Origin of the sequence: Shewanella vaxholmensis (assembly GCF_031932135.1) — a bacterium.
GTDB classification, from domain to species: Bacteria; Pseudomonadota; Gammaproteobacteria; order Enterobacterales; family Shewanellaceae; genus Shewanella; species Shewanella hafniensis.
On sequence record NZ_JAUOEV010000004.1, the window covers coordinates 230,687 to 276,656 of the forward strand.

Consider the following 45,970-nt stretch of genomic DNA (forward strand, 5'->3'; position numbering starts at 1 on the left):
GCTCATGTCTGGATACACACGTCCTAAAAATGAGTTGGACTTGAAATCATGCACGAGAGATATCGAAAAATAATTAATGACCGCCAGTTAGTCTCAGTGATGAATAAAACTAAGTGGCGCGAGCTTTGTAATGATTTTGAAGCGCTTCATTTTCTATCTATTAGCGTAAGGTACAAACTGATTTCATCAGATGATATTTTGGGATTTAGTGCCGTTTGGTGGAACGAGATCTATGAAGAAAGTTCAGGTATCGAGTGGCTAGACTTTAATCCAATAGTTTCCGAGTATCGTGGTCGTTTAGTTGCACCTCAGGAGACAGATAGGAGCTGTGAAATTCTTACCATTCTAAATAGACACGGCATTAAATACTCGATTGAAGGCTCTTGTTTTCGGGTGTGGGGCTATATAAGCCAAGATACAACCCCAGTATTTACATAAAAAACCCTTTTAGAGTGGCGCCTAGCGTTTAGTATTGTGGGGCAAATTTCGCTGGCAAATACACTTTTTGTTGCTAGGGCTGAGTGCCTGCAAAGTACGCTACCCGAGTCGCAGCATATCAGTTGCCCTTAGGTGCTTGAGCGCGGTCGAACATGCCATAGTCACGAACAACTTCGGCAACCCGCAGGCGATAATCGGCGAATAATTGTTCGCGTCCTTGAGTTTGTGCCTCGCGGTGATATATCTGTTGTCGCCAAGCCTGTACCGCAGCCTCATTCTCCCAAAATGACAGCGATAATAAGCGTTCGGGATTGACCATGCTCTGAAACCGTTCGATTGAAATAAATCCTTCAATGTTACTCAGGCTCGATTTCAGGTCGGCGGCTATCTCTAAATACCTTTCTTGGCAGCCGAGATTCGGCACGACTTCAAAAATAACGACCATCATAGTTTTGTCTCCGCAGCTCTTTTATAGGTCTTGGCTATCGGCTTTAGGAAACTGCGTTTTTCACTCAAAATAAATTCTCCTTGCTTGGCCAGCTGGAAATTTGCCTTGCCTGCGGCTTCTGTCTTCAGTTTGTCTCTATAGCGTTCATAGTGGGCCAGACTATCGAAGCTAATGAGACCATATGCAGTGTCATTGGTGCCTTCGTGTGGCAGAAAGTAGCCAAGGAGTTCGCCGCCGTAGGCTGGAATAATATCGCCCCAGTTTTCAGCATATTGGGCAAATTGTTCCAATTTGAACGGGTCTATTTTGTATTCGATAAAGCAGGTAATTTTCATAGTGTTTGGCGCCATTGACTTGTGTGCTAAAGGTTTTAGTTGCATTGTAATTACCTGAAAACTTAATGCTTCGATGGTTATCGAACTGTTCCCGAATGAGATTACAAGCATGGAACCTAACATCGCTTTTATTGCCAACTTGATTGGTGACGCCGCCCGCTCACGTATGTTGATTGCTCTTATGGGCGGACAGGCATTGACGGCGACAGAACTGGCTCTTGAAGCAGATATCACACCGCAGACTGCCAGCAGCCATTTAACTAAGTTGGTTGAAGGCGAACTATTGTTCGTGCGTAAGCAGGGGAGGCATAAGTATTTTCAGCTCCAAAGCCGCCAAGTGGCCGAACTGTTGGAAAGTCTGCTCAACATGAGCGCTGCCATTGCGAACCCTAAGGTCATTCATGGACCTGCGGACCCTAGATTGAGACTGGCTCGCGTTTGTTATGATCATCTCGCGGGTGAATTGGGGGTTGCGCTTTACGACAGCTTAAGTCGGCAGAATTTGATCGCCCATGAGGGGAACGACACAAACATCACCGCGGCAGGGATGACCTTTTTTGCTAAACGTGGTGTGGAGCTCTCGTTGCTGGGCATCACGGATGGGGAAATAGATGGTTTAAGTTATGTGCCGAAAAGTCGTCAATCTCGCCGCCCTTTGTGTAAGTCATGCCTCGATTGGAGCGAACGCCGCAGTCATCTTGCAGGTGTTCTAGGTCAATGGATTCTTAAGGATATTTTGACTAAAGGCTGGGCAGAGAAAGCCCTTGACACCCGTGCCCTACAATTTTCAAGCCGAGGGTTAAAATCCTTTCGTGCTGACTATGGCATTGCGACAAAATAGACAATCTAAATTGGTCTATTTTACCAATGATACATAGCGTCTTGGCCTTGTTTAACAGCGCGCCGCCAGTCCGATGGTTTCAAGAAACTTATCAATAAAAATTTTTGGCTTGAAGGTTTTATTAAATGTCTTTAGGACGAGGTTTAGATACATGGTCGTTAAAATCCGTGAATCAAACTTACCTAGAGTGATTCGCGGGCTCACTTTGGGACAGAAGTTTGTCAGTGATTTTTGCTAAATTATCTAACCATCAATAACTACTGGTATTGCAAAGTGAGTTGTGGAGAGCTAGCGCGAACAGTAAACTTGCGCTAGCTGGAAGGCTTGATTTGGTGCGGATTAAGTGTCATTACGGAAAATCGACCGCCTACCACAACGGATGTTATGTTTAATCGTATTACTAACTCCCTTGCATGGAATAAATAATAGTACTTAAAATATTCGCACAAAGAAGTACATCATTTCCAGTCGATTTAATGGAACCTTTATCATAAATATAGCGAGCATCAACGAATAAATTATTGAACTTTATGAGATCTTCTTTAAGATTTCCGGATAGTTGAGTACCTTCAGATTCAGCCTTGTATTCTTTAATAAGGTGATTCTGATCTCTTCCATTTAGCCTTAAAAACAACGCTAATAAACCATGCTTTTTAGGTACTGTTTTGTCTGTATATGCCAGATGGGATTTTATAAAAACCTCAATTGCTAGCGCTGCATTTAAAGCTCCAACCCAACCATCATCACCATTTTTTGTATCAAAAAGCCTTTGAGATACTCCAAGATACATAGAAGCTGTTTGTCTCATTCGTCTAGTCTTTGTGTCCATAAAATCTCCTTATAAAATCAACACTATATTATACTAAAAGCCAGCGCGAAGTCGCAGGGGGTTGGCACGTGAATCACTCTACATCAGACTGATTCACGCTATCCCCTAAAACCCGCTCAAATGCACAGTTTTCGGTTGTTCGAGGGCGTTTTTTACCCTAAAAATGAATCAAATCTCTTAAGAATTGATTCAATGCCAAATAATGGAAATTAAGTCGGCTTCTGGTCGTGAAAATTTGCGCCTAAAGAAAAGAGTGATTCATCCATTGATAGATGTTGTGGATGAGAAATAAGCTAAATATGTACGCCGGAATTAACGGCATTAAGTGCTGCCATGGCTGCGAGTCACTGTAATAGCAGTGCTTAATCTCTATCGCTGACGGTTTTAGTCCATAATACCTGTAGTGTTATTTACTCTCATCATTAAATCTATTAACAATTCTTCAATGTCCGTGTAGTTTAGGTAGCTTATAAAAACAACAATAGGTTATCGCTATGACTTTACCCTCTGTATCACCAACTGCAATCTCAAAATCAGCAATCCTAAAGGCATTTGAATTTAAATCCTCTGCAAATAAGTTCCATTTTTCCAAGACCTTAATCGCTTCGGCCTTAGCCTTGAGTTTTATGGGCGCGGGTTTGAGTTCGGCGCAAGCGGCGACCAATACTATGCCGGATGCGGCTAAGTTGGCGGCAGGTGTGGAGCAAAAGGTGATCGACTGGCGCCGCGATTTACATCAACACCCTGAGTTGTCAAATCGTGAATTCCGCACCAGCAAGATTATTGAAAAGCATCTGAAATCATTAGGGTTAGAAGTACAGACGGGTGTGGCGCATACGGGTGTGGTGGCCATTTTGAAAGGCGGAAAGCTGAAAGGTGGCAAGCCCGGTCCCTTGATTGCGATTCGGGCGGATATGGATGCTTTACCTGTGACTGAGGTGGTTGATGTACCCTTTGCCTCTAAAGCGACCGATACCTATCGTGATCAAAAAGTGGGGGTGATGCATGCCTGTGGCCACGATACCCATGTGGCAATGTTGATGGGCGTGGCTGAAAACCTCGTGAAAGTGAAAGATAGCCTCGCGGGTGATGTGATGTTTATCTTCCAACCTGCCGAAGAAGGCGCGCCAGACGGGGAAGAAGGCGGTGCAGAATTGATGCTTAAAGAAGGGCTGTTTGCTAAGCGTAAACCTGACCAAGTGTTTGGTATGCATGTTACCTCTAGCATGCCGAGTGGCATGATTGGCGTGCGCAGTGGCCCGGCGATGGCGAGTGAAGATTCCTTTACCATAAAAGTGAAAGGCCGCCAAACCCACGGTTCGCGTCCTTGGAATGGGGTCGATCCTATCGTCGCTGCGGCGCAAATTATCACTAACGTGCAAACGATCGTCAGCCGTCAGGTGGATATCACTAAAGCCCCTGCCGTGGTGAGTTTTGGTGCGGTTAATGGTGGCATTCGCTCTAACATTATTCCCGATGAAGTCGAGCTGATTGGCACTATTCGCACCTTCGACCAGCCCATGCGCGCCGATATCAAAGTGCGTTTAGCTGAAATGGCCGAGTTATCGGCGAAAACGCTTGGTGCGAGTGCGACCACAGAGATCCACCCAGGTTATCCTGTTGTGGTGAACAATCCCGAGTTAGTCGCTAGCATGCGTCCTGTGCTTGCCAGTGTGGTGGGCGATAAGATGCTGATTGAACCTGGGTTAATTACAGGTGCCGAAGACTTTTCTTATTACGCCTTAGAAGCGCCGGGGATGTTTTTCTTCCTCGGGGTGACGCCAAAGGGAACGGATCCAGAAACCGCGGCCAGCAATCATTCTCCGGCATTTTATGTGGATGAAAGTGCGTTAAAAGTGGGAGTTGAGGCCATGACTAAAGTGGCGCTGACTGCGCTTAAGGCGCAATAAGTCGGACAGACGTTATTCCGTAAGCTCTTCGGTATAACTTGAGCTTACAAAAAATCGGCGCGGGATACGCTTTCTGCGCTTGATTTGTTAATCAATATGCCCTCATATGTGAATTTTTACAGCAAGGAGCGAACAAGATGAAGCGCACGCTATCGGCTCTTGTGTTGGCCATGGGACTTTTGACCCCCCTAAGCCAAGCACAGGCCACCACGGCAGAAGACATTAAGAGTTTCACGCTAGATAACGGCATGAAAATCATGGTGCTAGAAGATGCCTCTATTCCCAATGCCAACATGTATTTGTTTTGGAAAGTCGGTTCACGTAACGAAGTGCCCGGCATCACCGGTATTTCGCACTTTTTCGAACACATGATGTTCAACGGTTCAAAAAAGTACGGCCCGAAAATGTTCGACCGCACTATGGAAGCCGCAGGTGGCGCGAACAATGCGTATACCACTGAAGACATGACGGTTTATACCGATTGGTTCCCTGCCAATGCGCTTGAAACTATGTTCGATCTCGAAGCCGACCGTATCGCTAACTTAGATATCAACCAAACTATGGTCGATAGCGAACGTGGTGTAGTGCAGTCGGAACGCTCCACTGGCTTAGAAAACTCTAACTGGAATGCCCTTGAAGGCGAAATCAAAGGCGTGGCATTTTTAGCCCATCCTTATTCTTGGTCGGTGATCGGCCACGAGTCGGATATCGCCGCTTGGACGCTGGAAGATCTCGTGCAGTACCACAAAACCTATTACGCGCCGAACAATGCCGTGGTTGTTATTGCTGGTGATGTAAAGGTTGCCCAAGTTAAAGCCTTGGCCGACAAGTATTTTGCGCCTATTCCGGCACAAACTCCGCCTAAAGCGATTCGTACCGTAGAACCTGAGCAAAAGGGTGAGCGTCGTACCTTTGTGCAAAAGGCATCGGTGAGCACACCGAATGTGATGCTGGCTTACCATATTCCGGCGGCGACTCACGCAGATTTTTATGCGCTGGATTTATTAAGTTCGATTTTAAGCCAAGGTAATAGCTCGCGTTTATATCAATCACTGGTTGATAAACAAGTGGCCTTAGAAGCGCAAACTTACATGCCGATGTCGGTCGATCCTAACCTCTTCTATGTGATGGGGGTTGCCACGCCTGAGGTAAAAGCCTCGACGCTGGAGCAGGCGCTGATTGAACAAATCGATGCGATTGCGACAATGGGTGTTACTCAGCAAGAACTGGATAAAGTTAAAAATATCAAGTTGATGGATTTTTATCGTTCGATGGAAACCATCAATGGCAAGGCCAATACCATAGGTACCTATGAGATGTATTTTGGCAGTTACGATAAGTTATTTAATGCGCCAGAAGCCTATAACAAGGTGACGCCAGCGGATATTCAACGTGTTGCCCAAACCTACTTACGTAAATCGAATCGCACTGTAGCTGTGCTGGCGGCAAACGAGGAGATCTCTCAATGAAATCGATGGCAATGAAATCACTTAAGATGGCATCACTCGGGAAACCTTCTAAGTTAATGGCCGCATTAGCCCTAGGCACAAGTTTAGCCTTAGCGGGTTGTGCTACGACATCGGCGCCAAAACGTGTTGAAACTGGCAGCTTTGTGATGCCAAGTTACGACAAGTTCGTGCTGGATAACGGCTTAACTGTGTATTTAATGCCGCAGCGCGAAGTGCCTTTAGTCACCTTAAATGCCGTGGTACGTGCGGGGGCTGTCAATGACACCACCGCAGGCGTGGCGCAAATGACGGCAGAAGGTTTGTTGTTAGGGGCGGCGGGTAAATCTAAGGCGGATATCGAGCAGCAAGTGGATTTTCTCGGTGCAAGTTTAGGCGCTGAAGCGGATAAAGAAGGCAGCTATCTCAGCGCCGATTTTATGGTGAAAGACACTGACGTCATGCTGGGCTTATTTAGCGCGGCGATGTTAACGCCAGATTTTAATGCCGCCGAGTTCGATAAACTTAAGCAACGTGCAATTGCGGGATTGCAGCAAGATAAAGAAAGCCCACGGGCGGTGATTGGTCGTTACTTCGATAAGCTGGTATTTGGTGCCCATCCTTATGGTAATGCGGCTTCGGGTAACAGCGATTCGCTTGAACAAGTGACTGTGTCGCAACTGCGCGCTTTCCATAAGAGTTACTACCAACCGGCCAATACTGCGATTACCGTCGTAGGTGACTTTGATGTTGCTGCGATGAAGGCCAAGCTGACGCAAACCTTTGGTCAGTGGAAAGGCAGCGAAAAGCTGGTGCAGCCTGACTTAAACCAAGGCTTGCCTCAGTTGACTGCGGCTAAAGTTTTACTGGTGGATAAACCCGATGCAATCGAAACCACCTTTGTAATCGGCGGTTTAGGCATTAGTCGTGACAATCCAGACTATGTCGGTTTAACGGTAGTGAACACTATTTTAGGTGGTCGTTTTACCTCTTGGCTTAACGACGAGCTGCGGGTAAACGCTGGCTTAACCTACGGCGCACGCTCAGGTTTTAGCCCTTATACCGACTCGGGTGTGTTTACTATTAGCACTTTCACTAAGACGGAAACCACTCAAGAAGCGATTGATCTCGCACTGAAAACCTATGCTCGTTTATGGGAGAAAGGCGTAGATCAAACCACCTTAGATTCGGCTAAAGCCTATGTGAAAGGTCAGTTCCCACCTAAGTTTGAAACCTCAGGCCAACTGGCGGGATTGTTGTCAGGCATGTATCTGTATGGCTTCGATGATAAGTTTATCAATGAGTTCCAAGCTAAGGTGGATGGTTTGACCTTAGAAGAAACCCAAAGACTGGTGAAAACTTACTTCCCGCAAAAAGATCTGCAATTTGTGCTGATTGGCAACGCGGCTAAGATTGCACCTATCGCCGCTAAGTATGGCAAAGTGCAAACCGTGGATATTAAAGCCACGGGCTTTGGCCAATAAGCTCAGTCATTTCAAGCTAAGTCATTTCAAACTAAGGCGTTAGCCTACGCTTTAGTTTAAGTAAACCCATTAAAAAGGTCTGCATTGCAGACCTTTTTTGTATCTATGGATCGCGTTTAACGCGCGCCAGGTTCGGCAAAGTGGGTCATCCACTTCTTCACTTCGTTATACCAGTAGACTGAGTTATTAGGCTTCATAATCCAATGATTTTCATCGGGGAAATAAATCATCCGCGATTCAACATGTCGACTTTGCAGGGTGTGGAACAGCTCGAACCCTTGGGTCGCCGGCACTAAGTAATCGAGTTGGCCATGACTGACTAAGGTTGGAGTGTTGAAATTGCCAGCAAAGTAATGGGGTGAAATGGCTTTATACAGTTCTGGATTATCCCAATAGTTGCCAAATCGGGTGCTGTGTACGGCAAAGTCCGACGCCATTTGTGCATACATGTCGTAAACCGCAGCATGGATCAATAGCGCTTTAAAGGGATGCGGCTGACCCAAAATAATCGATGTCAGGTAACCACCATAACTAGCACCACCCGCCACCATGCGATCACTGTCTATCCAGCTTTGTTGTTTAAACCAGTCTGCCGCCTTGAGCACACCCTCAAGGGGTTTTGTCTTCCAATCGGGATTGATGGAATCGGCAAATTCCTGACCAAAGCCGCTCGAACCGTGGAAGTTTGGCCACGCAGTGACATAACCCCAAGAAGCAAAGGTTTGCGCGTTCCAACGGAAATGGAAACCGTCGGTAATGGCATTGTGTGGCCCGCCGTGAACGAGCATAAACAGTGGGTATTTTTTGCTGCGATCAAATCCTGCGGGATAGTGAACCCACATTTGAATATCTTTACCTTGATAGCCTTTGTAGGTAACTGATTCATAGGTACCTAGGTCGACATCTTTGAGAATGTCGTCGTTAAAGTTTTCTAGGCGTTCAATCTTACCGTTGCGGGGATTGATGCTGACCAAGCGAGCGGGATACAAAAAGCTCTGATTGGTGGCAATCAGTTCGCCGTCTTTGCCTATGGCGGGTTGGCTAAAATCGGTTGCCTCTGTGATGGCTTTTACTTTGCCGCTCTTGGCATCGATAGAGTAAATGCGGTTTGTGGCGGCGTCTTCCACTGTGGCATAAAAGCCCTTATTGTCGGGTGTCCAACTGAATTGAGAGACAGAACGGTCCCAGTCAGATGTGAGTGTTGTGAGTTTACGACTGTCGATATCCAGCAGCATCAGCCTTGAGGTATCGGCGTAGAAACCGGGGATTTTTTGGCGGGTAAAGGCGAGCGTTTTACCGTTAGGGCTAAAGCTAGGATTCAGATCCGGCGCTTGATTATCAGCAGTGAGATTTTCGGCCTTGTTGTCTCCAATCGTGGCGAGAAATATATCAATTTTAGGATCGACTTTATTTTCTGAGCCATAGGCATTGAAGGCAATCCAGCGCTCATTGGGGGAAACATCATAGCTTGCACTGCTTTGATCTGAGCGTGGTAATTCATGGCCCGCAGGTTGGGTGATGTTTTCGACATTACCGCCCTTGGCCGGAATTCTAAATACGTGGGCTTGGCGACGTTCATCTAACCAGTGATCAAATTGGGAATAGGGTAAGGTGTTCCATTGATGGGCAGAAACCTTATTGTCTGTATCTGTGGCGAGCTGGGTTTTCATTTCTTCCCAGCTTTGATTAGGGAAGATATTGCTGATGAAATACAGATGCTTGCCAACCCACTTAATACTGTTAACGCCTGTGGGAATATCGGTTAAGCGCTGCGCTTCACCCGGACCGTCCATCGGCAGCAGGTAAATTTGGCTCGCCTCGTCTTCATTGCGCTGACTCACAAATGCCAAGATTTTGCCGTCGGGGGAAAACACGGGCTCGCTCACCCTTAAACCTTTGGCTGTGATGGCTCGGTTTTCCTTGCCATCGAAATGCCACAGCTGGGTTGAGCCTTTATCGGCTTTTAGATCGTACTCTGTGACTGGCGCGATGATGTGTTCGCCTGTGGGGGATATAATTGGGCTACCGATACGTTTGAGTTGCCAAAGTAATTCCGCTGAGAGTGGTTTGCCTTGGTCTGCAAATGCCGAGCTAAAGGGCATCAGTAAACAGAGTAATAAAATGCCTGTCTTCTTCACTATGAGTCTCCTTGTGATACAAACAGTTACTAGGATTATGATGTTGCGTATTTTTGCTAAGTGGCAAGTTAGCATGAAAACCCGTCATGCCTGAATAAGCTGTTATGTAAGCAACTGTGAATCTTTGTTGGGTATCTCAGCTCAAAGGAGGTTGATATCGGCGCTAAAAAATCAGGCTAACGGCAATACAACAGCGCTCATTCCGTAGTTAAAAGAGTCGTTTGCGTTAGGGGATTTGTCGATTGATGCTTTTAACGCTAATGTATTGATCTGTTTCGGATAGGTGCTAGAGATATGCCGCTTAAAATCGACCGTTTGAACCTTATGCTGGGTCTTGCCATTGTACTGAGCGTGTTTTCGTCCTTCTCAGTCATGGCCGCTAAGGTCAGTTTCAAGGAATTTTGTCCACATTTAGTGGGGCAATGGGCGGGTGATGCTGCCAAGGCGGGGGAGATTCCGAGAAAAGTGGCCGTTACGGGCTTTTGCTCCCACGATCAGCGCCAGTTGATTTTATCTGTGAGTATCGGCACGCGGGCACCCTTTAGCGAAACTTGGTGGTTTAGGGAACAAGGCGATCAAGTATTACTGACCTATTACGACGGTGTGGCGGAAGATAAACAGCAACTCTTTAGTTTATATCGACAAAATGGGGATTATTCTCTGCTAGGGGAAGGCGTTGTTAATGCAAGACCCGCGTTGATCCAGTTACTTTTTGATGCTCAGACTCGGGCTCAAAATCAAGCGGGTGGATGGCAATGGACGCAGAACATCCAATATCTCGATGATGATATCGATCGCTATCAGCTGTTTCGCGGGATAGAGATGACGCCTGTCGCACCATCTCCATAGCCGCCCCTTAGCCACAAATCCGCGATTTAGCTGCGGTAGCGCTTAAAGTGCGCCAGCAAAATCCAGTTGGCGCCACGCTTCATAGCTGATAATCGCCACCGCATTAGAAAGATTCAAGCTACGGCTGGTGGCCGCCATGGGGATGCGTAGTCTCTGCTCTGTGGGGATAGATTCGATAATCGCCATCGGCAAGCCGCGGGTTTCAGGGCCAAATAGCAGCACATCATCTTTCGCAAAACTCAGCTCAGTATGCGGGCGACTGCCTTTAGTGGTGCAGGCCATAATGCGCTTACCTGCCATGGCTTCGAGGAAGGCATCGAAGTCTTTGTGGCGAGTCACATTGGTTAAGTCGGCATAATCTAAACCAGCGCGGCGTAACTTTTTCTCTTCTAGATCAAAACCTAATGGCTCAATCAAATGCAGCTGACAACCGTTGTTGGCGCATAAGCGAATGATATTACCTGTGTTAGGTGCGATTTCTGGCTCATAGAGTGCGATATGGAACATACTGGCCCGCCTATAGAAAAATGACGACCGATTATACGGCAAACGGCAGCTAAGCGCAGTGACAGAGTGATGCTTTATCACGTTCTCATTTGGATGCGAGGAATGAACGCCACAATCGTTGTCGTCTGCTAAGCTTGAGAAAGCCACCGAGGGACCACTCATGTTTAGTCACTTTATTACCTTGTGTATTTTTTCCGTGCTTTTCCTTCACAGCATTCTCACCCCAGCCTATGCCGCGGATGATGCTGTCATTAATGCTGGCGGCAAGCGGCAGATGACGGCTTATTTAGGGGAGATCCCTGGATTAATTAATGCCGATGGCACAGGGCCATTTGTGGAACTGGTTAAAGCAATTGATAGGGCAGATCCTGAGGTTGAAATTGATATTAAGGTTTTCCCGCTTTCACGGGCGATGCTAGGCGTGACGCTTGGTCGTGCTGATTTTGGTTTGCCCGCAATCCGTAATAATGCCGCGCTAGATGCCTTACCTTACCGTTTTAGTTCTGTTTCATTTGGGCAAGTCACCCACGTGCTTTATACCAATGTGGATAAGCCGATAACGAAGGCCATGTTATTTGATCAGCAGCAAACGGGGCGTGTATTTACCGTGGAGGCGATTCCAGATTACATGCCTATCCCTGCGGAGCCTTCAATAACCATTAAACGTTCTTTGCTAAAACTTTCCCATGGCCGTATCGATGCCTTCGTTTGGGCACAGGAAGAGGCCGATATGATGCTGAAACAGTTGAAGTTGCATAATATCCACCGTGAAGACTTTGGCGATTTTGAAGATGTGTTTGTGATTGCCAAGGGCCCCGAAGGGGATGCCGTGGATGCATATTTGAGCCGCATGATTGAGCTACTGCGGCAGACTGGAGAGTTAAGCCAGATTTATCAAACTATCCATCTGTCCTACAATGACTGGCAACCTTAGTTTTAAAATCAAATAGTTAACTTGATTAACTCCCACCGATAACGAGATATTCATAAACTTCACTTGCTAGGAGTGAAGACTGAGAATAATATATCTTCACATCAAGATACTTTTTAAAGAGTTATTATGCCTTTTGTTATCGCCTTACTCGCCCCAGTATTTTGGGGGACGACCTATGCGTTAGTGAGTCTCTACTTACATGATATGTCGCCCTATTGGGTGGCCGTGTGGCGCGCGCTGCCCGCAGGGATACTGATGTTGATGGTGCGTCCTCGCTTGCCAACGCTGGTGTGGTCAAAGCTCGGTTTGCTGGCTTTTTGTAATATCGGCGCCTTCTTCACCTTGTTATTTATCGGCGCGTATCGTTTACCGGGCGCAGTGGCGGGTACCTTAGGGGCGACGCTGCCGTTAATTTTCTTAATCTTAGCTTGGGTGATAGATAAAAAACGCCCTGGTATGAAGTGGTTGCTATTAGGTTTGATGGGCCTTGGAGGGGTGATTTTACTGCTAAACCCGTCGGCGGATCTCGACCCTATCGGGGTGTTGTGCATGTTAAGCGCCACGACGTTAATTGCTTTCTCTTCTCGCTGGATGCAAAAGTGGGATGTGGGCGACTTTTTAGTGCTCACAGCATGGCAACTGTTTTTGGGCGGCTTGATGTTAATCCCGCTGGCGTGGTTTATGGCGGGTCCACCGCAGTTACCGAGCCTGACTGTGGTGCCATCGTTAATATGGTTAGTGATTGCCAACACCGCCATCGCTTATTGGGCTTGGTTGTGGTCGATGCGAAATTTAGGGCCAGAAATCATGGGCATGGTTGCTTTAGTCAATCCCGTGGTTGCCGTATCATTAGGGGTTATGATCGTGGGTGAGACATTAGACATGCGTCAGTGGGCGGGGATCGGTGTAATATTACTGTCGCTGTTGTTGATGAAATTGCCACAGAATTTAAGGTTAAATCCATTTAAAAAAGTGCAGCCCTAGTCAGTATTTTGGGGAAAATGAGGGATAGATGCTAAAACGTTTGGATCTGAATTTACTACCCGTACTTGAAATCCTGCTTGAGGAACAAAGTGTGACGGCCGCTGCGGCGCGTTTGCATTTAAGCCAGTCGGCGGTGAGTAAACAACTGACACGCCTGAGGGAAGTGTTTGATGATCCTCTGTTTGAGCGCACCGCCTACGGCCTAAAACCGACGCCTAAGGCCTTGTCACTCGCGCCTGAATTGCGCCAATGTTTACAGCAATTGGCGCAATTTACGCGGCCCGACACCTTCGAGCCCGCCTTAAGTCAGCGGCAGTTTAGAATGCATTTGGTTGAAACCACATACTCGCTGACCTTCCCGCATTTTATGCCCTCACTGCTCGCCCAAGCGCCCGGTGTGAGTCTCAATTGCCAAACCTGGCGTCTCGATACTATGGACAGATTACTGCGCTGCGACATCGACTTAGCCATAGGTTGCCGCGAGTGGGACGAGCGTTCGCCCATGCATGTGAGTCATATTCCCGACGACTTGTGCCATGTCGAGTTAGTGCAGGATTATACTGTTTGTTTGATGCGCCGCGATCATCCGGCGTTAGCACAAGAGTGGAATTTAGACACCTTCTTGAGCTATCGCCATCTGCAAGTGGCTTTTGGTGGTATAGAGCATTGGTTGCTGGATGATGTGCTGCAACTTGAGGGGCGTCAGCGTGATATCGCCGTGAACATGACCGACTTTCAGAGCGCTCTTGCTCTGTGTGAACAAAGCGATTTAATTCTTTGCGCGCCGTCCCGTTATGCATTTGCTGTGATGAAATCCTTCGAGCTTCAGTCTTTACCATCGCCTATCAAGCTGATCCCCGGCGCGTATTTATTGATGTGGCATAAACACTTCGAGCACGACTTGAGCCATAAATGGCTACGTGAGTTGATTATCAGTCAAGTGCTGCCGTCGATTACGCCTCGGGTTTAGGCTCTTTTGGCGCTGCTAACCAAGCGGTTAATGCGGGTAAGACTGTTTTCCCATCCGCTAGCCCTTGTTGATAGACGGCGGTCACTTTATCGATATTGCGATCGAGCCTGGATAAATTAAGTGGCTGCGCTGGGCGGATCACAAAGGCATCATCAGATGCAACTGCTTGGTCTAACTCGGTTAATGCGTGATTATAAACTCGGTGCCGCTCACTTAACGCATGGGCAACCGCGGGGTAGCGTTTGTAGGCTTTGCGGGCTAACCAATTCATTTTCATCGCGGATTTTTGGTAATGCTGATCTTGAGTCAAGATCACCACTTGGCGTGAGTAACCATCTTTGCGTGATTGCGCTAACGGTATCGGTTCGCCTATGCCGCCATCGAGGTAATGATGTTGGTTAATCACGCTGGGTTTAGACATAAAAGGCAGGCTAGAGGAGGCGATGAGCACGTCGAGTAATTTATCGTGGTCATTAAAATCGGCCATACCGAAGTAATCGGTTTTCCCTGTATTGCAGTTAAAGGCGCCGACCTTAAATTCGGTATGACTATTTAAAAATGTATCAAAATCAAATGGCAGTAACTCATAGGCCATGCGGCGATAGGTAAAGTCTGTGTTGACATAGTTGCCTGTCGCCAACCAATGGCGCAGGCCCATATAGCGTTTATCGTTGAGATATTGCTGCTGAATTTGAAGATTGCGACCGAATTGACGGGACACATAGGACGCGGGATAAATGGCACCCGCAGACACCCCAATCACATAGTTGAAGTTGAGCGACTGCTGCAAAAACGCGTCTAACACTCCCGCGGTATAAATGGCTCTGAGGCCGCCACCTTCCAACACTAAGGCCACATCTTTCATCGAGTTACATCTTTTTTATTGGTTTATCCCAGCAGAATACCTCAGCTTAGCGCTGAAATGAATGCGCACAGGGCACACTTAAGATGCGTGGTCGACGTCGGTGTGATGGGACGCTTGTTTGGGCTTTATGGGTAAGATATTGGTTACGCTACCCTTTGTGCCGTCTTTTTGAACACACTGTTTAAAGTGATAGGCAGGGTTAAAATTCGCCTGACTGAAGTATTGGCTAAGCGTATTGAGCGCTTCTTTTACTTTTGCGGGCTGCTTATCCCGCGCCGAAGTGACGCTGTAAACGCTGTAAGTATTGAGTGACCATTCGGGTAAGAGGGTCACAAGCTGGCCGCTTTCGAGGTATTTACGAATTTCTGGTTCGGGCAGAGCGGCAAACCCGAGACCATCGAGAGTGAGTTGGATTAATGCCTGCATATTGTTGACCGTAATGCGCTGGCTTGTCAGTTCGAAGCATTCTTTGCTGCGGGCGTGGGTCAAGGTGTCACTGTTAGCGCAGGGGTGATTAATGCGATTAAAGGCCGCCAATTCAGCGGGATGCTTAAAAATTTTATGCATTGGCAAATAATCGGGTGAGGCGCACAGCAACATGCGCCAATCGGCTAAGTGGCGGGCAATTAAGTTGGAGTCTGATAAAGGCCCGATGCAAATCGCCAGATCTATGCCCTCGTTGACTATATCTATCGGGCCATCCTGCAGCAGTAAATTCAAACTTATCTGCGGATGCGCCGCCAACAGGTAGTTAAAGGGCTCGCTCAATAGGCCGCCGCCAAAACCTATGGGCGCGGCAATCTTTAATTCCCCCGAAGGAATCCCTTTCAAATTATTGAGTTTCTGCTCTGTGCTTTCGACTATCGCGATGACTTTTCGGCAATTCTCATAGAACAAGCTGCCCGCTTCTGTGAGGGTAAGATTGCGAGTATTGCGGTGGAATAGACTGATCCCCATATCCATTTCGAGCTTAGTCACTTGTTGGCTCACAGCCGAGGAGCTGAGGTTTAACTGCTGCGCTGCGGCGCTCATTGAGCCCTTTTCTGCGATTGCCGCAAAAACGATCATGCCTTTGATCATGTTTTTATTCATTTTTAAGTAACTCTTACAAGTGAATACCTAAAGTCTAACTTGAGCTGATTGTAACATAGGGATACATTGCCGTATTGAAAATTGTTCTCATTTACAATCTTTGTCCAATGGAGACTTGTCGGTTATGTTGTTAAGTCGTAAGAAGTACCTCGCTCAAGTGATCACCGCTTTATGTTTGTTGCCCGCAGTACCTGTGACTAATGCCCTTGCGGACACCGCGCCTGATAAAGAAAAGATGATGGAAAGAATCGTAGTGACCGCATCGGGATTTGAACAACAAATTCGCGACGCGCCCGCATCTATCAGTGTGATCACCCGTGAGGATCTGGATAACCGCTTCTATCGTGACTTAACCGATGCCATGTTAGAAGTCCCCGGCGTGGTGATTACGGGCGGTGCAGACCGTCAGGATATCAGTCTGCGGGGCATGGGTAGCCAATACACGTTAATTTTAGTGGATGGTAAACGCCAATCCTCGCGCGAGACACGCACCAACAGTGACGGCCCAGGCGTTGAAGGCGCTTGGACGCCACCATTGGCTGCTATCGATAGAATTGAGATCGTTCGCGGGCCTATGTCATCACTTTATGGTTCGGATGCTATTGGCGGCGTGATCAACATTATCACCCGTAAAGTGCCGAACGAGTGGCAGGGTGAAGTGCGACTCGACACGACATTGCAGGAAAAGTCGACCTCGGGAAATGTGTATCAAGGCAACTTTTTCGTCAACGGTGGTTTGATTAAAGATCTGCTGGGGATGCAACTCTACGGTCAATACACTCAGCGTGAAGAAGATAATATCTATGGCGGTTACCGTGGCCGCGATGCGACGAATCTGACCGCGCGGTTTGCGCTCACCCCCAATGATAACCACGACATCATGCTCGAAGTTGGCACTTCTAACCAAGAACTCGACAGTAGTTTAGGTAAAACCGTTACACCGCTAGCGCCGGGCGAAGCTTGTGGTCGTCGCGGTTGTCCTCAATCTTCAACGACAGAATACGAAAACAGCACCATTTCGCTGTCACACACAGGGCGTTGGGACTTTGGTACCTCGGATTCTTATATCAAGCATGAGGTTTTTGATAACAAAACCCGCAAGATGAAGATCACTAACACGGATGCGCAATCTAGCCTGATCACCACCTTAGGCCAAAGCCATACGGCGACTTTTGGTGCGGCATTTAACCATCAAGATTTAACCGACGAAACCGGCAATCAGGTCAGCGACTTAACCGATATCAGCCGCAGACAATGGTCGGTATTTTCTGAGGATGAATGGCGCATAGTCGATAACTTTGCCCTGACCATGGGGCTGCGTTTGGATGACGATGAAAACTTTGGCCATCATGTCAGCCCGCGTGTTTACGGCGTTTGGGGATTAACCGACAGCACCACCTTAAAGGGCGGCGTGTCGACGGGCTTTAGGGCGCCGAGTTTGCGCCAGACAGTGCCCGATTGGGGACAAGTGAGCCGTGGCGGCAACATGTACGGTAATCCAGATTTACAACCCGAAACCTCTGTGAACTATGAGTTAGGTGTGTATTCGGATCTGACCGAGAGCATTACCGCCAGTGCGGGTGTGTTCTATAACGAGTTTAAAGATAAGATCACCCGCGTGGCCTGTCCTGCGACTCAATGTACCGATGGTCCCAATCAATTTGGTTCCGACCCAACCACTTACGTGAATATCGACGATGCTGTGACTCAAGGGATTGAGCTGAGTATCGACTATCGGATTCGCTCAAACCTGAGCTTTACGGGTAACTATACTTACACGGATTCAGAGCAAAAGACGGGAGCTTACAAAGGTAGCCCATTGAATCAATTGCCTAAGCATTTGATCCAAGCGTCGTTCAACTACGAGCCTATTGATAACTTAAGCACTTGGTTGAGAGTCAACTACCGTGGCGAAGAGAGCCAACCGACGACGGGACCGTCATCGAGCAGTTTAATCGCCCCTTCTTACACTCTGCTAGATTTGGGCGCTAACTATCAGTTGAACGATAGCCTGAAATTTAGCGCGGGTATTTACAACGCCTTCGATAAGGACATTACCCAAGAGGAATACGGTTATATCGAAGACGGCCGCCGCTATTGGTTAGGTATGACCTACAGTTTTTAAATTAAAAACATATCTCGTCCTGAAAGAAGCCAGCACTTAGCTGGCTTCTTTTTTGATTATTCAATATTCGGTTTACGAATAAACAGTATGCTGAGATCTTGCTTTGGCGTGAACTGTTTTTGTTGGAATTCAAAGGTGAGTGGATCGGTTTTTTTAAGCTCGCCATCAAAACACAAGCTGATGAGATCTGTGGGTTGGGATTTTTTCAGGGTGAGTTTGAAGTCCTTAATCGCCCCTTGCCAGTTATTGGCCGTCACCAAAATATAGCTAAGGTGGCTCCATTCGACGCCAATCTCCTGATCTTCACCGTCTTGTTTAACGATAAGGTTGCGCTTCCTAATGCCTTGTTTGGCGCTTTCATCTAAACAGGCCAGTTCAGTATGAGTATCGATAATTTCGCTGGCGGGATAGGGAACACCCGTTGAAATACTCGGGCTGTAGCTATGGCTGATTGCGACAGATTGGCCCGCGGGAAAGGTTTGTTGCCACACAAAGTAATCACTTAGGGTAAAGGCGATTTGCTGGTTCTCATCCAACCATTGCTGTGGGAGTGCAGACTTACCCTTGGGAATTTCGGCATATTCGGCAAAGTAAGCGACTTCATCTACCCCCCAACCAAGCTGTTTCAGCTCGGTTGAAATATCGGTTTTATCGGCAAGTTGGGCAACAAGCCTGTGCTGAGTTGGCTGGGTTTTGCCATTCACTTTAAGGGTGAAGTTATCAATGCTGCTGTGATCGGCGGAGCCAAAAAACATCGGTGGCATGGGGAAGGCGATGGGGACGATAAGATCCTGCGAACTGATGTTGGTAAACACATAATCGACCCTGACTTCGGTCTCGCTGATGAAGAGCGACTCTTTATCCATACTGATATTAGGCTGATATTTCAGGGTAATAGAGCCATTAGCATCGCCAAAACTGCTGTCGTTGGCAGAGGCCGTTTCTCCGTAGACGAGTAAAGCTATAGCAAAAAGGGGTATGACTAAGTGTGCTGACATGTACTTCTTAACTCTAGTTGGATGCTTTAAGTATCAATGGGGAACGATTATTGCGCGCGGGCGAGGTCGATGGCCGCACTTATCGCATTTCGCGCTTGTGGGCTATTTTTCCAGCAAGTGGTGCGCAGCATGCTGGCGACTAAGTTAGCAATATCATCCACTTCGTGTTGGGCGAGTTGTTGCAGCGAGCTGATGCCAATTTCTTCGAAGCGTTTAATTACTGTCGGGCCAACGCCTTTGAGTGCCAATAAAGCATGTTTTTCTTGTTCATTAAAACCCATAACGAATACTCCTTTATTGTTGGGATTGTGCTCAATTAATAGTACTGGGCAAGATTACCTTTAAACCGAGTTAACAAAAAGGCCCTCGAAGGGCCTGTTTAGTCTTTATGAATCAACAATCATCAATAAGTGTTACATATCACAGGGTTTGAGCGGTTTACGCAACTGGGCGCGCACGTTATCCATGCCTGAGTAAAACTCTTTCATCATCAAGAGACCCATCATCTTGCCGTTGTCGGTGACGATCAGCTTGTCGGGATCGGTTGGATCATTTTTAATCGCGCCAATCAGTTTCATCGAGGTCATTTCTTTAAACAAGGCGGTATCTAAGTTGACGCCAAAGGTATCGCGGAAATATTTACGTGATAAACGGCCGGAGAACATGCCCAGCAAGAAGCGGTATTGCATCACGTCTTTTTTGCTGTAGTTCTTTTGCTGCTCGACGCCCATGTGGCCCGCTGCGATGCGTTCTTGGTACTTACGTAGCGAGAAAGTATTCACATAAAGCGTGTCATTTAAGAAGCTAAATGAGCCCGAACCTACCCCTAAATACTCATCGTAGTCGATAACGTATTCGTCGAAGCCTTCGTCATTCGCCTTACCAAATGCCCATGCAGACAATTGATTATATTGGCCATTCAGGCTGTTTAAGATCTGACGATATTGGTTGGCCATATCTGCCTGCGGCGCCGCTAACTTGCCTTTCACGCTCTTACGAGTTTGATGAGTGATCATCAGCGGATAAGTGGTAATTTGTCTTGGGTCGAGGCGCGATGCCATGTCGAGATCGTGTTGGATCACTTCATCGGTTTGGCCGCGGAAACCAAAAATCAGGTCGACGTTGATAATGGGGAACAACTCTTTGGCGCCCATGATCTTGTCGAAGGTTTGTTGACCCGTACCGAACTTATCGAGTCGGTCAGTCATTTTTAAAATATCGTCATTAAAACTTTGTACGCCGATGGACATGCGATCCACTAGGCCTTTGAGTTGCTTAAAGCCTGGGCTGTCTAAATGCTGCGGATCGGACTCGCAGGAGACTTCTTTAATGCTCGGGAACAGGGTTTTCGCGTGTTCGATAGTACGGGCTAATTCATCTTCTAATACTGTGGTGGTGCCGCCGCCAATGTACATAGATTCAAAGTCATAGCCTAGGGCTTTGACCATTTCCATCTCTTTACGCAATGAGATGAAATAGGCGCGTGCCTTGTCTTCCTTGAACATAAAACGGTGGAAGGTGCAGTAAGAACACAGGGTATGGCAGAAGGGGATATGCGCGTACAGCATATACTTTTTGCCTTCTACGGGCGCTGGCATCATTTCTGCGGAAAGGGTATCGAGGCGAAGATTCTTATCGACGTAGTACTGCATGACTCGTTCCATCGAGCCGAGCATCCAGTTAGGGACGGTAATATTCGCTTGATAAGGCGTTGCGATAGCGCCGCTGAGCGTTTGGATAACTGATGACATAACGATTCCTATCTGTGAGTGCTAACCGTAAACACCGAAATTGCTTTAGGTAATTCACGACCACCTAGCGCAATTAGACTACCTCGTATGCAATTGTTAAAACGTGAACTGGTTATAAGTTACGGTTTCCTAACAAGGAAATCACGGGCTTTTTGTTAAGCAGATCATGTTTTAGTGATTAAGCATGCATTTTTAACCTGTACTTTTTGGAGGAATTTACTGTGAATTTGAGGAGTTAACTTAAGGTGTCAGTCTAAATGTGGAGATTAAAATATCACCATTAAAGGCTTTTATTGCTGACGGATTAGCGCTTGTCTATCCAATGCTCGACTGTCATCATCCGAGCGATAAAATAACTTCCTGAACTAAAGGGCTAGCTATGTTGGTAAACGTAAACCGCTTCTTCCCGCTGTTAGCACTGATAGGCGCGGTGACCGCTTATTTGATGCCGAGTTGGTTTACTGAGCTTAAATCCGCCATAGTGCCGCTGTTAGTGATCATCATGCTCTCTATGGGACTCACCTTAGATCTGCAGGATTTTACTAATGCATTCAAACAAAAACGCGCAGTGATGACTGGACTGATACTGCAATTTTCGGTCATGCCGCTCAGCGCATTATTGATCAGCCAGTTATTGGGATTAGATAGGGAACTCACCATTGGCATGGTGTTGGTGGGTAGCGTTGCAGGTGGCACTGCCTCAAACGTGGTCTGTTATTTAGCGAAAGGTGACGTGGCTTTATCGATAACCATGACGGCGCTGTCGACCTTAGCGGGCGTAGTGTTAACCCCACTGATTATTAAGTTATTGATTGGCGAGATGATCGATATCCCCTTCGCGGATATGTTACTGAGCTTAGTGAAAATCGTGCTGTTCCCTGTCAGCGCAGGCGTGATCATCAATCATTTCTTTAAATCGCTGGTGGCCAAAGTTGCGCCTGCATTGCCGTTGATTTCAATCTTGGCAATTGTGATGGCGATTACGATTATCGTGGCGTTAAATGCCAATCAGTTTGATAAAGTTGGCCCGATTATTCTGCTGGCTGTGTTCTTACACAATGGTTTTGGCCTCGCATTAGGCTATTTCTGTTGCCGTTTATTAGGCTTTAACCATACCGTCTGCAAAACCATTTCCATCGAAGTTGGCCTACAAAACTCTGGCCTCGCTACGGCTTTGTGTATCAAGTTTTTCAGCCCTATTTCTGCCATCCCCAGCGCGATATTCTCGATATGGCACAACCTATCTGGCGCCATCTTGGCGGGATATTGGGCGAGGGAAGCGCAAGATTAAGATGTTGCTGGCGAAAATAGACAATGCCCGTGGCCTAGCAAGCGCGGCCACAGGCTTAAATTGCTGTGACTAATTAACCGGTAATGGGGTCTCGATGGGCATGAGTGTCAGCTGCAAGATATTTTCTTGCCGGCTTAATGCCAGTGGCAGGGTGTAGTTGGGAAAGCGCAATCCGAATACGGCACCTTGTTGTAATAAGCGATACAGCTGATCTGTCATGGCAATCGTTAAGCTGGCACAGCCATGTTCGTCGACTCTGCCTTCAAGTGGTAAAGCGATTTTGTCAGCTAAGGTTAGATACGCCGCCATACGCCAGTGCGAGTTTTCTCCAATATTGTATGTGCTGCCATGCAATTGGTTGTAGCCTAAACCACAGGCTTGCAAGCTTAATTGGGTTTTGGCCGCTGTGGGTAGCGAAAGAGTCTGTTGCCGCTGCTGTGCCAGAAACGTGCCCCATGCCAGCCGATTTATAACTGAGTCCAGTGAGATGGGAACATACTGATCTTGCTGTTTTAGCGCATTAAAGCGGGCAATGCCTTGTTCCAACTTAGTGAGATCGTCTTCATATTCCAGTTGTGCCTTAAGCAGCTCATAAGCGGGAGCCTTCGCTTCTTCCATGCCCGCTAACGCCGCTTTCTCGTAGTATGCCAGTGCTTGCACTTTATCGGCTTCTGCGCCCAAACCGCGCTCTTCCATACTGCCTAAATGATAGTTAGCGATGGCAACATGACGCTTAGCACCTTGTAAAAATGCGGCTTTCGCACCGCTGTAGTCATTTTCGTTCAACAGCAGGGCGCCGTAGTTTGTCCACGCCGTACCGTTATCTGCTGCCATACCCAATTCCAGCCACTTTATGGCTTGCTGGCGTAACTGCGGGAGGTCGAGACTTTCTCTTTCGCTGCCGACACTTTGCATTGCTATTAAGTAAGCGCGCAGATACTCGCGTGAGGCATTATCCAGATAGAGATTATCGGGTTGGAGTTCAAAGGCTTGTCCAAAGTAACTCCCCGCTCGCTGCGCCGCTGCGATTGCTTTCGCTAGATAGAACCTTGAGTTGGGATCTGCCGGACTGTGTGCTCGTCCTAGGTTATATAAGGTCGGTAGTTTAAGACCCCGCGCCAGCGCTTCTTCTAACAAGGGGATGGCCTGCGTTTTTCGATCATTATCCAGCGCCATACTGCCTAGATTATGGCTGGCACGGGCCGAACCTAAGGCTCTGGCTTGTTCATAGTATTGGCTGGCGGTGGCATTGTCTTGTGTGACGCCGCGGCCGAGATGGTAGGCTTTACCCAGTAGAAATAACGCCTCAGCATTATTTTCTGCGGCTTGCTGCTGCGCTTGTTTTAAGAAAGCGTCGTATTGTTGTTGCTCAAATAGCTGTTCCAGCACGGATTTTTCCGCCGTTGCTGCAAAGCTTAGGGTCAACAGTAATAGGAGAGTCGCAATCGTGAATATCTTCATAACATCCTTGTAGTTAAGCTGGGTACTTGCAAGCGGTAGTGCTAGTGAAGTTGGCTAACATAGTGGCTTGTTATGCTACAAGCAAGCCCTGCTGTTTATCACAGAGTTATGACTTGCGGATAAAATGCAGCGATAGCACTGCCGTGACTAATGTGTAGCATTGCCAGTTTGAAGGAGCTACCGACATTTTCCTTGATACCTAGTTTACCTGCCCCAATAGCCGTTTTACGGCTTTATGGCTCAATGTTAACGACGCTGATTTGTGTGTCGTTATTGACTGCAAAAATTGGGTGTTGCTGCATAGATGAAAGCCGTTTTAGTCAGTGAACTCGTTGAGTTCCACGCACTCATTTGCGCCATAGCGTCTAAAGCCAGCTTAGCTCTTTGCACGACTTTGGCGGTGTAATTGCCATTGGGATCTTTATATTTAAAGGATACTTCGGCAATCACGGGTTGCTGCGAGGCACTTGGGGAGCTGGTGTACCACAGCGTGAGTTCGAGTGAGGCGTCTATGCTACCTAAATCGATTTCACTGCCTTCAAACACATATTCATTAATCGTAAGGCCACCGACTTTGGTGAGTGTGAGATTGTTACTTAAACCGTAAGTGTCGGCAAAGCCTGAAAAATGACTATTTACATCGGCCATATCATTTAAGGTGCGAGTGTTTGGCGTGGTGGTTGAATGGCTATATACAATGCGGATGCCATTATTGATATCGGTACTGATGTCGGCTTCGAGTTTAGTGTCGGCTTGATTATCGGGTGAGCTGAGATCTTCAAAGTCAGCAATAAATCGATCAGGGCTGCGAAATTTAAGCGTCACTTCACTTTTGCCGTCGCTCGTTCGGTTACGAAAGATATAACCTAACTGCTTTAGCTGACAACTGGTTGGGGTGTCATAGAAGGCCACTTGACGAGCTTTGGTTAATGCCCAAGAGCCTGTGACATTGCGACTAATTGCGTTGCTAATAGCTTGTTTAGCATCAGTTAGATAGTTATTGGCGGTTGTACTTTGAGTGGCGTAATTAAAGTGGCTTGGGTCTAGCAGCAGCTTATATTCCCTTGATGTTTCAACAGGATTTGCTTGTACCACACATGAGGCGAGCAGGGCACTTGAGGCTAACGTGAATGACATCATCGCCTGTGAAGCAGTTTTCATCGGTTAATCCTTAAGTGATGTGCTGATGCAAGGTGGTTTGCGCTTTCGTTATAACGACTTCTATTGCAATTTGAGAGTGTCATGAGCCACCACTATAAGACAGTGATGGCTCATGCGGCTGAATACTTAATGGTTACTTATCAGCCGATAAGGATAAGTCGTCAACGATATACAAAGTATTGCCGTCGATATCACTTTGCACACTATCGAGATATTTCTGTTCTAAGGTGTTGTTATTACTCCAAGTGGCGAAGTCGTCGTCATTTAGCACACCCAAACGCTTATTATCAATTAGCCACAAACCTTCCATTTTGTCATGGGGATATTGTGTTTTGGCAGCCATATCTAGCACCAGTGATTTTGTCGCGGGTATGATGCCATTGGCTGCAAGTGCCTCCCAACCATCGCTTAGCGCTACCTGTTCTAAGGTTCTACCTTTAATGGTTAAACCTAACGCCGCATCTTGGGCGATATCAGCTTGTGCAGTGACGGTCTCGAGATCCGTCGCGCCGCTTATATCTATCTTGTACACATGCTTCATCACATCAGTGTCGATATTAAAAAACTTGCCATCACGTTCTAACACTAAAAATTGGCTGTTACTTAAGGCAACGATAGCTGAGTTAGAGTTCTGGGCAATTTCTTGCTGATATAAATATTGGCCAATAGCGCCTGTCGCTAAGTTGATAGTCACGATTCGAGTGAGGGTATTGTTGTTAACACTCTTATCGGGATTGGAAATGGTCGATTGCATTATGCCCACAAGTGTCGACTGATCGGGCGTGATAGTCAGCCCTTCCATCCCGCGGTTGGCACGGCGATGAGCAAATTCTGCTGGCAGGCTATATAAGTTGCGCTTATCGTCTGCGAAAGGATTAATACGCGCTATTTCTACGCCTTCAGCCGAGTAATGCACTATATGTGGACCATACTCGTCGCTGACCCAAAAACTGCCATCATCCATGGCGGCAAGACCTTCTGAATCTAACCCATAGTCATCGAGCTTGATGGGGTTGGTCTGGGCATTGTAAGGCTGGCTCATGTCTTGATGAATGACTTCACCTGCTGCGTCATAGGGGATTTCTCCTGTGCCGCCAAGGCTGCTGCTATTGGGAAGTCCGGTGATCAAGCTGCCATCTGGGCGTTTAAATAAGATGTCTTTGACCTTAGTGATGGTGCCATTGGTTTGGAGTTCAAATAAACCGATACGTGGTGTGTAGTCCGGCGTTGGAAACATCTTACCTTTGCCTAAACTACCTGTGTAATCCGCATTCGGGCCGCGATCGGTGAGGGCATAAAATTGAATTGGATTATTGGGATTTGGCGCTGCATCAGAGCCATAGCCGCCGTTACGAATCTCAAATTTAGTACCAGGCATAGCGCCATTGTCTAAATCAGCGCGCAGCACAGTGAAAGGTAAATGCACCGCTTTATCCGTAAACAGGTCGGCATTACATGAATAGCTGCTATCAACCACTTCATTACTGTCGAGCTTGCCGTTATCGTTGCTATCAAGACCTGAATCCGTGCGAGTGCCGCCCATCCAGCAGTGGCTATCACCGCCAATTAAGGTGGTTTGTGTGGTCAGGCTACTGATGTCTTTATCATCCGAATTACAAGCACTCAGTAGCAAAACTGACAGGCACAAGCCTGAGGTGACGAGCACATTTTTCATCTTAATATATCCCGATTCTCAAAGTGATTAGCTATGTTGTTGGCAGGTAATATAAAGTTAGGCTGTGAACTAAATGTGACAAGTGTGCCGCTTAACGTATCGAGTACGAATACGGTGTTCACGAGTAATACGGTGTGTTGGTTGTGTATGAAAGCCCATGATGGCGTGGTTGATTGGCTGAGTCCGAAGTTTTTAGTGGTATTTAATATTGTGGGAGTGAGTGGTGGGCAAACTTCATTTCTGAACTACAGGCTTCACGCTCTTATTATTGCTTTAGTACTGTTGACACTGAATCAATTTAATCATTTTTTGGTAAATAATTTTTTATAAAAATACAGTATTAATAATAGGTTAGTTTTCTTGGCTGCGATTTATATTGCAGGTGTGTGACGCGCTTTATATCTCATCTAAAAATCTGACAGCCCAATAATTTTTGTTATTAGGCCGCAGATTTAAAAGCTTTTTTCAGGGAGCCTAAATCTAAAGCTTAAAATGCGATACCACGCCGACGAGTTGTTCCTTCGTCGCGGCTAAAGCTGTAGCGCTGTTAAGGGTGGCTTTACCGCTTTGATTCAGTTCATCGACCATTTCACGAATGGTGGTCAGATTACGGTTTATTTCTTCGGTCACGGCGCTTTGCTCTTCGGCGGCGGTGGCGATTTGAGTGCTGAGCCCATTAATATCGAACACATAAGCGGTCAGGGTATCGAGGTTTTCCGTTACCAGAGTGGTTGTGTCGGCGGCTTGTTGGCAACTGTGTTTGGTTTGCTCCATTGCGGTCACGGCTGCATCGGCACCGCGGCGTAAACGTTCAAGCATCTGATTAATCTCGGATGTACTGGCTTGAGTACGAGCGGCCAGTGTACGCACTTCATCGGCGACAACAGCAAAGCCTCGACCTTGTTCACCTGCACGGGCGGCTTCGATGGCCGCATTGAGCGCGAGTAGATTGGTCTGATCGGCAATCTCGCCAATTACATTTAAAATAGCGGCGATATGACGAGTGTTTTCGTTCATATCATTAATCGCATCGGCTGCTACGTCGACTTTAGTCACCAAGGCAATCACAGTGTTTGCGGCCTGTGCAACGGCTTTCTTCGATTTATCAGCTTGTTCATTGGCTTGCTGAGTAAACTGGGCTGCAGACGCGGCATCACCTGCAACGTTGTGGGCAGTCGCGCTCATTTCTGTCATGGCCGTTACGACTTGGTCGGTTTCGACTGCGTGAGTTTGTAGCGCACCACTATTAGTATTGGATTGCACATTCAGTTGGCCAATTTGGTCAGACATGTGATCTGAGGCTTGGGTAATATCTGAGATGATATGGCGTAGATTATCGATAACGCGATCGAGATCTGTGGCGAGTGAGCAGAGTTCGTTGTCACCCTTAATGTTCGTCTTATGTGTCAGATCGCCATTGGCTAGTCGTTCCATTACCCGCTTAATGTCATTGACTATCCTGACTAAGCGTTTGCTCATAAAGAGCGCGCTGAGAAGTGAGGCGACGATGGCAAATAAGATCAGGCCTAGTAACAAGCTTTCTGCGATAGCAATCTTACTTCCTGCCTGAGTTCCTAACTCATGGTTACGGATAGTGATTAGTGAAACGAGTTGATTAATTTGATCGCTGACTTTAGGACCGAGTTCACGACGTTCCTCAGTTAATTCCGCTTCTGTGGCGGTGCGCTCAGCAAGCGTAACTTCTTGTCGGTAGAGGTGGACATATTGCTCTATCTGTGGCTGTAAAGTCTGAATGTTACGCGCATTTTGGCCCATGAAATTGGTATCAAACTCAGAGAGTTTAGCGACTAGCTGGCCAATGTTCTGTTGATGTTCGGTAATGCCTTTCTCATTATGGACTAGCGTCGCTAAACGAATTTCAAAGAATTCAGCACGTATATTGGTAAAGGTTTCTGCCAGTTGGGTATTATTGACTAAGCGACGGCTAGTTTCACCGAGATCGGTAAAGCTACGATAGGATGAGATACCTATGATGATGAGGAGAATACTCGCGATCACCGAGGGCAAAGCCGTCAGAGTGCTGGTTTTAGCATTATTAAACATAGTGACCTTAAGGATGTAAAACGGATAGAAGAGGTGATGTAATAAAATTACACAATATGGTCATTTTACAGCCTGAAATAAGAGGGTGCAAATTGATGCTTGTTTAAATTACGCCGTAAGGCATTGTTTATTAATACTTGTTTTCATATTGTTGCATGTAATTAAACGCTGGGTTGATTATATATTGAGTTGCAAAATAACGTTGAATTCTAACTTATTGTTTTTAATTTATAATTTGTCAAATCTCCTAAATTTCGAAACATAGAAACAACACAGGTATTGCCGCTTGTGAGCGACATCACAGATTGAGTAAATGTTTTAAAATGTATCAATATTGGCATGAAGAAAAACACCTCGACGCTGCGAGGTGTTTTTAGTTAAACCGACGGTTTCTTTTATGCGTTGAGACGAGTCAATGACACTAGTCTTTGTATTTCAAGGTGCCGTTAGCTTTGATTTCGTCAAACCACAGGTTGTGGTGTTGGGTTGCCCAGTTTTCATCACAATAACCGGACACCATACACTCCATACCGCCTTCAGACATTACCGTTGCCATGAAGATGTGCACGATAGAGAAAGCACAGATCACTATGGCGCTCACTGAGTGCAGCACGAGTGCGATCAAGCTTAATGTACGGCTTGGTTCGAAAAGATTTGGGAACAGTAACAGCATGCCCGAGGCCGAAATCACTAATCCAAACAGGGCAAAGGCCCAGAACCACATTTTCTCACCGGCGTTCGCAAAACCTGCGTCTGGGTGCTTACCTTTAAACGGGCCAAAGTTAATGTAACCGCCCACGACTAAGAACCATTTTACGTCGTACATTTTTGGCAGCTGGTTTTTCGCCCAGAGGGTGGTCATTAATGCCCAACCTATCATGAAGGGAATCGCCATCACGTCATGGATTTGCTTCGCACCGTAGACGATGGCTTCCCAGATACCTTCGCCCAACCAAGGTTGGAAGAAGAAGCGACCTGCCAGCAAGGTTAAGCCCGTTAAAATCAACAGTAAGCACGGGATCGCGCCTAACCAGTGGATTGAAACATCAAACTTAGACCAGCGATGCACTAACTTGCCTGAAAAACCATGGTGCAGCTTGGAGATGCCGTTCACCTTGATAAATAAGACAAAGATAATAATCATGCCGAATAGTGCCGCCATTAAGGCTGGCGCTAACCAGTCGCTACGCAGCTCTAATACCCGTAGATCATAGGTATTGATGGGTTGAGCATGAAACTCACTTTGGGAGGTAGTGTATCCCGTGGCACCATCCTTCAGTTGTGCCCAAATTTGGGCATCAGACTGCTGAACTTGATTCGCCAGTTCATCACCACCATTGGCTATACACACGGCACTAAATAGCAGTGCTATGGCTAAACCTATGTGTTTGAACCATTTGTTCATCATACATCCTCTCTCACTTAGTCGCGCCCACTTGAGCAGGCGCTAAGCTAAGTCTGTGGACAGATCCTGTTGACCTGAATTAATTCCAAGCCGCGTTTTTAGCACCACGGTAAGCCACACGTTCACGGAAGATGTTTGAAACAATTTCAGCATCACCCGCTAACAGGGCTTTAGTGGCACACAGTTCTGCACACATAGGCAGTTTGCCTTCGGCAATACGGTTTGAACCGTATTTTTGGCGCTCTGCCTCTGAGTGGTTTTCTTCTGGGCCGCCAGCGCAGAAGGTACATTTATCCATCTTGCCACGGCTACCAAAGGCCCCTTTTTTCGGGAACTGTGGTGCACCAAACGGACAGGCGTACAAGCAGTAACCGCAACCAATACAGGCATCTTTGTTGTGTAGCACTATGCCGTCGTCGGTTCTGTAGAAGCAATTTGCTGGGCAAACAGCCATACAAGGTGCATCTGAGCAATGCATACAGGCGACAGAGATAGAGGCTTCTCCACGTTGACCATCGTTAATGGTCACTACGCGGCGGCGTTGGATCCCCCACTCGAGAGCGGAGTCGTTTTCGTTTTTACAGGCAGTGACACAACCGTTACATTCGATGCAGCGCTTGGTATCACACAAAAATTTCATTGTAGCCATAATGGCAATTCTCCTAGCTTAAGCTGCACTTACGCTTTCACGATCTGACACAGTGATGCCTTGGTTTCCTGCATTTGCGTCACAGGGTCATAACCATAGGTCAGCGCAGTGTTAGCAGATTCACCGATAACGTAAGGCACTGTGCCCTCTGGATAATTAGGCGCTAAACTTTCGCCGTGCATCACACCCGCAAAGTGATATGGCATAAAGGTCACGCCAGGTTTAACGCGTGGCGTCACCATAGCTTGTACCTTAATACGGCCACCTTCGGCGCCTTCTAGCCAGACGTCTTCACCGTTACGAATGCCGCGATCGGCAGCATCGGCAGGGCTTATCTCAACAAACATTTCCTGTTGAAGTTCAGCTAGCCAAGGGTTACAACGAGATTCTTCACCACCACCCTCGTATTCAACCAGACGCCCTGAGGTCAGTACCAGTGGGTACTTGCCGCTCATGTCTTTGTCTTGGATTGACTTATACAGCGTAGGCAGACGGTGCACTTGCATGTCGGCATAGGTGGGGTATTTGGCCACTAAGTCACGGCGCGGCGTGTATAACGGTTCGCGGTGAACTGGCGCTTGGTCTGGGAAAGTCCAAACAATACAACGGGCTTTAGCGTTACCGAAAGGAATACAGCCATGCTTGATCGCTACGCGCACTATGCCGCCGGATAAGTCTGTCTTCCAGTTTCTGCCTTCGGCTTCGGCTTTTTCTGCCGCCGTCAGATCATCCCACCAACCGAGTTGTTTGAGCAGCTTGTCGGAGAACTCTGGATAACCGTCTTGGATTTCAGCACCTTTAGAGAAAGAGCCTTCGGCCAATAGATTTTTGCCATTGTATTCAACGCCGTAACGGGCACGGAAGTTACCGCCACCGTCTTTAACGTGTTTGGATTGGTTATACAGAATTTGAGTACCAGGGTGTTTCGCTTCTGGTGTGCCCCAACATGGCCAAGGTAAACCGTAGGTCTCGCCTTTCGCTGGGCCGCCTGCGGCTTCGAGCGTCTTGTTGCTGAAGGTGCCCCAGTTTTGGGTATGTAGTTTCAGACGTTCAGGGCTTTGGCCCGTCATACCGATAGTCCACATGCCGCGGTTGATTTCGCGGGTGATGTCTTCAATCACAGGCAAATCATTTTCTTTGGCGATGCGTTTCGTGTACTGCTCAGCAAACCCTAGTTTTTGCGCTAAGCGATACATAATTTCGATATCGGTTTTAGATTCAAACAGTGGCTCTATGACTTTTTCGCGCCATTGTTGGCTGCGGCCAGAGTTAGACACTGAGCCTTCAGTTTCAAACTGTGTCGCCGCTGGAAGTAAATACACACCATTCTTACGGCGATGCATCACACCTGCCATAGTTGGGAATGGATCGACTACCACCACTGTGTCCATCTTGTCTAAAGCATCACGCACGTCACGTTGGCGGGTTTCGGTGTTCACCGATTGTCCCCAGAAAAACGCCATGCGAATGTTATCTTGCTGCGCGAGTTTGCCTTTTTCTTCTAGTACACCATCGTGCCAGCGAGAACAAGGGATACCCGGCGTAGTCATAGGTTCACGGCCAAGATAAGTGCCTTGATCGAAACGGCTCTTCATCCATTCCATGTCCAGATCCCACACGTGGGTCCAGTGAGTCCAAGCACCTGTTGTTAAGCCGTAGTAACCCGGTAAGTTATCGAATAACAAACCTAAGTCAGTCGCGCCTTGTACGTTATCATGACCACGGAAAATGTTAGTACCGCCGCCTGACACGCCCATGTTACCTAGCGCTAATTGCAGAATACAGTAAGCGCGGGTGTTGGCATTACCGACGTGGTGTTGAGTACCACCCATACACCAGATCACAGTACCTGGGCGGTTATCAGCCATGAGTTTCGCGGCTTGATAAACCTCGGCTTCGCTCACGCCAGTGATGTTTTCCACTTCTTTAGGTGGGAACTTTTTCGCTTCGGCGCGAATGGTATCCATCTCAAAAACACGTTGTTGGATAAAAGTTTTATCTTCCCAACCGTTTTCAAAAATGTGCCATAACATACCGTAAATAAAGGGAATATCTGTACCTGGACGCAATGCGCAGTGCAGATCTGAATGCGCCGCGGTACGAGAGAAACGTGGATCAACCACGATCAACTTAGCGTTGTTTCTTTCTTTCGCGATCAGAATATGTTGCATCGCCACTGGGTGGGCTTCTGCAGGGTTAGCACCGATAAAGAAAATCGCATTTGCGTTTTGGATATCGTTAAAGGAGTTAGTTTGCGCACCGTAGCCCCAAGTGTTAGCAACACCGGCTACCGTGGTAGAGTGACAAATACGAGCTGAATGGTCGACGTTGTTTGTGCCCCACATGGCCGCCAGTTTGCGGTACATGTAGCAACCTTCGTTTGAGAACTTAGCGCTACCCATGAAGTACACTGAGTCTGGGCCGGATTCTTTACGAATGTTGAGCATTTGGTCGCCCACTTCGTTAATCGCATCTTCCCAAGAGATTTTTTTCCACTTGCCATCAACCAATTTCATTGGGTATTTCAGGCGTTTTTCACCATGGCCATGCTCACGCAGTGCCGCACCTTTAGCACAGTGACCTCCGGCGTTGAAGGGGTGATCGAATGCAGGTTCTTGACCCGTCCACACGCCATTTTGTACTTCAGCATACAGACCACAACCGACGGCGCAGGCACTACAAATAGTACGTTTGACTTCGATAGGGGCATCATGCGGTACTTCTTTGGCTTCGACGCGACGCATCATGCCTGTGCCCATCAGAGATGCTGCGGCAATACCACCGGTGGCAATACCTGCGTGCTTCATAAATTGACGACGGCTAATGCCTAACGCCGGTTTGTCTGCCACTGGGGCGACACTAGACTTGCGAGTTAACTTCATCGCTGACTTCTCCTAGATTAGCTGCGCAAGCTATTGTAATAGCTGCTGATGTGCGCAGTTTCGTGGTAACCCTTTGACGCTTTGGTGGTTACCTTGCTGCTCTCGCTGGCCTGTGCCACGCTCATGCCGGTTGCGGCAATCGCGGCACCCGCTACGCTGCCGACGGTGAGCGCTTTGAGCAAAGATCGGCGAGATAAATCGCTGGGTTGCTGCTTCATGCTGACTCCTGAAATTAGGGTTTAGTTTTTGAGATCGCACGGCTTTTTGTGGGATTCAACTTGTTATCAAAAAGTGAAGATTAGCGGTGGAAAAGATAATGAAATCATCTTGTTTGCCATCAATCATCGCGCGTGACGGCAATATAGTAGGAAAGGGTTGAGTAGGAATTGATCTAGGACAGTTTGCAGTGTTGAAATCGGCTGCCGTACTCTTAAAGCGTTAACTCGCTCATAGTTTCGTAAATCCCTTGGGAGCAGGGCGTTGGCGGCTTTTTGTATCACGGTGTTTCAGGTGTTAAGTTTTTGTATTGTCTAATGAAGTGCAGATAAAAGAACACCCCGCATGGCGGGGTGTTTTAAGGACCTAAAAGCTGCGGTTTAACTTAGTCTTTATACTTTAAGTTGCCGTTGGCTTTGATTTCGTCATACCAGAGATTGTGGTGCTGGATTGCCCAGTTTTCATCACAATAGCCTGACTTCATACACTCCATACCGCCTTCGCTGAGTACGGTCGCCATCCAAATATGCACTATGGTAAAGGCAATCAGGATAATGGCGCTGATAGAGTGGATCAGTAGCGCGCCCATGGAGGCTTCGCGCGGTAAGTCTAAGCCAGGTAACACCAACATGATGCCAGAAACACTGATAAATAAACCAAACAACATCAAGGTCCAGAACCACATTTTTTCACCGGCGTTAGCAAAACCACTGTCGGGGTGTTTACCTTTGAACGGGCCAAAGTTGATATAACCACCTACCACTAAAAACCATTTCAAATCATACATCTTGAAGGTTTGTAGCGGCATCCATTTGACGACACAGACAGCCCAAGCCGCGATAAAGATGGGACCTGCCCAATCGTGGATGGTTTTGCTGCCGTAGATCAATGGCGCCCACAGATCAGGCCCTAACATGGGCTGAACAACATGCTTACCTAACATTATGGTTAAACCGGTAAACATCAGTGTCAGGCAGCTGCTCGCCATGATCCAGTGGATCCACAGATCCGCCTTAGACCAACGCGCCACTAACTTGCCTGAAAAGCCCTTGCTGAGTTTTGATGGACCATTCACCAGATAAAACAATAAGAAAGCCCCGAACACACCGACAACGGCCAAAGCCATAATCGGGGTCAGATATTGGTTTCTCAGTTCTTTACCTTGGTTACCGGCAACGTTAATCAACACCCCAGTATCTATCCCTTTGGCAGTGGTATAGCCGGCATCGCCTGCTTTTACCGCCCGCCAAAGATCGGCATCGCTGGTTTGCGCTTTCGCCTGTTGTTGACTCGATTGCTGATCACTTGCGTGTACTGGGCTTGCGCTCATTACTGAACCTAATCCCAATCCCATGACGAGCACCAACAGAGCAAACAGACTGCGCAGTGATTTGTTTAACTGTTTGTTTAACATTTTCACTCCTTGCCAGAGGTTAGGGATGACTCCCTAACCCTCGCTCTGCTTAGTTAATCTCACCTGTCTTGGGGTTGTAACCCCAAATCACGTTAGGATTGCCACGAGAGGCCATACGTTGACGGTAGATATTGGATACCACTTCCGCATCACCCGCGAGCAGGGCTTTTGTCGAACAAAGCTCAGCACACATAGGTAACTTGCCCTCAGCAATACGGTTTGCACCGTATTTTTTACGCTCGGCTTCGGAGAAGGTTTCTTCTGGGCCACCGGCGCAGAAAGTACACTTGTCCATCTTGCCACGACTACCAAAGGCAGTCTTTTTCGGGAATTGCGGTGCACCAAATGGACAAGCATAGAAGCAATAACCACAACCGATACAGGTATCTTTGTTGTGTAGCACTATGCCGTCTTCGGTACGGTAGAAACAATCTGCCGGACATACAGCCATACAGGGAGCGTCAGTACAGTGCATACATGCCACTGAAATTGAGGCTTCGCCAGGTAGACCATCGTTAATCGTCACCACGCGGCGACGTTGGATTCCCCACTCGAGAGCGGAGTCGTTTTCGTTCTTACATGCAGTGACACAACCGTTACACTCGATGCAGCGCTTGGTGTCACACAGAAATTTCATGACTGCCATAATGGCTTATCTCCTCATCAAGTAGGTTAGGCTTTGCTGATTTGGCACAAGCTGGACTTAGTTTCTTGCATCTGAGTCACAACGTCGTAGCCATAAGTTAAAATGGTGTTTGCAGATTCGCCTATCACGTAAGGCACAGTGCCTTCAGGATAGTTTTTCGCTAGGCTTTCGCCTTCAAACACCCCAGCAAAGTGGTATGGCATAAAACATTCACCGGCAATAACGCGCGGTGTCACCATAGCCTTAACCGTGATTTTGGCGCCTTCTGGACCATGAACAAAAACATTGTCACCGTCGCGAATACCGCGATCCGCTGCATCAGCAGGGTTCATTTCGATGAACATTTCTTGTTGTAGTTCAGCTAACCAAGGGTTAGAACGGGATTCTTCACCACCACCTTCGTATTCCACTAGACGACCAGAGGTCAGTGTCAGAGGGAAGCCTTGGGTAAAGTCCTTATCTTGAATTGACTTATACAAGGTCGGCAGACGCGCAACCATACGGTCTTCGTAGGTTGGGTACTTAGCGACTAAGTCACGACGAGGAGTGTAAAGTGGTTCCCGATGTTTCGGGATATCATCTGGGAAAGTCCAAACGATACAACGGGCTTTCGCATTACCAAATGGAATACAACCATGCTTGATCGCAACACGTTGGATGCCACCAGAGATATCTGTCTTCCAGTTTTTGCCTTCGGCGCGTTTTTTCTCCGCATCAGTAAGTTCATCCCACCAACCCAATTGCTTGAGCATGTCGGCGGTAAATTCAGGATAACCATCTTGAATTTCACTGCCTTTAGAGAATGAACCTTCGGCGAGAATGTTGACGCCATCGTGCTCAACACCGTAACGGGCACGGAAGTTACCGCCACCGTCTTTTACGTGTTTTGATTGGTCATACAGGATCTGGGTACCAGGATGTTTCATCTCTGGAGTGCCCCAACATGGCCAAGGTAAGCCATAGGTTTCACCCTTAGCTGGGCCGCCGGGAGCTTGTAAGCTGTTGACGTCGAAAGTCCCCCAGTTTTCTTGGTGCATCTTTAAACGCTCAGGGCTTTGACCTGTATAACCTACAGTCCACATACCGGTATTGAATTCGCGGGTCACATCTTCAATTAAAGGCTCGTCGCCATTCACTTGAATGTGCTTACAGAATTCTTTTTCAACGCCCCATTTTTTGGCGAACTTATACATGATCACATGATCTGGTAGAGATTCGAACAGCGGCTCGATGACCTTAGTGCGCCATTGGATTGAGCGGTTGGTCGCTGAAACTGAACCATAGGTTTCGAACTGGGTCGCCGCAGGCAACAGATATACACCGTCTTTACGTTGGTGCATCACCCCTGCCATGGTTGGGAACGGATCGACCACCACCACAGTATCCATCTTGTTCAATGCTTCACGCACTTCGCGACCACGGGTTTCAGTGTTCACCGATTGTCCCCAGAAGAACGCCAGACGGATATTGTCTTTCTGCGCAATTTTGGTTTTATCTTCTAACACCCCATCGTGCCAGCGAGAGCAAGGAATACCAGTTGAGGTTTGTGGTGTTTGACCTAAGTATTCACCTTGGTCGAAACGACTGGCTACCCATTTTGGATCTAAGTCCCATACATTCGACCAGTGAGCCCAAGCGCCAGAGGTTAAACCGTAGTAACCGGGTAAGTTGTCGAATAACAGACCGAAGTCCGTTGCACCTTGTACGTTATCGTGACCACGGAAGATGTTAGTTCCACCACCAGAAACCCCCATGTTGCCAAGGGCTAACTGTAAAATACAGTATGAACGGGTATTGGCATTACCAACGTGATGCTGAGTACCGCCCATACACCAAACGATAGTGCCGGGTTTGGTTTCGGCCATCATCTTGGCAACGCGGTACATTTGCGCCTTAGGCACGCCTGCAACCAACTCAACTTCTTCTGGAGTGTATTTTTTGGCTTCTTCGCGGATACGTTCCATACCGTATACACGTTGTTTTAAGAAGTCTTTATCTTCCCAGCCGTTTTCAAAAATGTGCCATAACAGGCCATAAATGAAGGGGATATCTGTACCTGGGCGGATATGCACGTACTCGTCAGATTTCGCTGCAGTACGGGTGAAACGAGGATCTACTACGATAATTTTGGCGCCGCGTTCTTTAGCCACCAAAATGTGTTGCATTGCGACTGGGTGGGCTTCACTTGGGTTTGAACCCACAAACATGACGCACTTAGAGTTGCGGATATCGTTTAACGAGTTGGTTTGCGCACCGTAGCCCCAAGTGTTAGCAACACCGGCTACCGTGGTAGAGTGACAAATACGGGCTGAGTGGTCGACGTTGTTCGTGCCCCACAGTGCCGCTAATTTGCGATATAAATAAGCTTGTTCGTTAGAAAACTTGGCGCTACCCATAAAGTAAACGGAATCTGGACCCGACTCTTGACGAATCGCTGCCATCTTGTCGCCGACTTCATTAATCGCTTGATCCCAAGAGATCTTTTTCCACTTGCCGCCTTCTAACTTCATTGGGTATTTCAGGCGTTTTTCACCGTGGCCGTGCTCACGCAGTGCCGCACCTTTCGCGCAGTGTCCGCCTTGGTTAAAGGGATGGTCAAATGCCGGTTCTTGACCTGTCCACACGCCATTTTGTACTTCTGCATATACACCACAACCGACGGCGCAGTGAGAACAGATGGTACGTTTAACTTCGGTGGGAACATTGTGGCCTATGTCTTCTTGGGCTTGTGCTTTACGCATCATGCCTGTGCCCAGCATGGACGCCGCAGCGATGCCACCTGTGGCAAGACCTGCCGATTTTAAGAACTGACGACGATTGAGACCCAGTGCTGGCGCTTTAGATTCGACAACCTGGTCTGTTTTGCGGGTTAATCGCATCACACACTCTCCTCTGGTTAGTTGTTCAACGACGCATAATAGTTACGGATATGGTCGGTTTCGCGGTAGTTCTCACTCTTAGGCTCTGTGGTTGCTGCCGTTTTTGTCGAAGCTAACGCCTGACTGCTCACGGTTACCACTGCGCCTGCCGCACTGCCGAGTGCCAATGCTTTGAGCAATTGACGACGGCCCATGTCGGAAGCTGGCTTCTTCATAGTGTCTCCTTGTGTTGCGGGATAAGGTGGCACAAACGGCGACCACCTCGGTTATTGTGAAAGCCTAAGCTTTCGTTATTGTTGCGAAGGTGCGTGTGACTTCACCTTCGCCGTTTCAATTCATTTAGCACTGATATCTAGCGCGCACATGTCGCGCTATTATTAAGCTTAGTCTTAGTTCATTAATTCCACTGGTTTTGCTAAATCGCTGGTGGCCGGTTGTAGGTCGGCGCTGCCTGGGCAATTGACGGGAATATCTAAGCTCAATTGTTCAAAGGCACTGGCTTCCATTTCAAAGAAGGCTTTTGCCAGCTGGGCGACGGTCGCGTAAAACGCAGCGCTGGGCGCTTTAGCTAAGTTGTCGCAGAAGCGGCCAATCCAACTGCCGATATGGCGTTGGTAAAAAGCCAGTTGGCGATAGCTCGGCGCTTCTAAAATCAGGGTTCCCATCACTTCACACAGGGCGGCTACGTGATCTTCGGGTTCTTTAACGTTGTCTTCGCGCTCAAATCCGAGTTGCATTAGGTCTTGGCGCAGTAATGCCAGCGGTTTATCCATTAAAGAGCCGGTCATAAACCAGCTGCCGTAGGGCAAGATCTCGCCAGAACCTACACCGAGGAATAGCGCAAAATACTCGTCTTCGAGCTGTTCATTGTTGAACTGCTGGGCGGCGAGCTGCACGGATAACCAAGCCTTGGTCATCTCGTTGTCTTCATTGGCATCGATTTCAAGATTGGCCAAAAATTGCAGCAGTTCAGGGCTCGGCTGACGGCGCAATAGGGCGGCTAACAGTTGATAGATATCGGCTCTCAACTGATCGTTTTCTGAAACTTGTCTTACTGATTCGGTCATAGCGGATCTCTTATCGCAGTTGCTTTTCAGGATCTTGAAGAATGTCTTCAAACATGTCTTTTACCCGGCAGTCGCCACACATTTTCAAGCGCTCAATATTGGCAGAAAATGCGCTGTGCGCGCCGACCATATCCAGCATCCGATGCACCATAGATTGGGTCGCAAAAGGAGAGCCGCAGCGAATACATTCGAAGGGGGCTTCTTCTTTCAGGGTGTGTTGTTGCTGACGAGCAGCTTTATCAAAATTAATTTGCGGCGTTAGGCTTATCACTTTTTCAGGGCAGGCCGCTTCACATAAACCGCATTGCACGCAGTTTTGCTCAATAAAGTGTAGTGCAGGTTTGTCGCCGCCATCTTGCAATGCCACGGTTGGGCAAATTGCCACGCAGGACATACACATAGTGCACTTTTCGACATTCACGCTGACTTTGCCAAAGGGAATGTTGTTGAGGCTAAGGCAAGTATCGATTTCACCCGCTTGGCTATTGAGGTGATCTATCGCTTCAAATAGCGTGTTGCGTTTAGTGGTCGAGGCAAATGCAGCGGGCACGATCACGGGCCAATCTAAGCTGATATCGAGCATCGCATCTAAATCGGCAAGCATGCTTGGGTCGATGAGGCTGATACGTTGCGGCTGACCCATCTCATCTAAAATACTATTGGCTAACGAAAGTTCACCTTTAAGCATTTGCGTAAGAGTTGGCGCCGTGGCGTCGGTATTGAGGATCAGCACTTGGCGTGCGCCCCATGCGAGTACCGACAGCCAATGATCTAAGCTGGCAACCGTAATTTCTTCTAAGGCGACGGGGATAATATCACCCGCTAGATCATCGGTAATAAAGTCGGCGCCGACGGCATTGTCGTGGAACAAAATTACCGGTGCGGTTTGGGCTTGCTCGCGGAAACGACTAACGACTTTGTTCAGGTATGAATGCAAAGCCTGCGGCGTCGGTAAATCGTAACTGATGGCACCCGTTGGACAGGCACTAGTACAACTGCCCGCGCCGTGGCAAAGGTATGGGTCGATTTCAATTTTCTTCGCCACGCTACTAATCGCATCGGCTGGGCAAAAGTTAAGGCAACGATTACAACCGTTAATTCCATTACGGTCGTGTGCACAAATATCTGGGTTGATTTTGACGTAGCGAGGCTTGTCGAATTGGCCGACGAGATCGGGAATTTGAGCGAGGGCATCTTCGAGTTTCTCAGTGTCTTGACCGACATAGAAATAACCGGGTGGCAGCATTTCTAAGTTCAAACAAGCTGTGCTGCTCAAATCGAGCACGATATCGAAATGGGGTTTACGAATCGACACTAAACTGAGTTCGGCCGCGCCATCTTGATGTTCAACACTGACTTGGAATTGGCCTAAAAAGCCTTTTACGCCAATGAGTTTGTTGTAGTAACTTTCGACATCGGTTGCCGCCGCCATCACACGCTCAAGGTGCGCTTCATCTTGGCTGGTAATGGCTTCATTGGCTAAAATCACGCGATGGGCCATAGTGGACAATTTGTCCGCGGCAAGGCGAGCCAGATCTTCTGGGCCGATAATGAGGACATTGCCTTCGGTGGTGTAGCTGACGGTTGGCGGGATCAGATTCTGCAACATCTGAGTTTGCGCTAACACCTGTTGCCGCGCTTGTTTTAACGCTTCTTGGGTTTGATTGGTCATCAAATGAGTGCTCACATTGCGTTCCTGAACAGTACTTTGGCTGTTTCTTGTTTTACTGTATCTGGGCAGATTTAGGCGGCTGGTAATAAGTAAGTCATTGCCTTTTCTGCTTTTATCTAAGCTTTTTTTATGTCTTAGTACAGCAATTCACATACCAAAGTTACGGACATTAAAATTAGCTAAACTGACGTTAAACAACTCGGGTTTGGGCCTGAGCCGAGGGCTCTGGTGCATTTTGGGGTAGGTCATCAGTCTCCCCATCCAAATTGTCCGCTATCGGCTCTGCTGCCAATTCGGTGTCGACTTCTTGAGTCGTGGTTTCGCTTACATCAAGACTAGCGGATGGATTAGTTTCTGCAGCTTGTTTGGCTAAGGCTGACTCTTCATCCGGCGTTTCGCTGTCTTTGGTGATGTAGCGGAAGACTTTTTGTGCTAATTCTGCTGAAACTTCGGCGCTGAGTTTGGGCTGATTACTGTAATCGAGCGCATATTCTAAAAGCCCATCTATCTCGTTGAAATGTGGTTGTTTCCACAGTGCTCGCAGCGCCGCAGATTTCGCCGCCGGATCGACATTCGCGCCCATAAAACTCGCAAAGCTGCCGCCAATTTCAATTTCGTCAGGATTCGGTAAATCCGCCGCCGTGAGCATGCGATTCGGATCGTCATGTTCGGCAGTATTGGACTCTGTTACTGGCTCTGTCGGTTGAAGCGGCTCAACTGCCACAGTGGCTTCGGTCGCGATCGGCGCTTGAGGCGCGGCTTCTTCTTGAGTTTCTCGCGCTTGTTCAGCGGCAACTTGTTCGCGACGCTGGTTCCAGCGACTCAGTAGCCCAGCCGTTTTTTGCGTGGATTCAGCCATTAGTCCCTCCGAAGTGGATCGTGACTCGGGCCTTGATTCTTACGGCCATCGACATGCTTACGGCGATGGGCGGCGATTTCGACTTCGCCATGCTGGGTGATAAAGGCTTCAATCCAACAAGCGATGGCTTCTGGCATCAATAGGTTGATAACAGGGGTATTACCCTCAAGACAACCTGCGGCGACGTTTTGGTCTGCCGACAGTGCTGCGGGTATCCAAGTGCCATCGGCCGTTTCATCGCACACTAAATACAGCATAGCGTTATCTACATCGAGATTGAGGCGATAGCTGGCGCGTTCGTCTTTGTGCAGTTCGAGGAGCACTAAGGTCGCGTCGTCAGGGGCTTGATGGGTGGCGGGAAGTAAGTGTTCAATTTCCCATTGTACTGAGGTCCAGCGGCCAACTTGTTTCTCTACTTTTTTAAGTGAAACGTACATGGGCCAAACATTCGTTGTATGTTGCATTGTCTCTCCGTCTCAGCCGTGTTGATGGACGAACCGTAGATCGAACGGATCGGTTTTACCAACAAATTGCGATAAAAGGTCACTGCAATATTGGTGCCAGTAAACATGGGGTATTAGTTTGAACTAGATCATCAAAAACCCCCTAAAAAGTGGACATTTTGTCCAGTGCTGGGTTTTGTTTGGGACATAAAAGGGCTAATGAAAAATCAGCATTGCGGCAGATCACGCATTTAAACCCGAGTTTTATACCTAGGTATAAATATTGCTATGCTCAGGCCATGACTCGTTAAGCGGTAGCATTATGATTTCGGAAAACAGCATGGGCACAGATAAAGAAGTAGCGGCAGCTAACCCCACTCAGAAGCCTCATCATCAGTGTTCTTTTGTGAGAACCCAAGCGGAAGTACCGTTAACCATTGCCGTAAAAGCAGTGAATGAAGCTGGGGAAGTGCTAGATAAATTTGTCGCCTGCGAACGTCCACTTACCGTTTATTTAAACTGGCGTCCGATAGTGACGCTGATGACACTAGGGGCAAAACCTGAGTCTCTGGCGTTAGGTTATCTTAAGAACCAAGGCTTTATTTCGGATGTGAGCCTGCTGGACTCTGTCATCGTCGATTGGGATGTGAGTTCTGCGGCTGTGGTTACCCGTGAACAAACTGCCGATCTCGACGAGAAACTCTCCGAAAAAACCGTGACGTCAGGCTGTGGTCAAGGCACGGTTTATGGCAGTTTCATGCAGGATCTAGATAACATCAATTTACCTACACCGAGTTTGAAGCAAAGCACGCTGTATAGCTTATTGAAAAATATCAACGAATATAACGAAACCTATAAGAATGCTGGCGCTGTGCATGGCTGTGGTTTGTGCGAAGACGATAAGATTATGGCCTTCGTTGAAGATGTTGGCCGCCATAACGCCGTTGATACCTTGGCAGGGGATATGTGGCTGACGCAGGATCGTGGTGATAACAAGATTTTTTATACCACAGGCCGCTTAACCTCTGAAATGGTGATTAAAGTCGCCAAGATGGGGATCCCCATTTTGCTATCACGTAGCGGCGTGACTCAGATGGGCTTAGCACTGGCGCAGCAGTTAGGCATTACTATTATCGCCCGCGCTAAAGGTCGACACTTTTTGGTGTATCACGGCAGTGAAAATCTGCAATTTGATGCCAATACCGCTCCTTAGCCCCAATTTAGCTAAGACAGTAATGCTAAGACTTGCATGCAGTAATAAAGAATAAGACAAGGAAACAAAATGACGTCTGCCAGTGAATTGGTTTACATGAGCGCGAAGCAAGTGGCCGAGTATTTAGATCTTAACGAGAAAAAAGTCTACGCCATGGCCAATGACAGAGTTCTCCCCGCCACTAAAATCACCGGTAAATGGCTATTCCCGAAAGTGTTAATCGACCGTTGGGTAATGGATTCGTGTCACAGTGGCATGCTCACCGACCGTTTGTTGATCACCGGCAGTGACGATCCACTCTTATCTATGCTGGTGGCGCGCTTGATGGCACAAGTCGGTAGTCGTGAGTTGATAAGCTACAGCGCGACAGGTTCACGCTTAGGATTAGAGTTACTCGCTAAAGGTTATGCCGATGTGTGTACCTTACACTGGGGCAGCATGGAGGATCGCAATATCCGTCATCCAGCCTTACTTAAAGGGTATAACAATCATCAACAATGGATCATGGTGCACGGTTACTCCCGTCAACAAGGGTTGATCATGCGTGCCGATATGCACCACAGATGCCAAGAGGAAGATAAAGTCGTGAACTTACCTTGGCGTTGGGTGAGTCGTCAGGGCGGCGCGGGTAGCCAGCAACATTTAGAACATTGGTTGTTAAAGCAAGGCGCTCGCTTAGACCAGCTTAATGTCGTGCTGACGGCCTATAGTGAACGCGAGCTGGCAGGTTATATCGCCCGTGGTGATGCCGATATAGGTTTTGGCTGTCAATCTGTGGCATTGGAGAGTGGTTTGAGTTTTGTGCCACTGATTAAAGAGTCCTTCGATTTCGTTATGCCGCAGAGCATTTACTTCCGTCGTCAGCTTCAACAACTCTTTACTATGTTGGCGAGCGGCCACTCGAGGCAAATGGCGGCGCTACTGGGTGGCTATGATCTTACCGACTGTGGAAAGTTACTCTGGAGTGCGAGCTAATCCGCTCTCTCGGTAATGGATCAAGCTGAATAGAGTCGAATGATCTCTGCCATACTTATGACAGTTACTTACGCTGCTACTTATATAGCTAGTTACCGAATAAGTATTAAAGAGATCTCTCCCTGTCCCTGATTAAGTCATTTGGGCTTTACTATGGCGATGGGATGAAGGCAGCGACTATGACTATATAGTTAAAGTATCTTTATCGCCGAATGTGTTAGCGCGTCATCTATATTGCTCTCCGTTATATTCCATTAACGGTCTATATAAGAGTTGGGAGGAGATATTCCGGTTCGATCAGTCGTTATCCTTATCTAAAATTTATAGAATCTATGCGTCAATCTCTTCGCCTTAATGCAGTACATCCCCAAAATATGAGGTAGAACTGCAGAGAAAACGCTATTTTGTGGATAACTTTGGGGGTAAGTGGTGGGTATCTTGTGGCTAGTTTAGATAATCAGAATTAACAGCAAATTTCCTTAAAATAGGGGTTGCACAAAATCTCCTGCTCCCTATAATGCGCATCCACTGACACGGCAGACAGCGAAAGCAAGCTGACGAGTTAAGTTGAATTGAATGGCTTACTCTCTGTTGAGAATGGCACTTAATTCAATCGCGTCAAGAAGTTGAAAATACTCCTTGACGCGAAACGGGAAATGCGTAGAATACGCAGCCCTAGCCAACTGGAAGCGTTCGGCGCTCAGTGTGGTACTCAAGTCCTCTTACGGATATTGAGTTGCTCTTTAACAAGATAAAACAAGAAATCTGTGTGGACACTCACAGGTGTTGAGTTAATCGAAACTGCTTAACCTTCGGGTTGGCAGTCAAAAATTTAAATCAATGTAACAATGAGTGTTCATAGCAATATGTACAGTTTGTTTCAGCCCTTCTTTTATAAGGAGTGCGAGAAACAAAAAATCAGAATTCATTGAGCCGCTGAAGTCGCAAGACGGAAGCAACAAAACTTTAATTGAAGAGTTTGATCATGGCTCAGATTGAACGCTGGCGGCAGGCCTAACACATGCAAGTCGAGCGGCAGCACAAGGGAGTTTACT

39 protein-coding genes and 1 rRNA gene are annotated in these 45,970 nt (G+C 47.6%); 14 read left to right on the forward strand and 26 right to left on the reverse strand.

What is annotated here, in order from left to right; genetic code table 11:
- Positions 1-48: 48 nt before the first annotated feature.
- A complete protein-coding gene (locus Q4Q46_RS06085) occupies positions 49-438 on the forward strand; it encodes a DUF6678 family protein (RefSeq protein ID WP_220591408.1) in 390 nt (129 codons plus the stop codon).
- Positions 439-556: 118 nt separating this feature from the next.
- Here the strand turns inward: Q4Q46_RS06085 and Q4Q46_RS06090 are convergent, their stop codons facing one another.
- Positions 557-886, reverse strand: a complete 330-nt coding sequence (locus tag Q4Q46_RS06090) for an antibiotic biosynthesis monooxygenase family protein (protein WP_261273988.1) — start codon at positions 884-886, stop codon at positions 557-559.
- Positions 883-1,266, reverse strand: a complete 384-nt coding sequence (locus Q4Q46_RS06095; protein WP_311905509.1) for an NIPSNAP family protein — start codon at positions 1,264-1,266, stop codon at positions 883-885. The genes Q4Q46_RS06090 and Q4Q46_RS06095 overlap by 4 nt, the downstream gene beginning before the upstream one ends.
- A 64-nt stretch (positions 1,267-1,330) precedes the next feature.
- Between Q4Q46_RS06095 and Q4Q46_RS06100 the strand changes: the two genes are divergently transcribed.
- Positions 1,331-2,062, forward strand: a complete 732-nt coding sequence (locus Q4Q46_RS06100) for an ArsR/SmtB family transcription factor (RefSeq protein ID WP_311905510.1) — start codon at positions 1,331-1,333, stop codon at positions 2,060-2,062.
- Between the two features lie 400 nt (positions 2,063-2,462).
- Here Q4Q46_RS06100 and Q4Q46_RS06105 read toward each other — a convergent pair whose 3' ends face one another.
- Positions 2,463-2,891 carry a HEPN domain-containing protein gene (locus tag Q4Q46_RS06105; RefSeq protein ID WP_311905511.1) on the reverse strand — a complete coding sequence of 143 codons (429 nt, stop codon included), beginning with the start codon at positions 2,889-2,891 and terminating at the stop codon, positions 2,463-2,465.
- 494 nt (positions 2,892-3,385) lie between these two features.
- Between Q4Q46_RS06105 and Q4Q46_RS06110 the strand changes: the two genes are divergently transcribed.
- The 3 genes from Q4Q46_RS06110 (at position 3,386) to Q4Q46_RS06120 (ending at position 7,730) form a co-directional block, all read left to right on the forward strand.
- Positions 3,386-4,801: an amidohydrolase gene (locus Q4Q46_RS06110; protein ID WP_311905512.1), complete on the forward strand. Its 1,416-nt coding sequence runs from the start codon at positions 3,386-3,388 to the stop codon at positions 4,799-4,801.
- A 137-nt stretch (positions 4,802-4,938) separates the two neighbouring features.
- Complete coding sequence (locus Q4Q46_RS06115; RefSeq protein ID WP_311905513.1) at positions 4,939-6,270, forward strand: M16 family metallopeptidase; 1,332 nt, start codon at positions 4,939-4,941, stop codon at positions 6,268-6,270.
- Complete coding sequence (locus tag Q4Q46_RS06120) at positions 6,267-7,730, forward strand: M16 family metallopeptidase (RefSeq protein WP_311905514.1); 1,464 nt, start codon at positions 6,267-6,269, stop codon at positions 7,728-7,730. Before Q4Q46_RS06115 ends, Q4Q46_RS06120 begins: the two co-directional genes overlap by 4 nt.
- 116 nt (positions 7,731-7,846) lie before the next feature.
- On the opposite strand, the gene Q4Q46_RS06125 is transcribed toward Q4Q46_RS06120, so the two are convergent.
- Positions 7,847-9,868 carry a S9 family peptidase gene (locus Q4Q46_RS06125; RefSeq protein WP_311905515.1) on the reverse strand — a complete coding sequence of 674 codons (2,022 nt, stop codon included), beginning with the start codon at positions 9,866-9,868 and terminating at the stop codon, positions 7,847-7,849.
- Positions 9,869-10,162: 294 nt separating this feature from the next.
- Between Q4Q46_RS06125 and Q4Q46_RS06130 the strand changes: the two genes are divergently transcribed.
- On the forward strand, positions 10,163-10,717 hold the full coding sequence (locus tag Q4Q46_RS06130) for a hypothetical protein (RefSeq protein WP_311905516.1): 555 nt from the start codon (positions 10,163-10,165) through the stop codon (positions 10,715-10,717).
- A gap of 42 nt (positions 10,718-10,759) precedes the next feature.
- Here Q4Q46_RS06130 and trmL read toward each other — a convergent pair whose 3' ends face one another.
- Positions 10,760-11,224, reverse strand: coding sequence for a tRNA (uridine(34)/cytosine(34)/5-carboxymethylaminomethyluridine(34)-2'-O)-methyltransferase TrmL (gene trmL / locus Q4Q46_RS06135; protein ID WP_006079682.1), 465 nt, complete (start codon positions 11,222-11,224; stop codon positions 10,760-10,762).
- 160 nt (positions 11,225-11,384) lie between these two features.
- Between trmL and Q4Q46_RS06140 the strand changes: the two genes are divergently transcribed.
- The 3 genes from Q4Q46_RS06140 (at position 11,385) to Q4Q46_RS06150 (ending at position 14,112) form a co-directional block, all read left to right on the forward strand.
- A complete protein-coding gene (locus Q4Q46_RS06140; RefSeq protein ID WP_012586467.1) occupies positions 11,385-12,158 on the forward strand; it encodes a type 2 periplasmic-binding domain-containing protein in 774 nt (257 codons plus the stop codon).
- 126 nt (positions 12,159-12,284) lie between these two features.
- A complete protein-coding gene (locus Q4Q46_RS06145; RefSeq protein ID WP_311905517.1) occupies positions 12,285-13,142 on the forward strand; it encodes a DMT family transporter in 858 nt (285 codons plus the stop codon).
- A 28-nt stretch (positions 13,143-13,170) separates the two neighbouring features.
- On the forward strand, positions 13,171-14,112 hold the full coding sequence (locus Q4Q46_RS06150; protein ID WP_311905518.1) for a LysR family transcriptional regulator: 942 nt from the start codon (positions 13,171-13,173) through the stop codon (positions 14,110-14,112).
- Here Q4Q46_RS06150 and Q4Q46_RS06155 read toward each other — a convergent pair.
- Together Q4Q46_RS06155 and Q4Q46_RS06160 are read right to left on the reverse strand one after the other, a co-directional pair.
- Positions 14,096-14,977 carry a patatin-like phospholipase family protein gene (locus Q4Q46_RS06155; protein WP_311891800.1) on the reverse strand — a complete coding sequence of 294 codons (882 nt, stop codon included), beginning with the start codon at positions 14,975-14,977 and terminating at the stop codon, positions 14,096-14,098. The two genes, Q4Q46_RS06150 and Q4Q46_RS06155, sit on opposite strands and share 17 nt — an antisense overlap.
- A 78-nt stretch (positions 14,978-15,055) precedes the next feature.
- Positions 15,056-16,069, reverse strand: a complete 1,014-nt coding sequence (locus Q4Q46_RS06160) for a LysR family transcriptional regulator (RefSeq protein WP_311905519.1) — start codon at positions 16,067-16,069, stop codon at positions 15,056-15,058.
- Positions 16,070-16,193: 124 nt separating this feature from the next.
- Here Q4Q46_RS06160 and Q4Q46_RS06165 point away from each other — a divergent pair, with 124 nt between their 5' ends.
- Entirely contained in the window at positions 16,194-18,194 is a 2,001-nt protein-coding gene (locus Q4Q46_RS06165) for a ligand-gated channel protein (protein WP_311905520.1), read from the forward strand.
- Positions 18,195-18,250: 56 nt separating this feature from the next.
- Here the strand turns inward: Q4Q46_RS06165 and Q4Q46_RS06170 are convergent, their stop codons facing one another.
- The 3 genes from Q4Q46_RS06170 to Q4Q46_RS06180 all read right to left on the reverse strand — a co-directional run bounded on the left by Q4Q46_RS06170 (position 18,251) and on the right by Q4Q46_RS06180 (position 20,943).
- Positions 18,251-19,192: a DUF4424 domain-containing protein gene (locus Q4Q46_RS06170; protein ID WP_311898475.1), complete on the reverse strand. Its 942-nt coding sequence runs from the start codon at positions 19,190-19,192 to the stop codon at positions 18,251-18,253.
- Between the two features lie 47 nt (positions 19,193-19,239).
- Positions 19,240-19,473, reverse strand: coding sequence for a helix-hairpin-helix domain-containing protein (locus Q4Q46_RS06175; RefSeq protein ID WP_261273621.1), 234 nt, complete (start codon positions 19,471-19,473; stop codon positions 19,240-19,242).
- A 132-nt stretch (positions 19,474-19,605) separates the two neighbouring features.
- Positions 19,606-20,943, reverse strand: coding sequence for a coproporphyrinogen III oxidase family protein (locus Q4Q46_RS06180; RefSeq protein ID WP_311898476.1), 1,338 nt, complete (start codon positions 20,941-20,943; stop codon positions 19,606-19,608).
- A 379-nt stretch (positions 20,944-21,322) separates the two neighbouring features.
- Between Q4Q46_RS06180 and Q4Q46_RS06185 the strand changes: the two genes are divergently transcribed.
- Positions 21,323-22,234, forward strand: coding sequence for a bile acid:sodium symporter family protein (locus Q4Q46_RS06185; RefSeq protein ID WP_311905521.1), 912 nt, complete (start codon positions 21,323-21,325; stop codon positions 22,232-22,234).
- A gap of 69 nt (positions 22,235-22,303) precedes the next feature.
- Here Q4Q46_RS06185 and Q4Q46_RS06190 read toward each other — a convergent pair whose 3' ends face one another.
- The 16 genes from Q4Q46_RS06190 to Q4Q46_RS06265 form a co-directional block, all read right to left on the reverse strand.
- Entirely contained in the window at positions 22,304-23,695 is a 1,392-nt protein-coding gene (locus tag Q4Q46_RS06190; protein ID WP_311905522.1) for a tetratricopeptide repeat protein, read from the reverse strand.
- A 270-nt stretch (positions 23,696-23,965) separates the two neighbouring features.
- Positions 23,966-24,856, reverse strand: coding sequence for a hypothetical protein (locus Q4Q46_RS06195; protein ID WP_311905523.1), 891 nt, complete (start codon positions 24,854-24,856; stop codon positions 23,966-23,968).
- A gap of 133 nt (positions 24,857-24,989) precedes the next feature.
- Complete coding sequence (locus Q4Q46_RS06200) at positions 24,990-26,531, reverse strand: esterase-like activity of phytase family protein (RefSeq protein ID WP_311905524.1); 1,542 nt, start codon at positions 26,529-26,531, stop codon at positions 24,990-24,992.
- A gap of 480 nt (positions 26,532-27,011) precedes the next feature.
- On the reverse strand, positions 27,012-28,595 hold the full coding sequence (locus Q4Q46_RS06205) for a methyl-accepting chemotaxis protein (protein WP_311905525.1): 1,584 nt from the start codon (positions 28,593-28,595) through the stop codon (positions 27,012-27,014).
- A 421-nt stretch (positions 28,596-29,016) separates the two neighbouring features.
- Positions 29,017-30,000, reverse strand: a complete 984-nt coding sequence (locus Q4Q46_RS06210; RefSeq protein WP_311905529.1) for a formate dehydrogenase subunit gamma — start codon at positions 29,998-30,000, stop codon at positions 29,017-29,019.
- A gap of 79 nt (positions 30,001-30,079) precedes the next feature.
- Positions 30,080-30,649 carry a formate dehydrogenase FDH3 subunit beta gene (fdh3B, locus tag Q4Q46_RS06215; RefSeq protein ID WP_006083570.1) on the reverse strand — a complete coding sequence of 190 codons (570 nt, stop codon included), beginning with the start codon at positions 30,647-30,649 and terminating at the stop codon, positions 30,080-30,082.
- Positions 30,650-30,678: 29 nt separating this feature from the next.
- Positions 30,679-33,531 carry a molybdopterin-dependent oxidoreductase gene (locus Q4Q46_RS06220; RefSeq protein WP_311905526.1) on the reverse strand — a complete coding sequence of 951 codons (2,853 nt, stop codon included), beginning with the start codon at positions 33,529-33,531 and terminating at the stop codon, positions 30,679-30,681.
- A 17-nt stretch (positions 33,532-33,548) separates the two neighbouring features.
- Positions 33,549-33,749, reverse strand: coding sequence for a twin-arginine translocation signal domain-containing protein (locus Q4Q46_RS06225; protein WP_006084531.1), 201 nt, complete (start codon positions 33,747-33,749; stop codon positions 33,549-33,551).
- 383 nt (positions 33,750-34,132) lie between these two features.
- Entirely contained in the window at positions 34,133-35,161 is a 1,029-nt protein-coding gene (locus tag Q4Q46_RS06230) for a formate dehydrogenase subunit gamma (RefSeq protein WP_006083567.1), read from the reverse strand.
- Positions 35,162-35,210: 49 nt separating this feature from the next.
- The gene (gene fdh3B, locus Q4Q46_RS06235; protein WP_006083566.1) at positions 35,211-35,807 is read right to left on the reverse strand and encodes a formate dehydrogenase FDH3 subunit beta; all 597 of its coding nucleotides are present in this window, start codon (positions 35,805-35,807) and stop codon (positions 35,211-35,213) included.
- Positions 35,808-35,833: 26 nt separating this feature from the next.
- A complete protein-coding gene (locus Q4Q46_RS06240; protein WP_311905530.1) occupies positions 35,834-38,686 on the reverse strand; it encodes a molybdopterin-dependent oxidoreductase in 2,853 nt (950 codons plus the stop codon).
- A gap of 17 nt (positions 38,687-38,703) precedes the next feature.
- Entirely contained in the window at positions 38,704-38,901 is a 198-nt protein-coding gene (locus Q4Q46_RS06245; protein WP_006083564.1) for a twin-arginine translocation signal domain-containing protein, read from the reverse strand.
- Between the two features lie 174 nt (positions 38,902-39,075).
- Entirely contained in the window at positions 39,076-39,753 is a 678-nt protein-coding gene (locus Q4Q46_RS06250; RefSeq protein ID WP_261273632.1) for a TorD/DmsD family molecular chaperone, read from the reverse strand.
- Between the two features lie 10 nt (positions 39,754-39,763).
- Positions 39,764-41,425, reverse strand: a complete 1,662-nt coding sequence (locus Q4Q46_RS06255) for a 4Fe-4S binding protein (RefSeq protein ID WP_071940389.1) — start codon at positions 41,423-41,425, stop codon at positions 39,764-39,766.
- Positions 41,426-41,615: 190 nt separating this feature from the next.
- Positions 41,616-42,284: a DUF3306 domain-containing protein gene (locus Q4Q46_RS06260; protein WP_259575059.1), complete on the reverse strand. Its 669-nt coding sequence runs from the start codon at positions 42,282-42,284 to the stop codon at positions 41,616-41,618.
- Complete coding sequence (locus Q4Q46_RS06265) at positions 42,284-42,748, reverse strand: DUF3305 domain-containing protein (RefSeq protein WP_006083560.1); 465 nt, start codon at positions 42,746-42,748, stop codon at positions 42,284-42,286. The genes Q4Q46_RS06260 and Q4Q46_RS06265 overlap by 1 nt, the downstream gene beginning before the upstream one ends.
- A 301-nt stretch (positions 42,749-43,049) precedes the next feature.
- Here Q4Q46_RS06265 and Q4Q46_RS06270 point away from each other — a divergent pair, with 301 nt between their 5' ends.
- The 3 genes from Q4Q46_RS06270 to Q4Q46_RS06280 form a co-directional block, all read left to right on the forward strand.
- Positions 43,050-43,940 carry a formate dehydrogenase accessory sulfurtransferase FdhD gene (locus Q4Q46_RS06270; protein ID WP_063882346.1) on the forward strand — a complete coding sequence of 297 codons (891 nt, stop codon included), beginning with the start codon at positions 43,050-43,052 and terminating at the stop codon, positions 43,938-43,940.
- Between the two features lie 69 nt (positions 43,941-44,009).
- Positions 44,010-44,915: a substrate-binding domain-containing protein gene (locus Q4Q46_RS06275; RefSeq protein ID WP_311891788.1), complete on the forward strand. Its 906-nt coding sequence runs from the start codon at positions 44,010-44,012 to the stop codon at positions 44,913-44,915.
- Between the two features lie 967 nt (positions 44,916-45,882).
- Positions 45,883-45,970 (forward strand): 16S ribosomal RNA (locus Q4Q46_RS06280); the annotation flags it as partial.

What these genes read in the sequence shown, in the direction of transcription:
- Q4Q46_RS06230 (WP_006083567.1), bottom strand. Translation starts at nt 35,161, where the DNA reads ATGTTAAACAAACAGTTAAACAAATCACTGCGCAGTCTGTTTGCTCTG.
- Q4Q46_RS06225 (WP_006084531.1), bottom strand. Translation starts at nt 33,749, where the DNA reads ATGAAGCAGCAACCCAGCGATTTATCTCGCCGATCTTTGCTCAAAGCG.
- Q4Q46_RS06095 (WP_311905509.1), bottom strand. Translation starts at nt 1,266, where the DNA reads ATGCAACTAAAACCTTTAGCACACAAGTCAATGGCGCCAAACACTATG.
- Q4Q46_RS06145 (WP_311905517.1), top strand. Translation starts at nt 12,285, where the DNA reads ATGCCTTTTGTTATCGCCTTACTCGCCCCAGTATTTTGGGGGACGACC.
- Q4Q46_RS06090 (WP_261273988.1), bottom strand. Translation starts at nt 886, where the DNA reads ATGATGGTCGTTATTTTTGAAGTCGTGCCGAATCTCGGCTGCCAAGAA.
- Q4Q46_RS06105 (WP_311905511.1), bottom strand. Translation starts at nt 2,891, where the DNA reads ATGGACACAAAGACTAGACGAATGAGACAAACAGCTTCTATGTATCTT.
- Q4Q46_RS06155 (WP_311891800.1), bottom strand. Translation starts at nt 14,977, where the DNA reads ATGAAAGATGTGGCCTTAGTGTTGGAAGGTGGCGGCCTCAGAGCCATT.
- Q4Q46_RS06205 (WP_311905525.1), bottom strand. Translation starts at nt 28,595, where the DNA reads ATGTTTAATAATGCTAAAACCAGCACTCTGACGGCTTTGCCCTCGGTG.
- Q4Q46_RS06210 (WP_311905529.1), bottom strand. Translation starts at nt 30,000, where the DNA reads ATGAACAAATGGTTCAAACACATAGGTTTAGCCATAGCACTGCTATTT.
- Q4Q46_RS06200 (WP_311905524.1), bottom strand. Translation starts at nt 26,531, where the DNA reads ATGAAAAATGTGCTCGTCACCTCAGGCTTGTGCCTGTCAGTTTTGCTA.
- Q4Q46_RS06180 (WP_311898476.1), bottom strand. Translation starts at nt 20,943, where the DNA reads ATGTCATCAGTTATCCAAACGCTCAGCGGCGCTATCGCAACGCCTTAT.
- Q4Q46_RS06130 (WP_311905516.1), top strand. Translation starts at nt 10,163, where the DNA reads ATGCCGCTTAAAATCGACCGTTTGAACCTTATGCTGGGTCTTGCCATT.
- Q4Q46_RS06175 (WP_261273621.1), bottom strand. Translation starts at nt 19,473, where the DNA reads ATGGGTTTTAATGAACAAGAAAAACATGCTTTATTGGCACTCAAAGGC.
- Q4Q46_RS06115 (WP_311905513.1), top strand. Translation starts at nt 4,939, where the DNA reads ATGAAGCGCACGCTATCGGCTCTTGTGTTGGCCATGGGACTTTTGACC.
- Q4Q46_RS06220 (WP_311905526.1), bottom strand. Translation starts at nt 33,531, where the DNA reads ATGAAGTTAACTCGCAAGTCTAGTGTCGCCCCAGTGGCAGACAAACCG.
- Q4Q46_RS06250 (WP_261273632.1), bottom strand. Translation starts at nt 39,753, where the DNA reads ATGACCGAATCAGTAAGACAAGTTTCAGAAAACGATCAGTTGAGAGCC.
- Q4Q46_RS06195 (WP_311905523.1), bottom strand. Translation starts at nt 24,856, where the DNA reads ATGAAAACTGCTTCACAGGCGATGATGTCATTCACGTTAGCCTCAAGT.
- fdh3B (WP_006083570.1), bottom strand. Translation starts at nt 30,649, where the DNA reads ATGGCTACAATGAAATTTTTGTGTGATACCAAGCGCTGCATCGAATGT.
- Q4Q46_RS06110 (WP_311905512.1), top strand. Translation starts at nt 3,386, where the DNA reads ATGACTTTACCCTCTGTATCACCAACTGCAATCTCAAAATCAGCAATC.
- Q4Q46_RS06170 (WP_311898475.1), bottom strand. Translation starts at nt 19,192, where the DNA reads ATGTCAGCACACTTAGTCATACCCCTTTTTGCTATAGCTTTACTCGTC.
- Q4Q46_RS06260 (WP_259575059.1), bottom strand. Translation starts at nt 42,284, where the DNA reads ATGGCTGAATCCACGCAAAAAACGGCTGGGCTACTGAGTCGCTGGAAC.
- Q4Q46_RS06270 (WP_063882346.1), top strand. Translation starts at nt 43,050, where the DNA reads ATGATTTCGGAAAACAGCATGGGCACAGATAAAGAAGTAGCGGCAGCT.
- Q4Q46_RS06255 (WP_071940389.1), bottom strand. Translation starts at nt 41,425, where the DNA reads ATGACCAATCAAACCCAAGAAGCGTTAAAACAAGCGCGGCAACAGGTG.
- Q4Q46_RS06190 (WP_311905522.1), bottom strand. Translation starts at nt 23,695, where the DNA reads ATGAAGATATTCACGATTGCGACTCTCCTATTACTGTTGACCCTAAGC.
- Q4Q46_RS06265 (WP_006083560.1), bottom strand. Translation starts at nt 42,748, where the DNA reads ATGCAACATACAACGAATGTTTGGCCCATGTACGTTTCACTTAAAAAA.
- Q4Q46_RS06240 (WP_311905530.1), bottom strand. Translation starts at nt 38,686, where the DNA reads ATGCGATTAACCCGCAAAACAGACCAGGTTGTCGAATCTAAAGCGCCA.
- Q4Q46_RS06165 (WP_311905520.1), top strand. Translation starts at nt 16,194, where the DNA reads ATGTTGTTAAGTCGTAAGAAGTACCTCGCTCAAGTGATCACCGCTTTA.
- fdh3B (WP_006083566.1), bottom strand. Translation starts at nt 35,807, where the DNA reads ATGGCAGTCATGAAATTTCTGTGTGACACCAAGCGCTGCATCGAGTGT.
- Q4Q46_RS06160 (WP_311905519.1), bottom strand. Translation starts at nt 16,069, where the DNA reads ATGAATAAAAACATGATCAAAGGCATGATCGTTTTTGCGGCAATCGCA.
- Q4Q46_RS06140 (WP_012586467.1), top strand. Translation starts at nt 11,385, where the DNA reads ATGTTTAGTCACTTTATTACCTTGTGTATTTTTTCCGTGCTTTTCCTT.
- Q4Q46_RS06100 (WP_311905510.1), top strand. Translation starts at nt 1,331, where the DNA reads ATGGAACCTAACATCGCTTTTATTGCCAACTTGATTGGTGACGCCGCC.
- Q4Q46_RS06185 (WP_311905521.1), top strand. Translation starts at nt 21,323, where the DNA reads ATGTTGGTAAACGTAAACCGCTTCTTCCCGCTGTTAGCACTGATAGGC.
- Q4Q46_RS06150 (WP_311905518.1), top strand. Translation starts at nt 13,171, where the DNA reads ATGCTAAAACGTTTGGATCTGAATTTACTACCCGTACTTGAAATCCTG.
- Q4Q46_RS06120 (WP_311905514.1), top strand. Translation starts at nt 6,267, where the DNA reads ATGAAATCGATGGCAATGAAATCACTTAAGATGGCATCACTCGGGAAA.
- Q4Q46_RS06245 (WP_006083564.1), bottom strand. Translation starts at nt 38,901, where the DNA reads ATGAAGAAGCCAGCTTCCGACATGGGCCGTCGTCAATTGCTCAAAGCA.
- trmL (WP_006079682.1), bottom strand. Translation starts at nt 11,224, where the DNA reads ATGTTCCATATCGCACTCTATGAGCCAGAAATCGCACCTAACACAGGT.
- Q4Q46_RS06275 (WP_311891788.1), top strand. Translation starts at nt 44,010, where the DNA reads ATGACGTCTGCCAGTGAATTGGTTTACATGAGCGCGAAGCAAGTGGCC.
- Q4Q46_RS06085 (WP_220591408.1), top strand. Translation starts at nt 49, where the DNA reads ATGCACGAGAGATATCGAAAAATAATTAATGACCGCCAGTTAGTCTCA.